Origin of the sequence: Lutibacter sp. (assembly GCF_016342705.1) — a bacterium.
In the GTDB taxonomy this organism is placed as follows: domain Bacteria; phylum Bacteroidota; class Bacteroidia; order Flavobacteriales; family Flavobacteriaceae; genus Lutibacter.
Window position 1 is genome coordinate 57,672 of the sequence record NZ_JAEINV010000009.1, and the last position, 57,671, is coordinate 115,342.

57 protein-coding genes (2 of these 57 cut by a window edge) are annotated in these 57,671 nt (G+C 29.4%); 25 read left to right on the plus strand and 32 right to left on the minus strand.

Translation table 11 applies throughout. From position 1 onward, the window contains the following. The 4 genes from JEY78_RS09940 to JEY78_RS09955 all read right to left on the minus strand — a co-directional run. Positions 1-320, minus strand: the 5' end (the start) of a protein-coding gene (locus JEY78_RS09940; protein ID WP_291850357.1) for a sigma-54 dependent transcriptional regulator. Its footprint begins 847 nt before the window's first position; the window shows 320 of its 1,167 coding nt (coding positions 1-320); it begins with the start codon at positions 318-320; its stop codon lies off the left edge, out of view. 7 nt (positions 321-327) lie between these two features. Continuing rightward, positions 328-1,641 (minus strand): ABC transporter permease, encoded by a 1,314-nt coding sequence (locus JEY78_RS09945; RefSeq protein WP_291850360.1) that lies wholly within the window; start codon positions 1,639-1,641, stop codon positions 328-330. Beyond that, the gene (locus JEY78_RS09950; protein WP_291850363.1) at positions 1,634-2,563 is read right to left on the minus strand and encodes an ABC transporter ATP-binding protein; all 930 of its coding nucleotides are present in this window, start codon (positions 2,561-2,563) and stop codon (positions 1,634-1,636) included. Before JEY78_RS09950 ends, JEY78_RS09945 begins: the two co-directional genes overlap by 8 nt. Before the next feature lie 69 nt (positions 2,564-2,632). Then, a complete protein-coding gene (locus tag JEY78_RS09955; protein ID WP_291850365.1) occupies positions 2,633-3,325 on the minus strand; it encodes a hypothetical protein in 693 nt (230 codons plus the stop codon). Between the two features lie 125 nt (positions 3,326-3,450). On the opposite strand from JEY78_RS09955, the gene JEY78_RS09960 reads away from it, so the two are divergent. From JEY78_RS09960 to JEY78_RS09980, 5 genes are all read left to right on the plus strand, one after another. Further along, entirely contained in the window at positions 3,451-3,906 is a 456-nt protein-coding gene (locus JEY78_RS09960) for a MarR family transcriptional regulator (protein WP_291850368.1), read from the plus strand. Between the two features lie 11 nt (positions 3,907-3,917). Beyond that, positions 3,918-6,317 (plus strand): 3-hydroxyacyl-CoA dehydrogenase/enoyl-CoA hydratase family protein, encoded by a 2,400-nt coding sequence (locus tag JEY78_RS09965; RefSeq protein WP_291850371.1) that lies wholly within the window; start codon positions 3,918-3,920, stop codon positions 6,315-6,317. A 4-nt stretch (positions 6,318-6,321) separates the two neighbouring features. Beyond that, positions 6,322-7,506 carry an acetyl-CoA C-acyltransferase gene (locus JEY78_RS09970; RefSeq protein WP_291850374.1) on the plus strand — a complete coding sequence of 395 codons (1,185 nt, stop codon included), beginning with the start codon at positions 6,322-6,324 and terminating at the stop codon, positions 7,504-7,506. A 28-nt stretch (positions 7,507-7,534) separates the two neighbouring features. Next, on the plus strand, positions 7,535-9,328 hold the full coding sequence (locus JEY78_RS09975) for an acyl-CoA dehydrogenase family protein (protein ID WP_291850376.1): 1,794 nt from the start codon (positions 7,535-7,537) through the stop codon (positions 9,326-9,328). A gap of 153 nt (positions 9,329-9,481) precedes the next feature. Then, on the plus strand, positions 9,482-9,889 hold the full coding sequence (locus JEY78_RS09980; RefSeq protein ID WP_291850379.1) for a hypothetical protein: 408 nt from the start codon (positions 9,482-9,484) through the stop codon (positions 9,887-9,889). Here the strand turns inward: JEY78_RS09980 and JEY78_RS09985 are convergent. After that, a complete protein-coding gene (locus tag JEY78_RS09985) occupies positions 9,886-11,382 on the minus strand; it encodes a YfcC family protein (RefSeq protein ID WP_291850382.1) in 1,497 nt (498 codons plus the stop codon). The two genes, JEY78_RS09980 and JEY78_RS09985, sit on opposite strands and share 4 nt — an antisense overlap. A 79-nt stretch (positions 11,383-11,461) precedes the next feature. On the opposite strand from JEY78_RS09985, the gene JEY78_RS09990 reads away from it, so the two are divergent. Then, on the plus strand, positions 11,462-12,226 hold the full coding sequence (locus JEY78_RS09990) for an MBL fold metallo-hydrolase (RefSeq protein WP_291850385.1): 765 nt from the start codon (positions 11,462-11,464) through the stop codon (positions 12,224-12,226). Here the strand turns inward: JEY78_RS09990 and JEY78_RS09995 are convergent. Next, positions 12,223-13,494, minus strand: a complete 1,272-nt coding sequence (locus tag JEY78_RS09995; protein ID WP_291850388.1) for a DUF2851 family protein — start codon at positions 13,492-13,494, stop codon at positions 12,223-12,225. The genes JEY78_RS09990 and JEY78_RS09995 overlap by 4 nt on opposite strands. Before the next feature lie 114 nt (positions 13,495-13,608). Here JEY78_RS09995 and JEY78_RS10000 point away from each other — a divergent pair, with 114 nt between their 5' ends. From JEY78_RS10000 to JEY78_RS10060, 13 genes are all read left to right on the plus strand, one after another. Continuing rightward, entirely contained in the window at positions 13,609-14,241 is a 633-nt protein-coding gene (locus JEY78_RS10000) for an NAD(P)H-dependent oxidoreductase (protein WP_291850391.1), read from the plus strand. Positions 14,242-14,273: 32 nt separating this feature from the next. After that, positions 14,274-15,731, plus strand: coding sequence for an aminoacyl-histidine dipeptidase (locus JEY78_RS10005; protein WP_291850394.1), 1,458 nt, complete (start codon positions 14,274-14,276; stop codon positions 15,729-15,731). Between the two features lie 123 nt (positions 15,732-15,854). Next, positions 15,855-16,637 carry an AAA family ATPase gene (locus tag JEY78_RS10010; RefSeq protein WP_291850397.1) on the plus strand — a complete coding sequence of 261 codons (783 nt, stop codon included), beginning with the start codon at positions 15,855-15,857 and terminating at the stop codon, positions 16,635-16,637. Then, the gene (locus JEY78_RS10015; RefSeq protein WP_291850402.1) at positions 16,621-17,520 is read left to right on the plus strand and encodes a ParB/RepB/Spo0J family partition protein; all 900 of its coding nucleotides are present in this window, start codon (positions 16,621-16,623) and stop codon (positions 17,518-17,520) included. Before JEY78_RS10010 ends, JEY78_RS10015 begins: the two co-directional genes overlap by 17 nt. Then, positions 17,520-18,098 carry a DUF5683 domain-containing protein gene (locus JEY78_RS10020; RefSeq protein WP_291850405.1) on the plus strand — a complete coding sequence of 193 codons (579 nt, stop codon included), beginning with the start codon at positions 17,520-17,522 and terminating at the stop codon, positions 18,096-18,098. The genes JEY78_RS10015 and JEY78_RS10020 overlap by 1 nt, the downstream gene beginning before the upstream one ends. A 2-nt stretch (positions 18,099-18,100) precedes the next feature. Continuing rightward, positions 18,101-18,802, plus strand: coding sequence for a 4-hydroxy-tetrahydrodipicolinate reductase (gene dapB, locus JEY78_RS10025; RefSeq protein WP_291850408.1), 702 nt, complete (start codon positions 18,101-18,103; stop codon positions 18,800-18,802). A gap of 16 nt (positions 18,803-18,818) precedes the next feature. Beyond that, positions 18,819-20,360 carry a signal peptidase I gene (gene lepB / locus JEY78_RS10030; protein WP_291850411.1) on the plus strand — a complete coding sequence of 514 codons (1,542 nt, stop codon included), beginning with the start codon at positions 18,819-18,821 and terminating at the stop codon, positions 20,358-20,360. A 74-nt stretch (positions 20,361-20,434) separates the two neighbouring features. After that, complete coding sequence (locus JEY78_RS10035; RefSeq protein ID WP_291850414.1) at positions 20,435-21,052, plus strand: WbqC family protein; 618 nt, start codon at positions 20,435-20,437, stop codon at positions 21,050-21,052. Next, a complete protein-coding gene (locus tag JEY78_RS10040; RefSeq protein ID WP_291850417.1) occupies positions 21,053-21,367 on the plus strand; it encodes a DUF6122 family protein in 315 nt (104 codons plus the stop codon). A gap of 99 nt (positions 21,368-21,466) precedes the next feature. Continuing rightward, on the plus strand, positions 21,467-22,066 hold the full coding sequence (locus JEY78_RS10045) for a YiiX/YebB-like N1pC/P60 family cysteine hydrolase (protein WP_291850419.1): 600 nt from the start codon (positions 21,467-21,469) through the stop codon (positions 22,064-22,066). Positions 22,067-22,086: 20 nt separating this feature from the next. After that, positions 22,087-22,497: a DUF4878 domain-containing protein gene (locus tag JEY78_RS10050; protein WP_291850422.1), complete on the plus strand. Its 411-nt coding sequence runs from the start codon at positions 22,087-22,089 to the stop codon at positions 22,495-22,497. 4 nt (positions 22,498-22,501) lie between these two features. Then, complete coding sequence (locus JEY78_RS10055; RefSeq protein WP_291850424.1) at positions 22,502-22,906, plus strand: hypothetical protein; 405 nt, start codon at positions 22,502-22,504, stop codon at positions 22,904-22,906. 52 nt (positions 22,907-22,958) lie between these two features. Continuing rightward, positions 22,959-24,839, plus strand: a complete 1,881-nt coding sequence (locus JEY78_RS10060) for a hypothetical protein (RefSeq protein WP_291850427.1) — start codon at positions 22,959-22,961, stop codon at positions 24,837-24,839. An 81-nt stretch (positions 24,840-24,920) separates the two neighbouring features. Here JEY78_RS10060 and ettA read toward each other — a convergent pair whose 3' ends face one another. The 5 genes from ettA to JEY78_RS10085 all read right to left on the minus strand — a co-directional run bounded on the left by ettA (position 24,921) and on the right by JEY78_RS10085 (position 28,878). Then, positions 24,921-26,612, minus strand: a complete 1,692-nt coding sequence (gene ettA, locus JEY78_RS10065) for an energy-dependent translational throttle protein EttA (RefSeq protein ID WP_291850430.1) — start codon at positions 26,610-26,612, stop codon at positions 24,921-24,923. Between the two features lie 68 nt (positions 26,613-26,680). Continuing rightward, the gene (locus JEY78_RS10070) at positions 26,681-26,857 is read right to left on the minus strand and encodes a CAL67264 family membrane protein (RefSeq protein WP_291850432.1); all 177 of its coding nucleotides are present in this window, start codon (positions 26,855-26,857) and stop codon (positions 26,681-26,683) included. 327 nt (positions 26,858-27,184) lie between these two features. Then, the gene (locus JEY78_RS10075) at positions 27,185-27,907 is read right to left on the minus strand and encodes a pirin family protein (protein WP_291850434.1); all 723 of its coding nucleotides are present in this window, start codon (positions 27,905-27,907) and stop codon (positions 27,185-27,187) included. Next, positions 27,908-28,345 carry a MarR family transcriptional regulator gene (locus JEY78_RS10080; RefSeq protein WP_291850437.1) on the minus strand — a complete coding sequence of 146 codons (438 nt, stop codon included), beginning with the start codon at positions 28,343-28,345 and terminating at the stop codon, positions 27,908-27,910. It lies immediately after the preceding gene. A gap of 2 nt (positions 28,346-28,347) precedes the next feature. Continuing rightward, complete coding sequence (locus tag JEY78_RS10085) at positions 28,348-28,878, minus strand: NADPH-dependent FMN reductase (protein ID WP_291850440.1); 531 nt, start codon at positions 28,876-28,878, stop codon at positions 28,348-28,350. Between the two features lie 129 nt (positions 28,879-29,007). Between JEY78_RS10085 and JEY78_RS10090 the strand changes: the two genes are divergently transcribed. The 3 genes from JEY78_RS10090 to JEY78_RS10100 all read left to right on the plus strand — a co-directional run bounded on the left by JEY78_RS10090 (position 29,008) and on the right by JEY78_RS10100 (position 31,754). Beyond that, on the plus strand, positions 29,008-30,636 hold the full coding sequence (locus JEY78_RS10090; protein ID WP_291850442.1) for an acyl-CoA carboxylase subunit beta: 1,629 nt from the start codon (positions 29,008-29,010) through the stop codon (positions 30,634-30,636). Between the two features lie 64 nt (positions 30,637-30,700). Further along, the gene (locus tag JEY78_RS10095) at positions 30,701-31,417 is read left to right on the plus strand and encodes a YebC/PmpR family DNA-binding transcriptional regulator (protein WP_291850445.1); all 717 of its coding nucleotides are present in this window, start codon (positions 30,701-30,703) and stop codon (positions 31,415-31,417) included. Further along, positions 31,392-31,754, plus strand: coding sequence for a hypothetical protein (locus tag JEY78_RS10100; RefSeq protein WP_291850447.1), 363 nt, complete (start codon positions 31,392-31,394; stop codon positions 31,752-31,754). Before JEY78_RS10095 ends, JEY78_RS10100 begins: the two co-directional genes overlap by 26 nt. Here JEY78_RS10100 and JEY78_RS10105 read toward each other — a convergent pair. From JEY78_RS10105 to JEY78_RS10115, 3 genes are all read right to left on the minus strand, one after another. Further along, positions 31,738-32,808 (minus strand): AMP-binding protein, encoded by a 1,071-nt coding sequence (locus JEY78_RS10105; protein ID WP_291850450.1) that lies wholly within the window; start codon positions 32,806-32,808, stop codon positions 31,738-31,740. The two genes, JEY78_RS10100 and JEY78_RS10105, sit on opposite strands and share 17 nt — an antisense overlap. Positions 32,809-32,953: 145 nt before the next feature. Next, on the minus strand, positions 32,954-33,913 hold the full coding sequence (locus JEY78_RS10110; protein WP_291850453.1) for a CPBP family intramembrane glutamic endopeptidase: 960 nt from the start codon (positions 33,911-33,913) through the stop codon (positions 32,954-32,956). Between the two features lie 41 nt (positions 33,914-33,954). Next, complete coding sequence (locus JEY78_RS10115; protein WP_291850456.1) at positions 33,955-34,989, minus strand: o-succinylbenzoate synthase; 1,035 nt, start codon at positions 34,987-34,989, stop codon at positions 33,955-33,957. Positions 34,990-35,059: 70 nt separating this feature from the next. On the opposite strand from JEY78_RS10115, the gene JEY78_RS10120 reads away from it, so the two are divergent. Then, positions 35,060-35,962 (plus strand): sterol desaturase family protein, encoded by a 903-nt coding sequence (locus JEY78_RS10120; RefSeq protein ID WP_291850458.1) that lies wholly within the window; start codon positions 35,060-35,062, stop codon positions 35,960-35,962. 22 nt (positions 35,963-35,984) lie between these two features. Here the strand turns inward: JEY78_RS10120 and JEY78_RS10125 are convergent, their stop codons facing one another. The 13 genes from JEY78_RS10125 to JEY78_RS10185 all read right to left on the minus strand — a co-directional run bounded on the left by JEY78_RS10125 (position 35,985) and on the right by JEY78_RS10185 (position 48,364). Next, positions 35,985-36,257: a zinc ribbon domain-containing protein gene (locus tag JEY78_RS10125; protein WP_291850460.1), complete on the minus strand. Its 273-nt coding sequence runs from the start codon at positions 36,255-36,257 to the stop codon at positions 35,985-35,987. Positions 36,258-36,268: 11 nt separating this feature from the next. Next, positions 36,269-36,793, minus strand: coding sequence for an SRPBCC family protein (locus tag JEY78_RS10130; RefSeq protein ID WP_291850463.1), 525 nt, complete (start codon positions 36,791-36,793; stop codon positions 36,269-36,271). 33 nt (positions 36,794-36,826) lie between these two features. Continuing rightward, on the minus strand, positions 36,827-37,507 hold the full coding sequence (locus JEY78_RS10135) for a metal-dependent hydrolase (protein WP_291850466.1): 681 nt from the start codon (positions 37,505-37,507) through the stop codon (positions 36,827-36,829). Positions 37,508-37,616: 109 nt separating this feature from the next. Further along, on the minus strand, positions 37,617-39,887 hold the full coding sequence (locus tag JEY78_RS10140; protein WP_291850470.1) for a TonB-dependent receptor: 2,271 nt from the start codon (positions 39,885-39,887) through the stop codon (positions 37,617-37,619). A 200-nt stretch (positions 39,888-40,087) separates the two neighbouring features. After that, complete coding sequence (locus JEY78_RS10145) at positions 40,088-40,471, minus strand: hypothetical protein (RefSeq protein WP_291850473.1); 384 nt, start codon at positions 40,469-40,471, stop codon at positions 40,088-40,090. Between the two features lie 72 nt (positions 40,472-40,543). Continuing rightward, positions 40,544-41,443 carry a 1,4-dihydroxy-2-naphthoate polyprenyltransferase gene (locus JEY78_RS10150; RefSeq protein WP_291850477.1) on the minus strand — a complete coding sequence of 300 codons (900 nt, stop codon included), beginning with the start codon at positions 41,441-41,443 and terminating at the stop codon, positions 40,544-40,546. Next, on the minus strand, positions 41,434-42,924 hold the full coding sequence (locus JEY78_RS10155) for a PH domain-containing protein (RefSeq protein WP_291850480.1): 1,491 nt from the start codon (positions 42,922-42,924) through the stop codon (positions 41,434-41,436). Before JEY78_RS10155 ends, JEY78_RS10150 begins: the two co-directional genes overlap by 10 nt. Beyond that, on the minus strand, positions 42,917-43,423 hold the full coding sequence (locus JEY78_RS10160) for a PH domain-containing protein (RefSeq protein ID WP_291850483.1): 507 nt from the start codon (positions 43,421-43,423) through the stop codon (positions 42,917-42,919). The genes JEY78_RS10155 and JEY78_RS10160 overlap by 8 nt, the downstream gene beginning before the upstream one ends. Positions 43,424-43,437: 14 nt before the next feature. Then, positions 43,438-44,217, minus strand: a complete 780-nt coding sequence (locus JEY78_RS10165) for a (Fe-S)-binding protein (RefSeq protein WP_291850486.1) — start codon at positions 44,215-44,217, stop codon at positions 43,438-43,440. 19 nt (positions 44,218-44,236) lie between these two features. After that, positions 44,237-44,683 (minus strand): phosphoheptose isomerase, encoded by a 447-nt coding sequence (locus tag JEY78_RS10170; RefSeq protein ID WP_291850489.1) that lies wholly within the window; start codon positions 44,681-44,683, stop codon positions 44,237-44,239. 42 nt (positions 44,684-44,725) lie between these two features. After that, a complete protein-coding gene (locus tag JEY78_RS10175) occupies positions 44,726-46,030 on the minus strand; it encodes a (Fe-S)-binding protein (RefSeq protein ID WP_291850492.1) in 1,305 nt (434 codons plus the stop codon). Between the two features lie 162 nt (positions 46,031-46,192). Continuing rightward, complete coding sequence (locus tag JEY78_RS10180; RefSeq protein ID WP_291850496.1) at positions 46,193-47,152, minus strand: MlaD family protein; 960 nt, start codon at positions 47,150-47,152, stop codon at positions 46,193-46,195. 60 nt (positions 47,153-47,212) lie between these two features. Further along, complete coding sequence (locus tag JEY78_RS10185) at positions 47,213-48,364, minus strand: N-acetylmuramoyl-L-alanine amidase (RefSeq protein ID WP_291850498.1); 1,152 nt, start codon at positions 48,362-48,364, stop codon at positions 47,213-47,215. A 197-nt stretch (positions 48,365-48,561) separates the two neighbouring features. Here JEY78_RS10185 and JEY78_RS10190 point away from each other — a divergent pair, with 197 nt between their 5' ends. Next, positions 48,562-51,222, plus strand: a complete 2,661-nt coding sequence (locus tag JEY78_RS10190) for a putative LPS assembly protein LptD (RefSeq protein ID WP_291850501.1) — start codon at positions 48,562-48,564, stop codon at positions 51,220-51,222. Between the two features lie 13 nt (positions 51,223-51,235). After that, entirely contained in the window at positions 51,236-51,616 is a 381-nt protein-coding gene (locus tag JEY78_RS10195) for a RidA family protein (protein ID WP_291850504.1), read from the plus strand. Positions 51,617-51,620: 4 nt separating this feature from the next. Here JEY78_RS10195 and JEY78_RS10200 read toward each other — a convergent pair whose 3' ends face one another. The 5 genes from JEY78_RS10200 to JEY78_RS10220 all read right to left on the minus strand — a co-directional run. After that, positions 51,621-51,983: a methylglyoxal synthase gene (locus JEY78_RS10200; RefSeq protein WP_291850507.1), complete on the minus strand. Its 363-nt coding sequence runs from the start codon at positions 51,981-51,983 to the stop codon at positions 51,621-51,623. Positions 51,984-52,028: 45 nt separating this feature from the next. Continuing rightward, positions 52,029-53,021 carry a type I glyceraldehyde-3-phosphate dehydrogenase gene (gene gap / locus JEY78_RS10205; RefSeq protein WP_291850511.1) on the minus strand — a complete coding sequence of 331 codons (993 nt, stop codon included), beginning with the start codon at positions 53,019-53,021 and terminating at the stop codon, positions 52,029-52,031. 31 nt (positions 53,022-53,052) lie between these two features. Beyond that, positions 53,053-54,039, minus strand: coding sequence for a 6-phosphofructokinase (gene pfkA, locus JEY78_RS10210; protein ID WP_291850514.1), 987 nt, complete (start codon positions 54,037-54,039; stop codon positions 53,053-53,055). An 86-nt stretch (positions 54,040-54,125) separates the two neighbouring features. Continuing rightward, positions 54,126-55,028, minus strand: a complete 903-nt coding sequence (locus JEY78_RS10215; protein ID WP_291850517.1) for a sugar phosphate nucleotidyltransferase — start codon at positions 55,026-55,028, stop codon at positions 54,126-54,128. A 3-nt stretch (positions 55,029-55,031) separates the two neighbouring features. Continuing rightward, a protein-coding gene (locus tag JEY78_RS10220) for a translocation/assembly module TamB domain-containing protein (protein WP_291850520.1) crosses the window boundary here: on the minus strand, positions 55,032-57,671 show its 3' portion. Its footprint extends 1,659 nt past the window's final position; the window shows 2,640 of its 4,299 coding nt (coding positions 1,660-4,299); its start codon lies beyond the right edge, outside the window; its stop codon occupies positions 55,032-55,034.

The following is a 57,671-nucleotide window of genomic DNA, read 5'->3' on the forward strand; positions in this document are numbered from 1 at the left end:
GGTGGTTTTGAAATATAATCAAAAGCTCCTAAGCGCATTGTATTTACAGCTGTATCTAAATCACCATGACCAGAAATCATAACCATCGGAATTTCAGGCTTCAATACTTTTATGCGTTCTAAAACCTCAACACCGTCCATTTTCGGCATTTTTATATCACATAAAACCAAATCATAATCCGATTTAGTAATCATATCTACACCAACAAGCCCATCTTCGGCTTCTTCAACAATATAGTTTTCGTTTTCTTCAGAAATTATTTTTGATAAAACTCTACGAATAGCAGCTTCATCTTCAATTATTAATATTTTACTTTTCATAACGTTTTTAATATTTTAACCATTTGTACAGTTCTTTATAGCTTGGTTTTTTACCGTACATTAAAATTCCTACACGATAAATTTTTGCTGCAAACCAAACAATACCAACAAAAGTCACCAATAATAATGCCATAGAAACCGCTATTTGCCACCAAGGCACTCCAAATGGAATTCTCATTAACATAACTATTGGAGATGTTAGTGGAAATAATGAAAAGCCCAAAGCAATTGGTCCATGTGGATTTTCAATTACTGAAAAACCAACATAAATAGCAATCATTAAAGGCATTAAAACTGGCATCATAAATTGTTGCGTATCAGTTTCACTATCAACAGCCGCGCCTATTGCCGCATAAATAGAACTATAAATTAAATAACCTCCTAAAAAGTAAAAAATAAACGAAAAAAACATGGTTAAAATTGGTAAATTTTTTAATTCAGCCAAAGCAACCTGTAAATCTGTAACTGAAGATTGTTGCATTTGTTGCACCACCTCAGGATTCATTTGTCCCATTGTATTGCTAGTATTAGTAGCTTCTGGTCCAAAAATTAAGGTTACAACAAATAGTAAAAGTCCTGCGGAAATCATCCAAATAATAAATTGCAAAATGCCGGCTAGTGCATTTCCTAAAATTTTACCCAACATTAATTGAAATGGTTTTACAGATGAAATAATAACTTCTATTATTCTACTAGTTTTCTCTTCAATTACACTTCGCATTACAGAAGTTCCATAAATTATAATGAACATAAAAATTAAATATCCGAAACCTCCACCAGCTATCATTCTTAAAACGCTGCCAATTTTAGAAGATTTTTCCCCAGAGAAATTTTCAGTAACAATATCTACATTTGTTTCAGTTGCTTTAATTTTAGCAACATCAAAATTTAATTGTTCTATTTTTAAATCTCTAATTTTCTTTTCTAATTTATTTTCAATATCACCCAACAAACTTAAACTTGGAGTATCTTCTGAATAAAATGAAATACCTGTTGAAATAGTATTTAAACTATCAATTTTAGGAATATACAGCAATCCATAATATGATTTTTCGGCCTCATTTCTGGCTTCATCTATTCCTAAGGCTGTTAAATTCACATATTTTGTTGAAGACGTATTTATAAAAACTGAATCTAATAATTGAGAATCATCAACGTAAGCAATGGTCCTTACCTCTTCACTGTTTTTTTGATTTAGAAATACAATTAATGAAAAAAGCCCTACCATTAATAGTGGACTTAAAATGGTCATTATTATAAACGACTTGTTTTTTACTTTTGCAAAAAACTCTCTTTTTATTATTAATTTTAATTTACCCATTGTTTGCTACGGCTTTTAAAAAGATATCATTTGCACTTGGAATAATTTCAGTAAAATGATTGATTTGTGCTTTATCATTTAAATATTGAATTAAATCTTTTGAAGTTTCGTTATCCTTTAATCCAATAACCAATCTTAACTCATTATCAATTGAAATTTCTTTATTAGTACTAATTGTAAAATGTGAAGAAATTTCACTCAATAAATTTTCTTTTGAATTAGATATTAATCCAACTTCAAATTCATTGGTTTTAAATTGCTGCTTAATTTCGTGTAACTTACCGTCAATAATTTTATTAGACTTATCAATTAAAGCAATATAATCACACAATTCTTCTACAGATTCCATTCTGTGCGTTGAAAAAATAATACTTGCTCCTTCATCTCTTAATTGTAAAATTTCATCTTTAATTAAGTTCGCATTTATGGGATCAAATCCACTAAAAGGCTCATCAAAAATTAACAATTTTGGACTGTGCAAAACAGTCACAATAAATTGTACTTTTTGCGCCATTCCTTTAGAAAGTTCTTGAATTTTTTTGTTCCACCAATCTGAAATACCAAATTTTTCAAACCAATATTTAAGTTTTTTCTTGGCTTCAGCTTCAGACAAACCTTTTAATTGTGCTAAATACAAAGCTTGCTCCCCAACCTTCATACTTTTGTATAAACCTCTTTCTTCTGGCAAGTAACCAATTTGATGCACGTGATGTGGTTGCAAAACTTCACCATCTAATAAAATGGTGCCAGAATCTGGTAAAGTTATTTGATTTATAATTCTAATTAACGAAGTTTTTCCAGCTCCATTTGGACCTAATAATCCAAATACACTTCCTTTTGGAACTGAAATTGAAACGTTGTTTAATGCCGTAAAATTTCCGTAAGTTTTACAAACATTTTCAACCGTTAAAATATTTCCCATGTTATAAATTTTATTTCGTCAACGAAAATAAATTTATTTTATTAGAATTAAGTTAAGTTTTTAATAAAATTAATGAAGTCTTTCTATGTACTTGCTTTGAATTGTTTTTAACAACTCAACAGTAGCTTTTGGTTTTACAATCCTTAGCATTTCAACAATACCTCCTTTGGTGTAAAAAATACCTTTTGCAATATCATAGCGAGAGTCAGTTACGTTATGCTTCACTTCATAAGTTAGCATTTTAAATTCTTCCCAACTCATATATCTTGGTACCTCTAAATAATACACATCACTATCATTTTTAGATTTATAAATACCTTTTTCTAATTTTTCTATTCTAAAAAATCTATTAATTCTAATTAAAGCTTCTTTGTTTTCAAATTTTTCACTTTTTGCAAAATCATAACCTTCTTTAGCATAATATTCTTGAATAGTAGAAATTTCAGGATACCTATTTATTCCTTTTACCCTCACACCATTTAATTTTCTATCGCCAATTGTTATTTCACACTTAGCACCATCTAACTTTAAATGATGTTCTTTATTAATTTTTCTGGTAACTCTTAAAATTTTCTCAAAAGAATTTGGCGTTTTGGTAACAAATATTATTGAGTTTGGTTTTTCAACTTCTGTAAATCTACCATAGTAATTTTTATACGGATCAGGAACATTAAGAACAAATGTTTTCGGCATTTTATTTTCATTAACCGTATCAATGTTTTCCTGTATAATAATTTTTCCAATAAGTTCTTTTGTAGCCATAATTTTAAACAATTAAATTTCTGATTTAAACTTATCTCTTTTTTTTATAATAACCAAACAATCCTGAAAAAGTATTTTTTTGAAATTTATTATGCGTGCATAGTATTTTTTTATATATTTGGTAAATGCAAAAAGAAAAAACTATTGACCATGTTCTAAGAGCAACTTGGCAAACTGTAGCAAAAATGTACAATGAACAGGCTATAAAATACGATAGTTCTATGGCAATGGCATTTGTTTTGCTTAATATAGATAAAGAAAAAGGAACACCATCTACTTCGTTGGGGCCTTCAATGGGTATGGAGCCTACAAGCCTTTCTCGTATTTTAAAAAGTATGGAAGAAAAGGGTGCAATTTATAGAGAAAAAAACCCCGATGACGGTAGAAGCGTTTTAATAAAATTAACCCCTTTTGGACTTGAAAAAAGAAAAACTTCAAAAGAGCATGTAATATTATTTAATGAAACTGTTCGGAAAAATATTTCAGAAGAAAAAATAAAGTGCTTTTTTGAAGTTACTGAAACAATAAACAATTTAATAGCTAACAAAGCTATTTTTTTAGAAACAAAACCAACTATATAAAAATCAAAATAATGAAAAGACCAATAAAAAAAGTAGCTGTCATTGGTTCCGGAATCATGGGATCAGGAATTGCTTGTCATTTTGCAAACATTGGTGTTGAAGTTTTACTATTAGATATAATTCCTCGTGAATTAAATGAAGTAGAAAAAGCTAAAGGATTAACACTTGAAAACAAAGCAGTGAGAAACAGATTGGTGAATGAAAGCTTAACAGCATCATTAAAATCTAAGCCCTCACCTATTTACAATCAAAAATTTGCTGAAAGAATTTCAACAGGAAATTTAGAGGACGATTTACACAAAGTAAAAGATGTAGATTGGATTATTGAAGTTGTTATTGAACGTTTAGATATTAAAAAATCGGTTTTTGAAAAAATTGAAAAACATAGAAAACCAGGTACTTTAATTACTTCTAACACTTCTGGAATTCCAATTGCTTATATGAATGAAGGAAGAAGCGAAGATTTTCAACAGCATTTTGCAGTAACTCACTTTTTTAATCCGCCACGTTATTTAAAATTATTTGAAGTTGTTCCAGGTCCAAACTGCAAACAGGAAATTACCGACTTTTTAATGATGTATGGTGAAAAATTCTTGGGAAAAACATCGGTTTTAGCAAAAGACACACCCGCTTTTATTGGAAATCGAGTTGGAATTTTTGGAATAATGAGTTTATTCCACCAAGTTAAAGAATTAGGTTTAACGGTTGAAGAAGTTGATAAATTAACTGGTCCAGTTATTGGTCGCCCTAAATCTGCAACTTTCAGAACTGTTGATGTTGTTGGATTAGATACATTAGTTCACGTTGCCAATGGTATTTATGAAAATTGCCCAAATGATGAAGCTCACGAGCTTTTTAAATTGCCAACTTTCATTGATAAAATGATGGAAAATAAATGGCTGGGAAGTAAAACCAAACAAGGGTTTTACAAAATGGTTGTTGAAGATGGTAAGAAAAATATACTTTCATTAGATTTAGACACATTAGAATATCGCCCGAATAAAAGAGCCAAATTTGCTACTTTAGAAATGACTAAAACCATTGATAAGGTTATTGATCGTTTTAAAGTTTTAATAAAAGGAAAAGATAAAGCTGGAGAATTTTATAGAAAGAATTTTACTGCTATGTTTGGCTATGTACAAAATAGAATCCCTGAAATATCAGATGAATTATATAGATTAGATGATGCTATGAAAGCTGGTTTTGGTTGGGAACACGGTCCTTTCCAAATTTGGGATGCAATAGGCGTTGAAAAAGGAATAGAATTAATGCAGGCTGAAAATATTCCTATTGCTACTTGGGTAACAGAAATGATTGCTAGTGGAAATAAATCTTTTTATTCTGTAAAAGATGGAGCTAAATATTTTTATGATATTCCATCAAAAAAACAAGAAAAAATTCCCGGTCAAGATAGTTTTATCATTCTTGATAATATACGTGAAGCTAAAACAATCTGGTCTAATGCAGGAGCTTCTATTCAACATTTAGGTAATGGAGTTTTAAATGTAGAATTCCAATCTAAAATGAACACTTTAGGTGGCGAAGTTTTACAGGCTATTAATAAAGGAATTGATTTAGCTGAGACAGAATATGATGCAGTTATCATTGGAAATCAAGCTGCCAACTTCTCTGTTGGAGCCAATTTAGCAATGGCATTTATGATGGCTGTTGAACAAGAATATGACGAGCTTAATTTCTCAGTAAAATATTTTCAAGATACGGTAATGCGATTGCGTTATTCATCTTGCCCAACAATTATTGTTCCTCATGGTTATACATTTGGTGGTGCTTGTGAAATGAGTATGCATGCAGATAAAGTAATTGCTGCTGCTGAAACCTATATTGGTTTAGTTGAATTTGGTGTTGGAATTATTCCTGGTGGAGCTGGTTCAAAAGAAATGGCTTTAAGAGCTTCCGAAGGTTTATTAAAAGATGACGTCAAGTTAAATAAATTGAGAGATTATTTTATCAATGTAGCAATGGCCAAAGTTGCAACTTCTGCACACGAAGCTTACGATTTAGGATTCTTTAAGGAACATAAAGATATTGTAGTTGTTAATAAAGACAGACAAATTGCCACAGCAAAACGTCACGCTATTCAAATGTTAGAAGATGGATATACACAACCAACTCCTAAAAAAGTTTTAGTGTATGGTCAACAAGCTTTAGGAATGTTTTTAGTTGGAACTGATAGTTTACAAAAAGGGCATTATGCATCAGAACACGATAAAAAAATTGCTAATAAATTAGGTTATGTAATGGCGGGTGGAGATTTATCTGAACCTACTTACGTATCAGAACAATACCTATTAGATATTGAACGTGAAGCCTTTATGAGTTTAATGACCGAAAGAAAAACGTTAGAACGTATTGAGCATATGTTAAAAACTGGTAAACCTTTAAGAAACTAAAAAAATGAAAACAGCATATATAGTACAAGGATATAGAACAGCGGTTGGGAAAGCTCCAAAAGGAGTATTTAGGTTTAAAAGACCCGATGAATTAGCTGCGGAAACAATTGAACATTTATTAAAAGATTTTCCTCAATTAGACAAACACAGAATTGACGACGTAATTGTAGGAAATGCAATGCCAGAAGCTGAGCAAGGTTTAAATATGGGACGTTTAATTTCGTTAATGGGATTAAAAATTGATGATGTTCCAGGAATGACTGTAAACAGATATTGCGCATCAGGGTTAGAAACTGTAAGTATCGCCGTTGCTAAAATTCAATCTGGAATGGCAGATTGCATAATTGCAGGTGGTGTTGAAAGTATGAGTTATATTCCAATGGGCGGATATCGTCCAGTTCCTAATTATAAATCTGCTAAAGAAGGGCATGAAGATTATTATTGGGGAATGGGATTAACAGCTGAAGCCGTTGCAAAACAATTTAAAGTTTCACGTGAAGATCAAGATGAGTTTTCTTTTAAATCTCATATGAAAGCTTTAAATGCACAAGCCGAAGGAAAATTTAATGATGATATTGTTCCAATTTCTGTTGAAAATATTTTCTTAGATGAAAACGGAAAAAAACAAACTAAAAATTACACAGTTTCTGAAGATGAAGGCCCACGTAAAGGAACTTCAATAGAAGCTTTAGCTAAACTTCGCCCAGTGTTTGCTTTAGATGGAAGTGTAACTGCAGGTAACTCTTCTCAAATGAGTGACGGAGCTGCATTTTTATTGGTTATGAGTGAAGAAATGGTGAAGGAATTAAATATTGAGCCAATTGCTCGTATGGTTTCTTTTGCTGCTGTTGGTGTTGAGCCACGTATTATGGGAATTGGCCCTGTTAAAGCAATTCCAAAAGCATTAAAGCAAGCCAATATTACCTTAAATGATATTAATTTAATTGAATTAAATGAAGCTTTTGCATCACAATCATTGGCCGTAATGAGAGAGCTAAACATCAATCAAGATATTGTAAATGTGAATGGTGGAGCAATTGCTTTAGGACATCCACTTGGCTGTACAGGAGCAAAACTTTCCGTACAATTATTTAATGAAATGCGTCGTAGAAAAAACAAATACGGCATTGTAACTATGTGTGTTGGAACCGGACAAGGTGCTGCAGGCGTTTTCGAATTATTAAAATAAAATACTAAAATCTAAACCTATCTATATAATGGCAACAATTAAAGGAGGAGAATTCCTAATTAAAGAAATTAAAGCAGAAGACATATTTGTATCGGAAGAATTTAATGAAGAACAAAAAATGATGAAAGAAGCGGTTATTGAATTTATAGACCGTGAAGTTTGGCCTCTTAAAGAACGATTTGAAAACAAAGATTATGCACTTACTGAAGAGGTAATGCGTAAAGCAGGAGAAATGGGCTTTTTAGGTGTTTCAATTCCAGAAGAATATGGTGGAATTGGGATGGGATTTGTTTCAACAATGTTAGTAACTGATTATATTTCATCTGCAACAGGATCTTTGGCAACAGCTTTTGGAGCTCATACTGGAATTGGAACTATGCCAATATTTTTATATGGAACAGAAGAACAAAAACAAAAATATTTGCCATTATTAACATCAGGTCAAAAATTTGGTGCGTATTGTTTAACTGAACCAGGTGCAGGAAGTGATGCCAATTCAGGAAAAACTACTGCTGAATTAACTGCAGATGGTAAACATTATAAAATTAACGGTCAAAAAATGTGGATTTCAAACGCAGGTTTTGCTGAAATCTTTATTGTTTTTGCACGTATAGAAGATGATAAAAACATTACTGCTTTTATCATGGATTTTGATAAAAATAATCCAAACGGTGTAACTTTAGGTGAAGAAGAAAAAAAATTAGGAATTACCTCTTCATCAACACGTCAGGTCTTTTTTAATGATACAATTCTACCTATTGAAAATATGCTTTCTGAAAGAGGAAAAGGATTTAAAATTGCCATGAACTCTTTAAATGTAGGTCGTATAAAGTTAGGCGTTGCTTGTTTAGATGCTAGTAGAAGAATTATTACAGAGTCCGTAAATTACGGAAATGAACGCAAGCAATTTCAAACCGCAATTTCTAATTTTGGCGCAATTCAAAAGAAATATGCAGATATGAGTGCTAAAACTTTCACTTTAGATGCTGGTTGCTACAGAGCTGCAAAGAATATTCAAAATATGATTGATGCGTTATTGGCAGATGGAAAATCACATCAAGATGCAGAATTAGCTGCGTTTCAGGAATATGCCATTGAATGTGCTATTTTAAAAGTATATGGATCAGAAGTTTCACAGTTTGTTTCTGATGAAGGAATTCAAATTTTTGGAGGTATGGGATTCTCAAAAGACACACCTATGGAAAGTGCTTGGAGAGATGCTAGAATTACTAGAATTTACGAAGGAACCAATGAAATAAATAGACTTTTAACTGTGGGTATGTTGCTTAAAAAAGCAATGAAAGGAGAAATAGACTTATTAACTCCTGCAATGGAAGTTGGAAATAGCCTACTCGGAATTCCTTCATTTGACACTCCAGATTATGCTGTTTTGTTTTCTGAAGAAAAAGAAATGATAGCCAAATTAAAGAAAGCGTTTTTAATGATTTCTGGAAAAGCAGTTCAAACATATGGAATGGATTTAGAAAATCATCAACAACTAGTTTTAGCTGCTGCTGAAATTATGATTGAAGTTTATATGGCAGAATCTGCTATTTTAAAAGCTGAAAAAGTTGCTAAATTTACATCGGAAACAGCTGCTGAATGTCAAATAGCTATGGCAAAATTAAACTTATTTAATGCGGTTGAAAAATCTGCAACAATGGGAAGAGAAGCTATCGTTTATTTTTCAGAAGGAGATGAACAACGCATGTTGTTAATGGGATTAAAACGATTTACAAAATACACTAACAATCCAAATGTTATTGCATTAAGAAAAACAATTGCAGCAAAGGTTATTGCTGAAAATAAATATTGTTTTTAAATAATTTCAAATTCAATCAATTTAATTAATAGTAAAAGCTGTAACAAAAAAAGTTACAGCTTTTCTTTTTTACTTCATTTTTTTTGTAACTTTATACTATCATCCAATCAAACTTATGGCCCCTTTCTTTCATTAATTTAAAATTCTTCAATTATGAAAAAAAACATTGGAATATGGATAGACTCTAAACAAGCCTTCATTATTAAATTATCAAACGACAAGCACACTATTAAAACTATTGAATCTAATATTGAATTTAGAGAAAGAGTTGAGGGTGAATCTAAAAAATTTGGCCGATTTGGTGGACAATATATTACCTATGAAAAGAACAAAGAAAACAAACAGTTGCTTCAGACCAATGAATATATCAAAAAATTATTGAAAGAAATAAGTAATTGTGATTCTTTTGTAATATTTGGGCCTTCAAAAATGAAAAAAATATTAAAAAAAGAAATCAAAAATAATATGTTGTTAGCACCAAAACTTTTAGGTGTTTTTAAATCCGAACAATTAACTGAAAACCAAATGATTGCTTGGGTAAAAGATTATTATAAAATTTAAAATAATAATCCTCCCCATAAAATTATAAACGCTAAAACACCTAAAATTACCAACAATGGCCAAATAAATTTTAGCCAAATATTGTAATTTACATTTACCATTGCTAAAGATGGTAATATTAAACCTGTTGGGGTTATAAAACTCATTAATCCCATCCCGAATAAATACGTGTTTACAATTTCTTCTGGAGGAACTCCAACAACTGGCGCTAAAGAACTCATAATAGGCATTGTAACAACTGCTAAACCTGAGGATGATGAAATAAATAAGGTTAAAACAAAAAATACCAACATTAAAATTGGTAAAAATATTGTTGGTGGCATTCCATCTACTAAATTGGTTGCATAAAATAATATTGTATCTGAAATTTGACCTTCATTTAGCACAAAAGTTACACCTCTGGCAATACCTATAATAAATGATACACCTAATAAATCTTTTGCTCCGTTTATAAATTCTTTAATAAAATTTTGCTCTCCTATTCGTTGTAATATTGCAATTAAAATAGCTGCAACTAAAAATAAAGCTGTCATTTCCTGAAACCACCATCCTAATACGGAAACTCCATAAATCATTACTACAAAAGTTAATGCAAACAAACTCAGTAAACCTTTGGTTACAAAACTTAATTTTGATTTTGGAGATACCTCTAAATTTGAGGCAAAAGGATTTTCAAGTTTTGTGTTATATAATAATGATTTTGTAGGGTCTTTTTTAATTTTATTTGCATAGCGCATAATATACCAAATACAAACTGTTAAGCCCAAAGCTAACATTGCTAACCTACTATAAATACCAACTGTCCAATTTACACCAGCAGCATCTGACGCAATAATTGTTGAAAACGGGTTCACAGTTGAAGCCATTGTTCCAATTGCTGAACCTATATAAATAACCGCAACAGGGACTATGAGATCGTAACCCGCAGCTAAAAAAACTGGAACCAATATTGGATAAAAAGCCAATGTTTCTTCTGCCAAACCAAAGGTGGTTCCACCAACAGCAATTAATGTTGTTACTATTATAATTAAAATACTTTCTCTTCCTTTTAATCTATGAGCTAAAAAACCAACACCATCATTAAAAGCTCCAGTACTATTAAATACTCCAATAAAACCACCAATAATTAAAACAAATAAAATAATATCAATTGCTTCATAAATTCCTTTAATTGGAGCAAACAAAATTTCAAAAAAACCTTGAGGTTTAGCTTCCACATTTTTATAAGTTCCGGGAATTGAAATTGGTTTTTTAATTTTTCCTTCCTTAAATTTATCTAAAGAAATAACAATCTTATTTTCATCTAATAATTTTTGTGTAGCCGTAAATCGTTCCTGATTTTCAAATGAGCTAATTATAAATTCATTTGATGATTTTTCATACAATAATGTACTGTATTTTCCTGCCGGAAGTAACCACGTAGCAACAGCGCTTAATATAATTGCTATTATTAAAACAGAATATGGTGAAGGGAATTTTATAGCTATTTTCATATTAAAAAAAATGTGGCACAAAAATAGCAGTAATTAAATTAATAGTATATTTAACAACACTTTTTTTTAAATAATAATTATGAATACAAAAATAATTTCAGGATTCCTTTTACTTTTTTTTAGCACAATAGGTTTTTCACAAAATTTAACATTTGATGAAATAAAAACGGCAAACGGCGTTTTAAAAATACAACCAATATTGCACGGAAGCCTTGTTTTAACATATAACAATAAAACAATTTATGTTGATCCGTATGGAGGTTTTAATGCCTACAAAAATTTAAAATCGCCTGATATTGTTTTAATTACAGATATTCATGGAGACCATTTAGATGAAAAAACATTGGATTCTATAAATACTTCAAAAGCCATTTTTATTGCTCCTAAGGCAGTAGCCAATCAAATTTCAGCAAAATATAAATCTAACATCACAGTTTTAGAAAACGGACAAGGAGTTCACCGTTTAGATTTTTTTATAAAAGCGATGCCAATGTATAATTTACCTGAAAACCCGCCAAGTAAAAAGCATCCGAAAGGAAGAGGAAATGGTTATATTTTAACTATTGATAATTTACAAATTTACATTTCTGGAGATACAGAAGATATTCCTGAAATGAGAACTCTTCAAAATATTGATATTGCTTTTATTTGTATGAATTTGCCATATACAATGACCATTGAACAAGCTGCAAGTGCTGTTTTAGAGTTTCAACCTAAAATTGTATATCCATATCATTATAGAGGAACAGAAGGTTTAAGTGATGTTGAAGCATTTAAAAATTTAGTAAATTCTAAAAACAACACTATTGATGTTCGATTAAGAGATTGGTATCCTAAAAATTAGGATTTCAACAGTTCTTTGCCAATTGCACATTGCAAGCATAATTGTTTACTACAATATTCATTTTTAAGTTGCAGTAATGCTTGAGTTTCAAAGGCATTATTACTTTCAATTTTTAAATCTTCAAATTTTGAAATTATGGTATTGTTTTCAGGTTTTAGTTGTTCAATTATTGAAATTACCGAAGAATAATCTGTTGCTCCCATACTTTTTAAATACATAAATTTTAAAGGTATTACGGTATTAATTAGTAATAAATCAATAAATGATTTTGTGAGTTTTTTTGAACTTTTTTTAGATTCTTTCTGAAACGTATAATGCGTTTTCCAAAAATCGGAAGTTGAAACATTAAATACTTTGTAAAAATCCTCTAATTGTTCAATTTCAATAATTTCTGAAAAAATATTTTGACTTTTATGATATAAAGAAGCAAGCTGCGACAATCTAATAGTAGGAAAATTATTTGGACGTAACCTAAAAAAATGAATTTCATTTTTTGAAATTGAAACTAATTTAAATTTCACTTTTAAATAATTATAGGAATTCTTCAACTGCTTAAAATATTCATTTTCAACAACTTCAAACAACATTCCGGCTTGTCCTAACAATAAAGCTTCTACTTGTTGTTGGTTGTGTGCAACTTTCCTTAAAGTTGAAAAATCAAAAGATAAAGCCGTATTTAAAAATGCTTCAGCATTAATTTTTAATCCAAAGTTTTTGGCTAATAACACAAATAAAGTAGCTTCCCAATTATTATTTGTTTTATTTAAAACTTCTTGAAAATAAGTAGCTTTTTGCTCCAAACGTTCAAAATACAAACGTTCAATCCAATTTTTAAGTGTAAAAGAATCAATTGTACTAATGGAGTTTTCACAATTAATCCAATGTTTCCTTTTATCAAAAAGTTCTTGATAATTCACTAACAATTCAGCCGAAACATAATTCTTTAATTCCAGTGTAGAAATTGGTTTGTTATCTTTTCTAAAAACATCAATATCATGAGTCCAAACAACGTGTAAAATTACCGAATCATAATTTTCATCTATTTCGTGTTGATGATGATACCAGTCCGATGAATTTAAATGAATTTCAACATTTCCAGCCCAAAGTTGACCGTTAATTTCAATTTTAGCATTTAAAAAATCAGGTCCAGCATTGAAATTTTCAATTCCTACAGAATTAATTTGAATAGGTTCACCAGAACACGATTGTAAATTATTAAATGAAAACAATTTAAGTTTCCATATAAAATGAAGTAAATTTTCTTTCATAGCATTTTAAAACGTATAAATATAAAAATTAACTCTCAAATTTAAAAATTGAATTCAAATGTTACCTAATTTTCAATAAATTTGGAGTAATTTTGTAGTATTAAATTATAGATAATGAATGTAATTAATAGTTTAGAATGGAGATATGCAACAAAAAAGTTCAATCCTGCAAAAAAACTATCAAATCAACAAATTGATACTTTAAAAAACGCTTTTAATTTAACACCAACATCTTTTGGGTTACAACCAATAAAATTAATTGTAATCGAGAATAAAGAATTACAAGAAAAGTTTATTGAGTTGGCATACTTTCAGCGTCAAGTAGCAGATGCATCTCACCTATTGGTTATTTGTATTGAAAATGACACCACAACAAATGATATAAATGCTTATTTTGATTTAGAAAAAAAAATAAGAAATGTTGAAGAAGCTACAATTGCCAATTTTAGAAAGCAATTAATTGAAATGTATGATAACAAGACAGCTGAAGAGAAAAAATTATCAGCTATTTACCAAACTTATATTGCATTAGGAAATTTAATGACCGTTTGTGCTGTTGAAAAAATAGATGCTTGTCCGCTTGAAGGTTTTATTCCAGAAAAAGTTGATCAACTTTTAAATTTAAAAGCCTTAAATTTATCATCCGTTTTATTATTGCCGGTTGGAATTAGAGCCGACGATGATATAATGAGTACACTAAAAAAAGTAAGAAAACCACTGAATGAAATGATTATTGGCATTTCATAAAAAATACAAACCAAAAAATATCAAAACTAATTATGAGTAAAGCAATAAGAACCCTTGAACCGAAAGAACTTTGGAATAATTTTGCCAATTTAAATGAAGTGCCAAGAGGCTCTAAAAAAGAAGAAAAAGTTATTCAATTTATAGCTGACTTCGGAAAAAAATTAAACCTTGAAACTGTTATTGATCCTGTTGGAAATGTAATTATAAAAAAACCAGCATCAAAAGGAATGGAAGGCAGAAAAACAGTTGTACTGCAATCGCATTTAGATATGGTACATCAAAAAAATTCCAGTACAAATTTTGATTTTGATACAGAAGGAATTAAAATGATAATTGATGGTGAATGGGTAAAAGCAGATGGAACAACTTTAGGAGCGGATAATGGTTTAGGCGTTGCTGCAATAATGAGTGTTCTAGAATCTAAGTCTATTCAACATCCAGCTATTGAAGCATTATTTACTATTGATGAGGAAACTGGAATGACTGGTGCAATGGGATTACAAGGTGGTTATTTAAACGGTGAAATATTATTAAATTTAGATACTGAGGAAGATGACGAAATTGATATTGGTTGTGCTGGAGGTATAGATATTACTGCTCAAAACCCTTATAATGCAGTAAATTCACCAAGTAACAGTGTTGGTTTTAATATTTCTGTTACAGGTTTAAATGGTGGACATTCTGGAATGGATATTCATAAAGGATTAGGGAATGCTAATAAAATTATGAACCGACTTTTATTTGGATCTCAAGAATTTGTTAGAGTTTCTGAAATAAATGGAGGAAGCTTACGAAATGCTATTCCTAGAGAAAGTTTTGCACTTGTATCAGTAAAAGAATTATATAAAGATCAATTTTTAAAAACAATTAATAAAATTGCTAAAGAAATTAAAACTGAGTTTAAAACAGTTGATCCAAACCTAGAAATAACATTTACTTTAACTGCAGTTCCTAAAAAAGTAATGACTTCCATTAGTCAAAATACGCTAATAAAAACTTTATATGCCTTACACAATGGTGTATATAGAATGAGTAATGATATGGACGGCTTAGTTGAAACTTCTAATAATATTGCTCGTGTAATTGTAAAAGATGAATTAATTAAAATTTTATGCTTAACCCGTTCTTCTGTTGAAAGCTCAAAATTTGATTTAGCTAATACTTTAAAAGCTACTTTTGAATTAAGCGGATTTAAAGTAACTTTATCTGGCTCATATCCAGGTTGGAAACCAAATGTAAACTCGCCTATTTTAAAAGTTTTAAGTGAAACCTATGAAAAACTTTTTGAAAGCAAAGCAAATGTTGTTGCTTGTCACGCAGGTTTAGAATGTGGAATTTTAGGAACAAATTACCCAGAAATGGATATGATTTCATTCGGTCCAACAATTCAAGGAGCACATTCTCCAGATGAAAGAGCTCATATAAAATCTGCTCAAAAATTTTGGAAATTTTTACTTAACATACTGGAAAACATACCGTTTAAAAAATAACGATACAAAAAGAGGTTGAAATTATTTAACCTCTTTTTTTTTATTTCTTTGTTAACATTATTCCCTTTTATAAACCATAAATAATTGTATTTTTACACCTTAAAAATAACTTGATAATCTCCAATGGGAAAAATTATTGCAATTGCCAATCAAAAAGGTGGTGTTGGCAAAACTACAACAACAGTTAATTTAGCTGCTGCACTAGGTGTTTTAGAAAAAAAAGTGCTGTTAATTGATGCCGATCCACAAGCAAATGCGTCGTCTGGTCTTGGTATTAATGTAGATGAAGTTGAAATTGGTACATACCAAATTCTAGAACATGCCACTACTGCAAGAGAAGCCATAATTGCCACAAATTCTCCAAATGTAGACCTTATTCCTGCACATATTGATTTAGTAGCGATTGAAATTGAATTAGTTGATAAAAAAAATCGTGAATATATGTTAAAGGAAATATTGAAAGATATTAAAGACGATTACGATTATATTTTAATTGACTGTGCTCCATCTTTAGGTTTAATAACCTTAAATTCTTTGGTTGCAGCAGATTCAGTGATTATTCCAATTCAATGCGAATATTACGCCCTTGAAGGTTTAGGAAAATTATTGAATACCATAAAAAGTGTTCAAAAAATTCACAATTCAAATTTAGATATTGAAGGATTGCTATTAACCATGTATGATTCTCGTTTACGCCTTTCTAACCAAGTTGTAGAAGAAGTTAATAAACACTTTCAAGATATGGTGTTTAAAACAGTCATTCAAAGAAATGTAAGGCTAAGTGAAGCTCCAAGTTTTGGAGAAAGTATAATCTCTTATGATGCTACAAGTAAAGGCGCAGTAAATTATATAAACTTAGCAAACGAAATATTAAAAAAGAATAAAAAAAATGGCAAAGGCAATTAAAAAACAAGCACTTGGAAGAGGATTATCTGCCTTATTAAAAGAAACAAATTCAGATATAAATTCTGCAGAAGATAAATTTGCAGACAAACTTGTTGGAAATATTTTAGAAATTGAATTAGATTCAATTGAAGTAAATCCATACCAACCAAGAAGCTATTTTAATGAAGAAGCTTTAAGAGAATTAGCCAGCTCTATAAAAGAACTTGGCGTTATTCAACCAATTACAGTTCGTAAATTTGAAGGTAATAAATTTCAATTAGTTTCAGGAGAGCGAAGATTTAGAGCTTCAAAATTAATAGGAAATACAACAATACCAGCTTACATTAGACTTGCTAATGATCAAGAAATGTTGGAAATGGCTTTGGTTGAAAACATTCAGCGTAAAGACCTAGATCCTATAGAAGTTGCACTTTCATACCAACGTTTAATAGATGAAATAGATTTAACTCAAGAAGAAATGAGTGCCCGAGTTGGAAAAAAGCGTTCCACAATTAGTAACTATTTGCGTTTACTAAAATTAGATCCAATTATTCAAACTGGAATGCGTGATGGATTTTTATCTATGGGTCATGGTAGAGCTCTTATAAATGTAGAAGACCCTCAAGAACAATTAAGTATTTACGAAAAAATTATTGAAGAAAAATTATCTGTTCGTCAAACTGAACAATTAGTTAAAGATGGAAAAGAAACTCCTTTAAAAGTAGTTGCAAAACCAACAAAACAAAAAGAAAATCCAGCGTTTGTTTCAAATGGTTTAAAAACCTTTAGCGAATACTTTGGGCACAAAATTGACGTTAAACTTTCTGGAGCTGATAAAGGAAAAATTTTAATTCCATTTCATTCAGAAGAAGATTTTAACCGAATTAAAAAATTATTAGAATAGTGCTAAATAAACAGTTATACATATTTATAATTTTTGTAACTATTTTCTTTAATAAAAGTTATTCGCAAGAAGAAAATACAAATTTAAAAATAAAGGATACCATTTTTGAGGCCTATACCTTCAATCCTTTATCTCCTGCAAAAGCTGCTTTTTATTCCGCAATTTTACCAGGATTAGGTCAGGCTTATAATAAAAAGTATTGGAAAATTCCTTTTGTATATGGAGCACTTGGTAGTGGAGTTTATTTTTATGATTTAAACAATAAAAATTTTAACCGAGCTAGAACCGCGTATAAGTTGCGATTGAATGATAAACCCGATGAATTTGATGGCTTAGATGGGAAAATTTATCTTTCAGATGATGCACTTACAAGAGCGCAAAAAAGTTATAAAAAAGATAGAGATTTATCATTACTTGTAACCATTGGTTTATACTTTTTACAAATTATTGAAGCAAGTACAAACGCACATCTATTACAACATAATGTAGATGATAATTTATCTTTTTCACCACAAATAATTCAAAATTCAGTCACAAACAAATCCGTTGTTGGTGCCTCAATTAATTTTAATTTTTAATAATGAAAATAGCACTTTTAGGTTACGGTAGAATGGGGAAAACAATAGAGCAAATTGCCTTGCAACGTGGTCATACAATTGTTTTAAAAGTTGATGAAAACACTGAAAGTTACGATATTACAAAGGCCGATATAGCGATTGATTTTAGTATTCCATCAGTTGCATTTGCTAATATTTCAAACTGTTTAAACAACAACGTTCCTGTTGTTAGCGGAACAACTGGTTGGTTAGATAAGTTTAACAATGCCAAAGAACTTTGCCTGCAAAAAAACGGAGGTTTTATATATGCTTCAAATTATAGTTTAGGTGTTAATATCTTTTTTGAACTAAATGAAAATTTAGCCAAAATGATGCGCAACTTAAAGCAATATGAAATTTCAATGGAAGAAATACATCATACAAAAAAATTAGATGCTCCAAGCGGGACTGCAATTACACTTGCAGAAGGAATTATTAAAAATTCTGATAAAGAAAGTTGGGCATTAAATGTAACAAATAAAGATACTGAACTACCTATAGTAGCAAAACGCATTGATGATGTTCCAGGAACGCATTCTGTAGCATATAAATCAACTGTAGATACTATTGATATTAAACATACCGCCCACAGCAGAGATGGTTTTGCTTTAGGAGCTGTTATTGCTGCCGAGTGGTTAGTTGATAAAAAAGGTGTTTTTACAATGAAAGACGTTTTAGGTATTTAATTAAAACTTAGTAATTATGACAATGATTGAATGGTTCATATTTTTCTTAATAATTCAGGTAATCCACTTTTTAGGAACTTGGAAATTATATGTAAAAGCAGGTAGAAAACCTTGGGAAGCAATAATTCCTATTTATAATGGAATTGTATTAATGAAAATTATAAAACGCCCAAGTTGGTGGATAATTTTATTATTTATTCCAATCATAAACTTACTAATGTTTCCTGTAATTTGGGTTGAGACTATTAGAAGTTTCGGAAAATATAAAACATTACACTCATTTTTAGTGGTACTTTCTTTAGGTTTTTATATTTATTACTTAAATTATATTGAAAAAGTAATTTATGTTGAAGACCGAAGTTTAAAATCCAGAACAGAATTAGGTGAATGGGTAAGTTCAATAGTTTTTGCTATAATTGCTGCAACAATTGTGCATACGTACTTTATGCAGCCTTATACAATTCCTACTTCTTCATTAGAAAAATCGTTACTAATTGGTGATTTTCTATTTGTTAGTAAATTTCATTATGGAGCAAGAACTCCAATGACAACAATTGCTGCGCCAATGGTTCACGATTCATTGCCATTAACTAAAATGAAATCATACTTAAGCAAACCTCAACTGCCATACTTTAGATTTCCTGGATTTGAAAAAATTAAAAGAAATGAAATAGTAGTTTTTAGTTGGCCAGTAGATACCGTTCGTTTTTTTAGAGATCGTTCTAATATTCATATTGATAAGCCTATTGATAAAAAATCTAATTACGTAAAACGTTGTGTGGGTATTCCTGGAGATTCTCTTGAAATTAAAGATGGTTACATTTTTATAAATGGCGAAAAAACTGTGTTGCCAGACAGAGCAAAAACACAATATATGCATAAAGTTGTTACTAACGGGCAACAATTAAATGGTACTACTTTAAGCAGATATAATGTTACTGAAGGACATTTTCAAGGAGATTTTTATATGCTGAATTTAACAGATGAAAATGCTGCCAAACTTAGTAAAAATCCAATAGTTACAAGTGTAACAAAGTTGATTGAACCTAAAGGTAATTATAGTAAATCCATATTTCCACATAATGAGCAATATCCTTGGTCTATAGACAATTACGGCCCAATTTATATTCCAGAAGCTGGTAAAACAGTTGAACTTAATTCAAAATCATTACCATTTTATAAACGAATTATTGAAGTATATGAAAACAATGATTTAACAATTAATGGTGATGAAATTTTTATCAATGGAAAATTAGCAACGTCATATACTTTTAAACAAGATTATTATTGGATGATGGGAGACAACCGTCATAATTCTGAAGATGCACGTTATTGGGGTTATGTGCCGTTTGACCACGTTGTTGGAAAACCAGTTTTTATTTGGTTTAGCTGGGATAGTAACGCAGAAGGAATTGCAAATAAAATTCGTTGGAAACGCGTTTTCACAACTGTTCATGGTAGTGGAGAGCCAGTTTCTTATTTAAATTATTTTTTAGGAGCTTTATTACTATGGTTTGGTTATAGTTCTTTTAGAAAACGCAAAAACAAAGAAGGATAATTCATCCATTTAAAATTTAATAATTAGGAATCTTATAGTAATAAGATTCCTAATTATTTATATAAACAATCACAATGACTTTATTTCAACCAACATTTTTTTCACCAATAGCACAATATGTTGGCATTGCTAAATCATCAAAAATTTTGTTTGAAGTTGAAGATAACTTTCAAAAACAAACCTATAGAAATAGATGCTACATACAAACAGCAAATGGCAAATATTTACTAAATGTTCCTGTTCAACACGCAAAAGGTTTAAAAATAAAAACAAAAGATGTAAAGATTGATTATAAAGATTCTTGGAATATACATTTTATAAAAACCTTAAAAACCGCTTATAATTCTTCACCCTTTTTTGAATTTTATATAGACGATTTACTACCAATAATACTTAAAAAAAACAGTTATTTATTAGACTTAAATTTAAGCTGTCACCATTTTGTAATGGAAGCGCTTCAACTTGAAATACCAAGTTCTAACACATTAGAATACGAAAAAAATTTAGAAGCTAATTTTGATTTTAGAGTTTTAGCAAACGTTTCTAACAATGAAATTTTTAACTTTGATAAATACACTCAAGTTTTTGATCAAAACAATGGTTTTATTCCTAATTTAAGCATTTTAGATTTAATTTTTATGGAAGGACCAAGTGCTGAAAGTTATTTAATAAAACAAAACATTCAATTTTAATTGGAACTTCTTAGATTTATAATGCATTATGGAATGCACTTTTTGGTTCCAGGAATTATTGCTTACGTTTTCTTTAAAAAAAATTGGAAAAAAGTTTGGTTCATTTTCATACTCACAATGCTGGTTGATTTGGACCATTTAGTTGCCTCACCAATATTTGATGCCAGCAGATGTAGTATTAATTACCATCCGCTTCACTCCTATTATGCCATATTTTTTTATTTTTTATTACTACTTCCTTCAAAAACCAGAATAATAGCTATAAGCTTACTTTTTCATATGTTTACTGATTTTATGGATTGCTTTTGGTTGTAATTTACGATTTGGTGATTTATTTTTTTACCATTTGGGAACTACTAAAAACAGAAATTCTATAACTTTAAGTATCATTTATCGTGTTTTAAAGTTAGTATTATGGTAAAAAAAAGCTTATTAATTGTCTCATTGTTATTAAGCTTATTTTTTTGTGTGAAATTTTTATCTTTTAAAAACAAAACAAATTACTGTCCAACAGAGACTTTAAATAAAATTCAGAATGGCGATTTAGTTTTACGCTGCGGAAGATCTATTGAAAGTTTTACCGTGTATACAGCCGATAACAATTCCGAATTTTCACATATTGGAATTATTAGTATTGAAAATAATATGAGCTATGTAATTCACGCAGTGCCTTGTAATGATAATCTTATCAAAAAAGAAAAATTAACTGATTTTATAAGTCCAAAATTCGCATCAACTTATGCTATTTACCGCACAAATTTTAATACATCTATATTAAAAAAAGTTGTGAACCAAGCAAAGTTATTCCGCATAAAAAAATACACTTTTGATACTAATTATGATTTAAAAACTAATACAAAACTATATTGTACAGAATTAGTATTAAAAGCTTTTAAAAACTCAGGAATTGAATTAAATATTAAACCTTCCGAATTTAATTATATAGTTGGAAAACAAGAAATTATACTCCCTTCAGAATTTACAAAATCCCCATATTTTTATAAAATTATATAACATCTTAAAACAAATTTATTATGAAAAACTCAACAATTTACGCGTCAATTTTAACAATAATTCTAGTAGTAGGATTTAATTCTTGTGGTGGCTCAACAAGTTCTCCGGGAAAAGCCGTAATCTCACTTTATGAAAAAATGAAAAATAAAGACTTTGAAAAAGTTGCCAAAATGTATGTTAAAAAAGATGGCGAACAATTATCGGAAGATGAAGCAAAAAAAATAGAAGGATTGGTTGGAATGGGAGCTCAAGAAAATGAAAAAAAAGGTGGTTTAGATAAAATTACCATAGAAGAAGAAAAAATAAGTGAAGATGGTAATTCTGCAAAAGTTGATTTTATAATTCATTATAAAAATGGTGATACTGATAATGAACACGTTTCATTAATTAAAGTTAATGGCAACTGGTTATTTCAAATAACTAATTTTTAATGTTATGAAAAAGTTTTTTTTACTTACAACAGTTGTGTTATTTCTATTTAATATAAAAATGGATGCTCAAGAATATACGACCCTTGAAATTTTAAATCTTGATACTGAGATTGCAAGAAATGCAATCAATCAAACTTTTAAAGATTTAAAATTACCACCAATGCATATTTGGAATAATGAAACCTCTGATGAAAGTAGTTTTTATAAATATACCTCATTTATGGTAAAAAACAGGTTTGTATTTAAAGTAAATGTAGAACCGAATAAATTAACTATTTCAATTATAAACAGACAATATTATTCCAATAATATTTGGGTTGATAGTCCTTTACCAATGTCGAAAAAACAAGCCGCTAAAATTTTAGATCCCATAAAGGAAAAAGTTTTAGCGCTAACCAAAACTAATTAATATTAAACGAACCTCAGCTTTGCTGGGGTTTATTTTTATAAAAGGTTTTAAAATGAAAACAAATTATATTTTTTATGTACTATTCTATTTTATGCTGAATAGTCAACTAGCAATTTCACAAAAGCATATGTCTTTTGAAATTAATGATATTACAAAAGACGATGCTTGGGAAGCAACAATTAATACTTTTAAAGAATTAAAACTACCAAGAATTTCAATATATAAAAACACTACTTCAACAAAAAGTGATTATTATAATTATAGTAGTTTATTAGTTAAAAATAGGCTTAAATTTAATGTTGAGTTTCTCAATTCTAATTTAATTATTTCCTTAATAGATAGACAATATTTAACCAGCAACAAATGGCAAAACAATCCTTTGCCAATGTCTAAAAAAAAGGCAGCTAAAATTTTAGATCCGATCAAAGAAAAAATTCTTGAGATCACAAAAAGTAAAATTATAACTCAAAATAATGCAAACACTAGCAATTCCAAAAAATTAGAATCAAAAAAAGTAGGTATTTATAAAGACTTATTGCTTGTAAATACTAGCAATAAAGAAATGGATTTATTGGCTATTGATAGTAAAGGAACTATTGTTGGATATGATTTAACTGATGAGACAAAGAAAGTCAAATCAATAGTTTTCAAAGAAAGTTCTGATTCAGAAAGTATAACTATTCTTTTTAACGACCAGGGTGCTCCAACAGGAATGGTAACCGACCATTTGATTGTAAATATTTCTATAATTACTGAAAACAAAGCTAAATTATCAGTCCTTGACTTACAAGGAAACTTCATTGGAGAAAATACCATAGAATTACCCAATAGTGAACAAACAATTATTAAAATACAAGAAAAATCAAACACTCATGGACCATCAAATAATGAGTACTTTTTTAATACATCTGAAGATTGTTTTCCTTGTACACTTGTAAATACATCTACTATTACCAAAGCTCTTGGATGCGGAGCAGCAATTGCTGCAGGAACAGCAGTAGCAGGAAGTTCGGCAGGTTTAGCTGGTCCTTTAGCTGTAGCCGGGGTAATAGCTGCATGTGAATCGTTATATTTTGATGTGGTTTCTAAATATGTTGGGAATGATCATTTTGCTTTTGATGAATTAGTACTAGCTTCTGAAATTTCTGACGGAGTTGCTGCTGCACTACTATTAAATTTTAAAGGTGTTGGAGTAACCGCAAAATTTTTTTCTACTACATCGGTTTTTAATAGTTTAGTAACAAACAACATTAATAGTTATAAAAACGCGAAAAAACTTATTGAAAAATATGCCCCAAAAAAATTAAATATTCAAGCTAATAATCATAGTTCCTATACCTCAGTTATTATTAATGCCAATTCAAATTTAAATGATAAAGCAACTATTATTAAACTAGCTCATGAAGCAATGAATAAAATAGAAACTAATGAAACTAAAATTAAAACATTACAAAAAGCCGTAGAGTTAATTCTCACTCAAACTCAAGATGCCAATGATGCCAAGTTTTTAAAAATTGCAAATGATATTAAAAAAATTGATGATGACTCAAAAAATATTAGATCTGAATATGGAGAAAAAATTAACAAAATTGCAGAGAAAGGAACTATTGAATTTAGTTATAAAAAAACTGACCAGTCACAATGTTACAACATTAAAGGTTCAGTAAAGACAAAAGGTGCTCATTGGAGCCGGCCATTTCTAACAATTTTATTAGAATATAATATTCTACCTATTTCTTGTGCAGAAAAACTAGAATACGGAGCTGTTTTTAAAGGTAAAGGTGTTTCAACAATTACTTACAAATTTATAGGTGAAGATAATAAAGAAATTATGAAAGTTGGTAGTACAATTACGGAATTTAGAACAATTACAATGGATATTAATGGTTTTGAACAGACTGAACTTATTGAGATTTTTAAATCAAATCATTAAAAAACAAATAAACATATAAATTAATTGCTACTTATTAATAGAACAAAATTACTAAAAAAAGCTGCTAGTTAGCAGCTTTTTTTATCTTACCAACTTTTTATACTTAATACGTTTTGGCATTAAATCGCCGCCTAAACGTTTTTTCTTATTTTCTTCATAATCTGTAAATGAACCTTCAAAGAAATACACTTGAGAATCTCCTTCAAAAGCTAAAATATGCGTACAAATTCTATCTAAAAACCAACGGTCGTGACTAATAACAACAGCACAACCTGCAAAGTTTTCTAAACCTTCTTCTAACGCACGTAATGTATTTACATCTAAATCGTTTGTTGGTTCATCTAATAATAAAACGTTTCCTTCTTCACGCAATGTCATAGCTAAATGCAAACGGTTACGCTCACCACCAGACAATGTATTTACCTTTTTATTTTGATCACTTCCAGCAAAATTAAAACGACTTAAATACGCTCTAGAATTTACTTGCTTTCCTCCCATTAAAATCAATTCCTGTTCATCAGCAAAATTTTGCCAAATTGTTTTTTCAGGATCAATATTAGAATGACTTTGATCTACGTAAGCAATTTTAGCTGTTTCACCTACTTTAAATTCGCCTTTATCTGGTTGCAATTCATTCATTATCATTTTAAAAATAGTGGTTTTTCCTGCTCCGTTTGGACCAATAACACCAACTATTCCTGCTTGAGGTAAAGTAAAATTCAAATCTTCATACAATAATTTATCACCAAAGGCTTTAGAAACCCCAACCGCAACAATTACATTAGTTCCTAATCGTGGTCCGTTTGGAATATAAATTTCCAATTTCTCATCTAATTGATTTTGATCTTGGCTCATTAATTTATCATAATTAGCTAAACGAGCTTTAGATTTTGAATGACGTCCTTTTGGTGCCATCCTTACCCATTCTAACTCTCGTTCTAACGTTTTTTGACGTTTTGAAGCTACTTTAGACTCCAATGCTAAACGTTTAGATTTTTGATCTAACCAAGATGAATAATTTCCTTTCCAAGGAATTCCTTCACCTCTATCCAATTCTAAAATCCAGCCTGCAACATTATCTAAGAAATATCTATCATGCGTAACCGCAATTACTGTTCCTTTATATTGTAATAAATGATGCTCTAACCAGTGTACAGATTCAGCATCTAAATGGTTAGTTGGCTCATCTAATAATAATACATCTGGTTCTTGTAATAACAATCTACATAATGCAACTCTTCTTCGTTCACCACCTGATAAGTTTTTAATTGGTGTATCACCATCTGGAGTTCGCAATGCATCCATTGCAATTTCTAATTTTGTATCTAATTCCCACGCATTAGAAGCGTCAATTTTATCTTGTAAAATGGCTTGTTGTGCCATTAATTTATCCATTTTATCGGCATTAGAATATACTTCTTCTAAACCAAACATGTCGTTTATTTTGTTGTATTCATCTAAAATGGCTACTGTTTCAGCAACACCTTCCTTTACAACACCCATCACTGTTTTAGAATCATCCAACTCAGGCTCCTGAGATAAATATCCAACGGTATAACCTGGAGAAAAAACAACATCACCTTGATAGTTTTTTTCTATTCCAGCAATAATTTTCAACAATGTTGATTTACCTGAACCGTTTAAACCTAAAATTCCAATTTTTGCTCCGTAAAAAAAGCTTAAATAAATATCTTTTAATACTGGTTTATTTGCCCCTTGATAGGTTTTTGTTAAACCAGACATTGAAAAAATTACTTTCTTATCATCTGACATATGACTACTCCTCTATTTTAATTATTGATTATTATTTAAAAATCCACAATAGTATTCTATTGTTGAAATTATACTCTTCCTTTTAAAGCATTAAATACCCAAGCTATAGCAAAAAAGCCAATTCCAACAGCTGCAAATCCCCAACCCGCAATATCGTTATACCTAAATGCTCCTAAAGCAATTAAAATAAGACCAACTATTATCATAATGGCAGTTGCCCACGCTAAAACTGTATTTTTATTCATTTCAAAAATTATTTATTTTGTTAATATTCTTTTTAAGAAAATTGCAGTTGGTAAATATCGTAATTAATTCATTAATATAAAAAAAAAACGCTTCCCTTATGGAAAGCGCTTCAATAAATCAATTTTGTTTAATAAAATTTTGCTAAAACTATAAATTCAAGTGCATAATCTAAATATAGGTTTTATAATTCCATACAAATTAAATCAGCATACAGAGCATAAAATAATCCTCCTTAGACTCCTTGAATTATTTCAATTATTTATATAAAAATTGCATAAAATGATATTTTTTGCAAAAACCTCACAACAAATTATGAAAGACTATTCTTAAAACATCATAGGCACTTCAATAAAAAGTAACTCTGACTTTTTGTTCGCTTTTAATTTTATAGTGGTTGTTTTATAAATACCAATTGCATCACGGTTTTTTAAAATTTCATTTTCTAGTTCTAATTCACCATCAATTACCATAATATAAACACCATGATTTTCTGTTTTTATTTGATATGTGAAATTAGAATCTTCACTTAAATCAATTCTTGAAATTTTAGCATCTTGATAAATTTTTAATGAATCTTCTTCATTATTATCCATTGAAGAAACTATTACCTGCAATGTATTTTGACGTTCTTTAGCCTCAAACTTTTTTTGGTCGTATCTTGGAACAACATTTTCTTTATTAGGGACAATCCAAATTTGAAATAAATTAATAGCTTCATTCAGTAAATTATTCATTTCAGAATGTTGAACTCCACTTCCTGCAGACATTACCTGAACTTCACCTGTTTCAATTGGAATCCATTTATTAGACATAGAATCTCTATGCTTTAAACTTCCTTTTAAAGGAATTGTGATAATTTCCATATTATTATGTGGGTGCGTTCCAAAACCCATTCCACCACTTATAATATCATCATTTAACACGCGTAAAGCACCAAAATTTACTTTTTCTGGGTTATAGTAATTAGAAAAACTAAAAGAATAATTTGCTTTTAACCAACCATAGTCAGCAGTTCCTCTATCATTTGCTTTAAATATTATTTTTTTCATTTATCTAATTTTATCTAATAAGTTATTCAATATTTTAGCTTCATCTATGGAAATATTATTCATTCCATAATTTGCATTTTCTAAAGACGCTTTTTCTAATAATTCTAAACCTTTAACCGTAATTTTAATATATACAACTCTTCTATCTGTTTCACATCGTGTTCTTTCAATTAAATCTTTATCACACAATTTATCCATTAAGCGCGTAATATTAGGAGATTTCTCTATCATTCGATCTTTCACAGCATTTACTGTTATAGCTTCTTTAGCCCCTCGTAAAATTCTTAAAATGTTATATTGTTGAACAGATATTTTAAATGGTTTTAAAATATCATTTCCAATAGTATCTAACCAATTTGCAGTATATTTTATATTAATTAAAGCCTTAATCTTTTCATTTGGAAACGTTGAACTGATGTCTTTAGAAATATCACCCATAACTATAATACTCTTTCAAAATCTTCAACCAAACCAACTAGTGATGTTTTTAATTCTAAGTTCACAATTTCACTATTTATAAAATTCTCATTAAATAAGGGAAATGATAAATGACCTACAATTTCAGCTCCATGGTACGGAAATCTTCCTAAAGCTATTTCTAAAACTGTCATTCCTCCTCGTGCTCCAGGAGAAGTTGCTAATAACAACATTGGTTTATTTCTCCAAACTTTCCCTTCTATTCTTGATAGCCAATCGAACATGTTTTTAAATGCTACAGAATATGCACCATTATGTTCTGCTAATGAAACAATAAACCCATCTGCTTTATCCAATAATTCATTTAATTCATTTGCTTTTTCAGGAAAACCATTTTCAGACTCAACATCAACTGAAAACAATGGCAAATTATAATTACTTAAATCAATATTTATCAATTCCACATTATTAATTAAATCTCCTGTATATTCCGCCAACTGCTTACTAATTGACTGCTTACTATTACTACCTCCTATTGTTATAATTTTTTTCATATTAAATATTTGTTTGAGCAAATATAATATAAATAATTTTATATACCTAGGTATTTATTACCTTGTAATATTTTTAAGTATTATTTAACATTCATTTTGTACTTTAGCAACTCTAAATGATTTTAAAAAATGGATATCAACTTCAATAAAAACGAAGATTTTAATCAACTTCAACTTTCCGAATTAAAAAAGAAACTATTAAAAGTTTATAAAGGTGGTGGAGACTCTAGCATAGAAAAACATAAAGCAAAAGGTAAATTAACTGCAAGGGAAAGAGTTGATTATCTTTTTGATAAAAATAGTAATTCTATTGAAATTGGTGCTTTTGCCGGAGATGAAATGTATAAGGAACATGGTGGCTGCCCATCTGGTGGAGTGATAGTTAAAATTGGCTATATAAAAGGAAAACAATGTATTGTAGTAGCAAATGATGCAACTGTAAAAGCAGGAGCTTGGTTCCCTATTACAGGAAAAAAGAATTTACGTGCTCAAGAAATTTCCATTGAAAATAAATTACCAATAATTTATTTGGTAGATAGCGCAGGTGTATACTTACCAATGCAAGATGAAATTTTTCCTGACAAAGAACATTTTGGAAGAATCTTTAGAAACAATGCTATTATGAGCAGTTTGGGAATTACTCAAATTTCAGCAGTTATGGGAAGCTGTGTTGCTGGCGGAGCCTATTTACCAATTATGAGTGATGAAGCAATGATAGTTGACAAAACTGGAAGTATTTTTTTAGCAGGAAGTTACTTGGTAAAAGCTGCAATTGGTGAAAGTATTGATAATGAAACATTAGGTGGTGCCAAAACCCATTGTGAAATTAGTGGAGTTACAGATTATAAAGCGAAAGATGATTACGATGCTTTGGATAAAATAAAGTTTATTATTGATAAAATTGGTGATTTCGACAAAGCAGGTTTTAGTAGATCTGAATCAAAACTTCCTTTAGAAGATCCAAAAGACATATTTGGAATTCTCCCTAAATTAAGAACAGATCAATATGAAATACGAGGAATCATTGAACGTATTGTTGATAATTCTGAATTTGAAGAATATAAAAAAGATTATGGTAAAACCATTGTATGTGCTTATGCTCGTATAGATGGTTGGGCAGTTGGCATCATTGCAAACCAGAGAAAAGTGGTGAAAAATGCCAACAAAGAAATGCAATTTGGAGGTGTTATTTATTCTGATTCTGCAGATAAAGCAACACGATTTATTGCTAATTGCAATCAGAAAAAAATTCCTTTAGTGTTTTTACAAGATGTAACTGGTTTTATGGTTGGAAGTAAAAGTGAACATGGAGGAATTATAAAAGATGGCGCAAAAATGGTGAATGCAGTAAGTAATTCTGTAGTACCAAAATTTACAATAATTATTGGAAATTCTTACGGAGCAGGAAATTATGCCATGTGTGGAAAAGCCTACGACCCCAGACTAATTGTTGCTTGGCCATCTGCAAGATTAGCTGTGATGGGTGGTGAACAAGCTGCCAAAGTTTTATTACAAATTGAAACAGCTTCTTTAAAAAAGAAAGGAGAAAAAATTTCAAATAAAAAAGAACAAGAAATTTTACAATCTATTCAACAAAGATATGATACCCAAACGTCACCATATTATGCCGCTGCAAGGTTATGGACCGATGCAGTTATAAACCCATTAGACACTAGAAAATGGGTTAGTATGGGTATTGAAGCCGCAAATCACGCACCTATAAAAAAACAGTTTAATTTAGGAATAATTCAAGTATAAAAGTGTTGTAAATACAATTGGTAATAATTACATTTGCATCACTTAAAATAAAATACGTAGTATTATGGGAAGAGCCTTTGAACTTAGAAAAGGAAGAAAAATGAAACGTTGGTCAGCTATGGCAAAAATTTTCACCAGAATTGGGAAAGATATTGTAATGGCTATTAACGATGGAGGAGGAAATCCTGATACAAATTCTCGTTTAAGAGCTGTAATGCAAAATGCAAAGGCAGCTAACATGCCCAAAGAAAATGTTGAGCGCGCCATAAAAAAAGCGGCAGACAAGGACACCAGCAATTATAAAGAAGTTTTATTTGAAGGGTATGCTACTCACGGTATTGCGGTTATAGTAGAAACCGCTACGGATAATAACAATAGAACTGTTGCTAATGTTAGAGCCGCATTTAATAAATGTGACGGAAACTTAGGTACTTCTGGTTCTGTAGTTTTTATGTTTGATCATACGTGTACATTTACATTAAAGAAAGAAAATATTACAACTGACTTGGAAGATTTAGAGTTAGAATTAATTGACTTTGACGTTGAGGAAGTTTTTGAAGATGAAGATGGAATTATTATTTATGCGCCTTTTGAACAATTTGGTGCGCTACAAAATTATTTTGAAAAAAATAATCTAGAAATTATTTCTTCTGGTTTTGAACGTATTCCAAAAACAACCACTAAACTTTCTGAAGAACAACAAGCCGATGTTGAAAAGTTATTAGAACGTTTAGAAGAAGATGACGATGTACAAAATGTATATCATTCAATGGAAATGTAAAACTATGGTTTTTGCTGGCAAAAAATCTTCCGAATTAAAATTTGAAACACCTAAGGAAGTTTTATGCCCAAATTGTAATAAAAAAAATACTACCAAAGTATCCGTTATTGGTACTTACAAACATTTATTTCATATTCCATTTTTATCAGGTGGAAAATTTGGAAAATCTGTTTGTGAAAATTGCAACCATGAGTATGAATTAAACACCATGCCAAATTCAATAAAACTGGCGTATTACGAATTAAAAGAAACCGTAAAAACACCTATTTGGTTTTACGCTGGTTTAATTGGTATTAAAACATTGGTGTTAATTAAAATATTTAGTAGATATTTTTAAGCAATTTTAAAGTTTCTTTTCTATTTATTTTTTGAGTATCGGTTTCTAAAAAACTATTTACAAAGAAAAGTTCTTTCGGCATTTCATACTTAGAAAAGAATTCCATATTTTTTATATTTTCAAAAAGGTTGTCATTTTCAATTCCTTCAACAACCAAAATCAATTTTTCTCCTAAAATAGCATCTGGAATTCCTGCTACAAAAAATCGTTGTTTAATTACTTCAGAAAGTTTTTCTTCTATTTGCTCTGGAATTAATTTTATTCCACCTGAATTTATTACAGTATCAAAACGACCAAGCCAATTAAATTCACTCTCAGAAAGCAATTCAACCAAATCATTTGTTACTATTTTTTCATCACAAATTTTTGGAGCATCAATTATTAAACAACCTCTAGCATCTGTTGAAATTTTAATATTTGGAAGTGTTTTATAATGAGATTTCTCGACTGCGCTCGAAATGACAGAGTCAAAGTTATTCAATTTTTTAATTGCAATATGAGTCACTGTTTCAGTCATGCCATACGTTGCAAATAGTTTAGTTTTTAACTGTTGAATTTTTAACAATAAATCATTAGAAACCACGCCTCCACCAACTATTAACTTTTTAATTTTATGAATATTTTGGAGTGAATTAGTAACCTGCAATGGAACCATTGCAGAAAAATCGTATTCTTTTTCAATATGCTTTAAAGGTCCTGAAGATGGTTCCATAACATCTATTTGCCAACCTAACGTAATTGCTCTTACTAACATCATTTTTCCAGCAATAAAATTAACGGAAATACATAATAAAGCTGTTGTATTTTCAAACAAATTAAAAAATTCTCCAGTAGCTTTTGCACTGTTTATCATATGTTTTTTTTGAAGCTGAATTAACTTAGGAGTTCCTGTAGAACCGGAAGTTTTTACTTCAATAATTGTAGATTCATTAAACCAATTTTCTAAAAATTGAGCAACATCCATAGAAATTGATTTAGAAAACAAGAGTAATTCTTCAACAGATTTGAATGCATTTCCTTGTAATCGAAAGTCTTTATGAAATGTATTTCTCACTAGTAATTTTTAAAATTCCTTTTTATTCGTAGTTATCCTAAATTTATAGAGTTCATCATTCTGAACTTGTTTCAGAATCACATCAAACTCTTATTTTGCATATTATAATGAGACCCTGAAATAAATTCAGGGTGACGTAATATTTCTAAGCTATAAATTCTTCTTCTTTTAATTCAATTGGTTTCATAACAGTTCCAAACAATTTTTCTTTCCAATTAGTCCATCCATATTTGTTTGAAAAAATGTATAAAACTATTGGATACAACACCAATACTGGCATAAACATTTCCCAACCAACCGAAGGCTCTGAAGTATCAATTAACAGCGCATCTGTTTGAAAAACTGTCCAGTTTGCTGTTACCAAAACAGCTGCAACAATATTATTTGCAGCGTGGAATCCTAGAGATAATTCAGTCCCTTCATCCATCAAAGTAAAAATCCCTAACACCAAACCAGTTCCAATATAATACACCATACTTATCCATCCCAGTTTTTCAACTTCAGGATTTAAACCATGTAACAAACCAAAAATTACCGATGTTAAAATTAAAGCCACAAAAGATTTTTTAAACCAAGTTCCAAAACCTTGCATTAAATAGCCTCTAAACAAAATTTCTTCCATACTTGTTTGAATTGGTAAAAATAAAAATGAAACCAATACTAAAATTGCAAAAGAAACGGGTTTAAAGTTCCAAATAAAATTTTCTGGTTCTAGATAATAGCTAATAGCAATCATAATTACACCAATTACAGCCCAAAGACCAAAGGCATAAAAAAATCGGCTCCAATCAATTTTATCACGACTTGTAATTACTGAAATTATTTTTCGCCTATGAATTATTTTCACACCAAATAGCAATGAAATTAGTCCGCCCAAAAAAGTTAATATTACTAAAAACAAGTATAAATTAGAATCCATTCCTAACGAAACAAAATTATCATTTGCTGCTGCTAAAAAAGTTTCAAAATCTCCAGCGTAATAAAATGCAACTCCAATTAAAGGAATTACTGCAATAAATTGCCACCCAAAAAATAATAGTATAATGGTTACAAAATATGCCCACCATTGGTTTTCTCCTTTATATGCTTGTTGAATAAATTTCATAATATTTTAGTATAAGATGCTGAATCAAGTTCAGAATGACGTTATAAATTAAATGTCCAATTTTTTAAATTATTATAGTTTAAATAGCCGTTTTTTACTTCTAATGGACAATCAAAATTATTGGTAAATAAACCACCTGTTCCCAAACCTTGTGGCATTCTATTACCTAAAGTATACGTCCATTGAGCAATAGCATTTAAGCCAACATTGCTTTCTAAAGCTGATGTTATCCACCAACCAATTTGTAGTTTTTCAGCCAAATGAATCCACTCCTCACTACCTTTAAATCCGCCAACTAAACTAGGCTTTAAAATTATATACTGCGGATTTATTATTTGTAGCAATTCTTGCTTTTTTGTTACAGGAAAAACACCAATTAATTCTTCATCCAAAGCAATTGGTAAGGGCGTTTTTAAACATAAATTAGCCATTTCACTTATTTGTCCTTGCTTTATTGGTTGTTCAATAGAATGAATTTCAAATTCAGCTAAACGTTTTAATTTCTCTAAAGCTTCGTTTGGTTTAAAACCACCATTAGCGTCAACTCGTAACTCAATTTCTTTTGAAGAAAAATCTTTACGAATACTTTTTAGCAAGGAAAGTTCTGTTTCAAAATCAATGGCTCCAATTTTCATTTTAATGGTTGAAAATCCTGCTTCTAATTTATCTGAAATTTGTTTTTTCATAAATGATTCGTTTCCCATCCAAATTAAACCATTGATATTTATTGCATCTTTAGATTTTGTAAATTTTGAAGGAAATAATTCAAACAAATTATCGCTTTTTAATGACAATAAAGCTTGTTCCAAACCAAATTGAATGGAAGGAAATTGATTTAGTTCATTAAATAATTCGTCTTTATTTTTATGAATATTAGCACATAACCACACTAGTTTCTCTTCATAATCTGGTCTATCATCACAACTTAGGCCTCTAAACAAACCACATTCTCCAATTCCTAATTTATTCTTTTCAATTAATTTTAAAAAGAATGTTTCTTTGGTATGTAAAACACCACGAGATGTTCCACTTGCCTGTTTAAAATTTAGAATATATTTTTGAAAACTTGCTTTCATTTTTGCTTTAAAATTGAAAGGTACAAATATTTAAAAATTTATTTTATATTGGACTATAATTATATTTTTTATGGAAATTCCACACATCCCAAATTTAATTTATTACGCTATTCCTTTTTTTATAGTTTCTGTTATTTTTGAAAGTATTGTTTTATACAAAAAACAGCCTAAAAGCTACAATCTTAAAGATACTTTTGCTTCGTTGGCAATGGGAATTGGAAATGTTTTGGTGAATTTGTTAAGTAAATTACTAGTCGTTTTTATAATTACTTTTTTATACGAGAACTTTAAACTTACAACTATTCCGTTTGTTTGGTGTAGTTGGATCCTCATTTTGTTTGCTGATGATTTTTGTTATTATTGGGCGCATAGAATGGGACACGAAAGTAGATTTTTTTGGGCATCACATATTGTACATCATTCTTCAAAAAAATATAACTTAAGTACTGCTTTACGCCAAACTTGGACTGGTGGTTTTTTTACTTTTGTGTTTTATTTAGTATTACCAATTTTAGGATTTCACCCTTTAATGATATTTACGCAAATGAGTATTAGCTTATTATACCAATATTGGATTCACACAGAGTTAATTGACAAAATGCCAAAATGGTTTGAAGCAATTTTTAACACACCTTCCCATCACAGAGTGCATCACGGAAGTAATCCGTTGTATTTAGATAGAAATCACGCTGGAATTTTTATTATTTGGGATAAAATATTTGGAACATTTCAACCTGAATTAAAAGATGAAAAAGTGATTTATGGATTAACTTCAAATATTGACACTTTTAACCCAATAAAAATTGCTTTTCATGAATGGATTGCTGTTTTTAAAGATGCTTTTTATGCTAAAACAAACATTACAAATAAATTAAAATATTTTATAAAGCCACCAGGTTGGAAACATGATGGCTCTGGTTTATTATCTAATGATTTAAGAAAAGAGTGGTTGTCTAAAAATTCTAAAGAATAGCCCTTCGACTCAGCTAAGTGAACTAATCTTTTTTCCAACGTTCTAATTTTGGAATTCCTTTTGAAAAAACACCTGCAAACAATTTCATAAAGCCACCCATTTCTTTCAATTTTTCTTTTACAAAAGCCTGCATTTCTTCAGCAGTAATATCAGGTTGCAAAAATTTGCCATCTTCATAACAATAGCTGCAATATTTATGACTTGTTTTACCATCTGCATTTTTTCCTCCACCAACACCTTTTGGATCTTTCTTTAAAGGCATTGCGCAACTCTGACAAGTTTTATACTCTTTCATGATTTTTTAAATTATTTTTCTAAAATTCCTTTTAATTTATTCAAACCATATTCAAAATCTTTACCAACCATTTTATCCATATTCATAAACAACATCATTATTGTCATCGGAAATTTATTTTCACCTGTAAATCCCCAAATTACTTTGGTTCCGTCACCTTCTTTCTCTACTCTTAAATAAGCATTTGAAGTAGATTTAAACGGTTTTAAAAAGCGTAATTGTGACTTTATTTCTTTGTTTTCTTCAATTCCAGTTATCTCTTGTTCTCCTTCACCAACATCTTTATTACCAACCCAGGCAGAAATACAACCTACTTCACCATCAACTCCTGTAAAAGTTTTATTCATATTTGGATCTTTTTCAGCCCAAGGAGACCAATTATCTTGATCTTTAAGTGATTTTAAATATTGAAAAACTTCTGGCAAAGGTTTATTAATAAAAATACTTCTACTTGCATCGTAATTTTTTGGTGCTAATAAGTGTAAGACAGCTATAAGTATTATAAGCGCTACAATAATGTACAAAAATGTGGTCATAGTTTTAAGTTTAGTAGTTAATTAAATTTCCATTTATAATTTAATAAAGTCACCAATAGGTAATAAAGTTAGCTCTTTTTTAGCCTTCGCAAATTTCTCATAAGCTTCTTTATGATCTATTTTAATGTACCCAAAAGTATCAAAATGCACACCTAAAACTTTATTACAATTTAAAAATTTACTTGCTTTTATTGCTTCATCAATTCCCATTGTAAAATTATCACCAACTGGTAAAATGGCTAAATCTAAATCACCAATAACATCTGGAATTAATTTCATGTCGTACGTTAAAGCCGTATCTCCAGAAATATAAATTCTATGATGTCCGGTTTCCAATACAAAACCTCCTGGTTGTCCACCATACGATCCATCAGGGAAAGAGCTTGAGTGAATTGCATTTGTATAGTGTAAAGTTCCAAAATCAAAATGCCATTTGCCTCCATGATTCATTGGATGTCCTGCAATTTCTTTATTTTCAAAATACGTTACAATTTCATAATTAGAAATTACTTTTGCGCCAGTTCTTTTTGCAATGGCTTCAACATCTAAAATATGATCTTGATGTGCGTGTGTTACCAAAATATAATCGGCTTGCAGATTGTTAATATCTATATCTTTAGCTAATTCATTTCCCGAAATAAACGGGTCAATTAATAAGGTTTTGTCTTTTGTTTCAATACTTAAAGTTGCGTGTCCTAAATAGGTTATTTTCATTGGAAGAAGTTTTTATATGTTTACTGCAATTTAAAAAATATTTTTCATAAAAAAACCACAGAAAGTGAACTTTCTGTGGCTAACAAACAAACAAAATAAGTATCTAATATTAAAATTGATACTTACAATACGTTGTGAAATTTCTACCAGGCTCGTATATTTTACCAGATAGAATATTTGAATTACTATATGAGAAATTCAAATGTTCATAATATGTTTTATCAAAAATATTTAATACAGCAAAACCTATTGAAAAACCTTTAAATGGTTCTAAACCTGCTCTAAAATCTAGTGTTCCAAAACCAGGAGTTTCTTCTTCCATAAATGAAGGTGCAATTTTAGCTTGTTTCGCAACTAACCTAGAACTTAGTGCAAACCAAAAATTATCATCTTCATATTTAGCCCCTAAGTTTGCCATAAACGGAGGAATATGGGCTAACGGTTCGTTTAAATCTTTATTTTCAGCTTGTGTGTATGAAACTTCTGAAGTAAACATAATTTTTTCGGAAGCTTTGTAGCTAAAAGAAAATTCAAAACCTGTTTGAGCGGCTTCATCAATATTTATAAATTGTTTTGCAACCACTGGTGGAGTTGTAGGCATAAATTTTCTTGGAATACTCGTATTTACAACTGGAGTTATATAATCCGTCAAGAAAGAATGAAAAAAGGAAGCGCCAATTTGTATGGTTTCAAACTTTTTAAGTAATGATAGTTCTAATTGTGTATTAACTTCTGGTTTTAAATTTGGATTCCCAACATATTCATACGGATCAACACCAACGGAAAAATGGTTAATAAAACGCTCTATCATTGAAGCTGTTCTTACACCTCTACCAACTGCAAACTGCGTTTGAAATCCATCTTTTTGATATTTTATAGATACATTTGCACTCACATTTGTTTCGGTTTGATCATCAATATTTCCACCATACAATGTTTCAAAATCTGCTTCTGGATCTGCTATTGAAGCTGAAATAAAATCGGCTCTTACACCTGTTGTTACCGTTGTGTAATTACTCAATTTAAAGTTGCTTTCTGCAAATACACCAATATCATTTACACTTGCATCTTGCCAAATTTTATCGGTAAAAACTTTAGGAGTTGGCAACACCATACCATTCATCATTTTCACAATACGAGTTCTATCACCTTTTCTATCTACTATGTTTGCATCTATACCTGTGTAAATTCTCACATTATCACTTGGTGCAATTACCAGCTCTGTTTTCCCTCCATAAGTCCAAGATTCAACTGGAGATTGCGAATCTGTTAAATTAAAATTCGGACGATTTTCATTAGTCATTAAATGATCTACATACGAATAAAAAACCTTTACAGTGAAACTGTTTATTATATCAGATAGTTCTTTTATTTTATAATCAATTCCGGCTAAAAAACTATCATCATAAGGTGAATCCATAGGCAAACCAGCGTGATCAATATCGCGACCAAAAGATTGTCTCCAACTTAATTGCAAACGTTGTTTTTCTGTTGGATTTATTCCCACTTTTAATGAATAATCAGTTGTTTTAAATGATGAAGGAACAACTGTTCCATCGCCATCTTTATAATCGCCAAAATCACGATAAGAACCATTCAAATACACATCAAATTTATCAGCAACATACAACGCCGAAGCACCAGTTACTAAATTATCTCCATTGGTTTCATAACCTCCTTCAACGCTTCCATGAAATCCTTTTTGATCTTTAGTTGGATTTTTTGAAACAAGATTTATAATTCCACCAAAATTTTGTCCAAATCTAACTGTAAAAGGCCCCTTTACAATTTCAATTTTTTCAATTTCTTCTGGAATAATATGTGTTGTAATTGGATCCATTCTATTTGGACACGCGTTTAAAACTTTCATTCCACCATCATATTGAACATTTAATTGTTCGTATTTAAAAGAACGGAAAACTGGTTCAGATGCATAAGCTCCTTTTTTAGTGATTCCAAAACCGCTAATTTCTTTAAATAAATGTCCAACGCTACGTGGTTGACTTATACGTTTTTCCGTATCGTTTATAACTACAGATTGAGAAATATCTTGCAAAGGGTTTGCCGCTACAATAATTTCGTTTAACTCTATTTGAGTAAGTTGTAATGGTATGGTTATTTGATTTTGTAAACTTGTTATTACGGTTTTATAACTGATGTGCGACACTTCAATTTTATCGCCTATTTCAGCATTTAATGTAAATTCACCATTTACATTTGAAATTACTACCATATTATTTTTTAACATTCTAATAGTAGCATATTCTATTGGTGTTGCATTTTTTTCATCAATAATTTTTCCAGAAAGCTTTGAAGATTGTGCAAAACCTACCAATGAAATAAATAGTATAATTATAGTTAGAAGTACTTTGTTTTTCATTTTTAATTTAAAATTTTTATTAATATACTGCCGACTTACTAATTAGTTAGTAACCAATTAGCAAGTTTAAAAACTGACTATTTACGTGTATTAAAAATATATTAAACCACTAGCGATAATCTGTTTTTCAACAAATTAAAGCATACACTAATATTTCAAAAAATGAATTATTTTTTAAAGTAAATAGACACGTAAAAAAATTAAGAAACTACTTGTGGTGGTTTAAAAACAGATTTAAAAAAATCTTGTGAAGTATAATTAACATAATAAGATTTCTCAGAATTTAATTCTTTAAAAACTTTTAATTGATATGAAAACTGATCTAAAGGGCTTATTGGATAATCATCAAAATTAATTTGAGGAATGGTTGATTTATGTTCGTGATTATCGTGATTTACTTCCTTTAATTGTTTTTCTAAATAACATTTACCGTTACATTCTAAATAAGGTTTGTCTTTATTTTCGCAAAGTACAGTTGCAATATAATTGTAATTGGCATAATACTCTATTATTGGCACTAATGGACGTACCATTGCCAATAAATACAGTAAATAAAAAAATATGCCTAATACTTGATTTTTCATTAAACGCTTTAATAAAAGACAAAGGTATCTTTTATTTTTTGATAATTAAAATATTCTATTTTACTTTTTATATTATAATATGACACCTAATCCAAACAAAATAGAAAAAATGAACGTGCTAATTGCTAATTTTTTTAATTCTGGATCAAGCAAACTAGAATTTTCATTTTTATAAACCACAATAAAATGTTTTACAATTGGTATATATGCCAAAACAAATATAAATTGATAAATGTTAGTGAAATGTATCATTGTATACAATAGGGCAAATAAAAATGACGCAATTAGCAAATAATAATGATAATATTTAGCGAATTCCGTTCCAATTTTAACAACCAATGTATTTTTATTTGATTTAATATCAGACTCCCTATCACGCATATTATTTAAGTTCAAAACTCCAATACTTAAAAATCCAACTGAAAATGCTGGTAAAAATATGGTGAAATGTAACTGTTTTGTAAATAAATAATAGCTACCACAAACACTTAATAAACCAAAAAATAGAAAAACAAATACATCGCCCAAACCACTATAACCATAAGCATTTTTACCCATTGTATATTTAATGGCTGCAACAATACTTGCAATTCCAAGCACAAAAAAGATTAGAATATTTAAAAAATCATCTTTTCCAAAAGAACTATAAATTAATGAAACGGCAATTATTAGCGTTATAACTATTGAAATTTTGATAACTTTCAGCAATTGCTTTGGCGTTATTTTTCCACTTTGAATGGCTCTTTGCGGACCTACCCGCTCATCATTATCAGTTCCTTTTACACCATCACCATAATCATTGGCAAAATTTGAAATAATCTGAAATCCAATTGTTGTTAGTAAAGCCAATACACAAATGGTAGCATTAAAAAATCCCTCTGAAGCGGCTATAAAACTCCCCACAATTATTCCAGAAACGGATAATGGTAAAGTTCTAAAACGGGCAGCTTTTATTAACTCTTTTACATCCATGATTTTTTTGATATTTCGGTTTTATACAACATTAAATTATATAATTCAACGGCTAAATTCTTATCTAAACAAGGTATTTTAATTTTTCCTGATGCAGTTTGTAAAATAATATCTGCAACATTTTTTCTTTTCTGAAAAATAGATTGTCGCAATTTTATATGTTGCATTTTAAATATTTCAAAATAAATAATTTCTGTTGAAAATTGCCCTGATCCAACTTCTAATAAATTTGGATGCAATCTGAAAAAAGTTTTTTTATACTTCAAATTTATCAATAAAATAACCAACGGAATTGCCACTAAATTTATAAATAGAATATAAATATTTAAAAGTGCTACTAAATTTAAGACTGCCAAAAATAGAAAACTTCTAAAATACATTTGTATTATATAATATGAATTCGGCACAACTTTTTCTTCCTCCCTTGAAATTTCTTCAGTAAATAAAACATTTTTTAAAATTGAAATCTGTTCAAATTTAGCGCCAACAATTTTAATAATTTTATTAGCCTTCACCTTTCCGCTAGTAGCTTGTTTAAAAACTACATTGTATATTCCAATTATTTTTTTAATAGGATTTGTAGAAATAACTAAATATTGAACTTTCTCTTTTTTTATAATACTATGTTGTTTGGTAATTAACCCTTGAGATATTTCTAAAGCTTTTTCTTTTATACTTAATTTTAAATTAAAGTGTTTTAAAAAAGTTCTAACAAATGAAATAATTATGGATATTACAAACGCAAATAAAACAAGAATCACTACTAAAAAAACATCCTGAACTAAAGTACTTGCATTTTCTTCAACAAGTACATCAAGCTGATTATTTATTTCTAAATCTTCCAACACATCTTTTAACTGTGCATATCCCGAAAAAATAAAAGCAAATAGTAGTAAAAAACTATGAAAATGATTTTCAGAAATACTCACTTTCAACAATTCTAATGGAGAAACTTTTAACAATTCCGTTGCCTTTTTTTCGTCTAACGTTTCTATTTCTTCTTCCTTAACTATAACTCTATCACTAAACAACACTTCTTTTAATGCTTCTGCTCGCTCTCTTGTTAATGCTTTAATTGAAACCTCCACATTTTTTGCTCCAGCAGTTTCAATTTCAACCTCCGTAACATTTATAAGTTGTTGAATAAAATTCTGTTTAAATTTTACATTCTGAATTTTTGAAAAGGGAATAGAAACATTCGTTTTTTTTAGAATCCCGTGTTTTAAAACAAAGCCGTTGTCCTTTACTTTAAACTTATAATTAAGATATAATAACACTGACCGAATTAAAATGTAAATTAAAATAAGTGCTATTCCTAAAACAATTTTAGTAGCGTTAAAATTTTCTGGCTTTTTGGTAAATAAAAGTGGAATTAAAATCCAAGAAGATTTTAACGATTTATAAAAAATCAAAAAATAATTTACAATAATTCCTTTGGAAGATTGTCTGGAAAAAGTAGAAAAATCGAAAGAATTATTCATTGATAAAGTTTGTGATATACTCTTTTATTTTTAAGGCTTCCTTTTTTGGAATTCCATTAATTTTCAAGTCATCATTACTTTCTCCTGCGGTAAATATTTGAATAGAAGCTAATTTAAATAAGCGTGAAAATGGCTTTTGATCAACCTCTAAATGTTGCACTCTTGCAAATGGAACTGTTGTTAATTTTTCAATTATAATTCCACTGCTATATGAAATATCTTTTTCTCTTAATGCATATTTTCTTCTGGAGAATCCAGCAATTAAAATAACAAAATACACCACACAAACCACTGCTAAAAGTAAATAACCATAATTTACAAACTTTTGATGTGATTCGGCTATTTTAGCAGCTACAAAAAAGTAAAATCCTATAAAAGCAACGCTCCAAACAAGTGCTGAATTAAACAATAAAATCCATAAATAGTTTTTATGGATTTTTAAAAAATTTAATTGTTCAATATCTGGAAGATCTGAAGTAATTTGCGAATTTTCAAACATAAAGTTTAGTAAAATTATAAATCTTGTGCATTTGCAATTAACTCTGCAATATCTAATACTTCAATTTCAGTTTCTTTATTGGTAACCTTCACTCCATCTGTCATCATTGTATTACAAAAAGGACATCCGGTTGCAATAATATCTGGTTTTACTTCAATAGCATCTTCTGTACGCTCAATGTTGATGTCTTTAGCTCCTTTTTCTGGTTCTTTAAACATTTGTGCTCCGCCAGCACCACAACATAAACCATTGGTTTTACAACGCTTCATTTCTACTAATTCCACATCTAATTTTCGAATTAATTCTCTTGGAGCTTCGTAAACATCATTTGCACGACCCAAATAACAAGGGTCGTGAAATGTGATTTTTTTTTCCTTAAATTGTCCACCTTCAATGGTTAATCTACCATCATCAAGCAACGATTTTAATAATTCTGTATGATGTACTACTTCATAAACACCACCTAATTGTGGATATTCATTTTTTAAAGTATTGAAACAATGCGGACAAGCAGTTACAATTTTTTTAATTTCATAAGCATTTAAAACCTCAATGTTTGTCATTGCCTGCATTTGAAATAAAAATTCGTTTCCTGCTCTTTTTGCGGGATCGCCTGAACAGCTTTCTTCCGTACCTAAAACAGCAAACTCTACGTTGGCTTTATTTAAAATTTTGACAAATGCTTTTGTAATTTTTTTTGCTCTATCATCAAAACTTCCTGCACAACCGACCCAAAATAAAACTTCAGGTTGTTTACCTTGCGCCATCATTTCTGCCATTGTTGGTACATTCATACTTATATATTTTTATTGGTTATTCGTGTTTTCCGTCGTCAAAAACTTCAATTGTTACTTCTTTTTCAACTAAATCTGTAAAATGACCTCTGTATCGTGTTGCTTTTACTAAGTGATTATCAATCCAATGATAATTACCACCTCTTGGTTTTCCCATTAATAAACTGTGGTATTTAAAACCATGTTTATTTAACCACATTTCTGTAACTTCTCTATGAGCTTCTGTTCTTGAAGTAAAGAAACAAATAATATGACCTTCATCGTACCATTTATTTAAAGTTGCCAATGCATCAGGAAAAGGTTTACAAGTTCCCATTCTTTCTGGTTCTTCATTTGGAACATCTTCAGTTATAGTACCATCAATATCAATTAAATAATTTTTAATTCCTTCAGGCAAAATAGGACTAATATGTAATCCATCTTCAACTTTGTCATGTAACATCTTTTCAACATCTTCTTTTTTCATTCTTTGCGTGTGTTTTTTTTGATTTTTAGTTATTATAATAAATTATTCATCTTTCCAATTTAATCTATCCATTTGGTTATATTGCCAAGGAGCTCCATTATTTTCAATATTTGTCATCATACTATTTAGTTCTTGCGAAGCAGCGGACTGTTCCATTACTAAATATCTTCTTAAATCAATAATTATGGATAATGGGTCTATATTTACGGGGCATTCTTCAACACAGGCATTACAACTTGTACACGCCCAAATTTCTTCTGGAGTAATATAATCTGATAGTAATTGCTTACCATCTTCAATAAATTTTCCATTTTTGTTGATGTTCTCTCCTACTTCTTCCAATCTATCACGTGTTTTCATCATAATGGCACGTGGCGATAGTTCTTTTCCTGTAATATTAGCAGGGCAAGATGATGTGCAACGACCACATTCTGTACAGGTATAAGCATTCATTAATTGTACCCAGTTTAAATCGGTTACATCGCTAGCTCCAAATTTTTCTGGAATCGATGCTTCTGCTCCTTCTGGTGCGGCAGCAAACGGATCAATAGTTGGATCCATCATCATTTTAACTTCTTTAGTTACTGATTCTAAATTAGTTAATTTTCCTTTTGGATTTAAATTTGCGTAATAAGTATTCGGAAATGCTAGTAAAATATGTAAATGTTTAGAATAATATAAGTAATTTAAAAATACCAATATTCCTGCAATATGAAGCCACCAAGCTGTTCTTTCAACAATATTTATAGTTGTAAAACTTAAATTATGAAATAATGGAGCAATGTATTGACTTATTGGGTTTCCAACATTTAATTCTTGAAAATGATTATCGGCAGCATTCATTATTAGAAATAATGACATTAAAACCATTTCAAAATATAAAATGTACAATGCGTCATTTTTAGGAAATCCTTTCATTTCTTTATTCCAAAAACGAGGGATTTTAAGTACCATTCTTCTAATCCAAAAAACTGTTACTGAAACTAATACAAGTATTGCTAAAATTTCAAATGAAGCGATTAAAAAGCTGTAAAAACCACCTAAAAAAGATAAAATTCTGTGTGTTCCAAAAATACCATCAATAATTATTTCAATTACTTCAATATTAATGATAATAAAACCAACGTAAACAATAATATGAAGAATTCCTGCAATAGGTCTTTTAACCATTTTTGATTGTCCTAAAGCAATCATTGCCATATTTTTCCATCGTGCACTTGAATTATCTGATCTATCAACTTCTTTTCCTAGTTGTATGTTTCTAACAAGTTTTTTTATGTTTTTAACAAAAAACCCAACTCCTATAATTAGAAGAATTACAAACGCGATGTTATCAATATAATTCATACTTTTTTGTTTAATGTTGATTTAAAATATTTTTTATCAACTAAATTTTCAAAAACAAATCAGACTGCAAATTTAATTCAAACTTCCTGAAAATTTGTGTGATATTTAATAATTATTGAAACCTTTTATTGCTGTTTTCACAAAAATTATCACTTTAATTGGCTATTCTTTTACTTCTGTTTTAGGCTCATAACCTTTTTCCTTTTTACCAAATAACGAAAAATGAACAAACCTCTTTGGGTGTTCTTTCATATCTCGTAACAGCTCTTCTAATTCTTTAGATGCATTTGTTAGGTTTGTATACATTTGATCATCATACATTAATTTACCCATGGAACCATTTCCATTTTCAATATTTGCTAAAATGGTGGATAAGCTTGAAATGCTTGTTTCTAAATTTTTAATCGTTTTTCCAAAATCAGCATGCACTAAGGAATCAGATAGAATTGATAAATTTTTTGTAATTACTTGTGTGTTTGAAAGTGTTTTAGCTAATTTTTGATCGTTATTTTTTACTAACTCATTAACCGATTCAGAAATTAGTTTAAAATTTGTAACAGTTTCGTTTAATTGCGCAATGCTACTTTTTAAATTCCTTCTGCTTTTAGCATCTAAAACATCTGTTAAACCCGTCATTAAAGAATCTGCACTTACAATTACATTTTCTACTTTAGCTTGTAATGGATTTAGTTTTTCAGTTACTGAAGAAAAAATATCAGATTCTATTTCACCTTTTAAAAAATCACCTGGTTTTGCAATTTCACCTTCATAGGAAGGAACAATTGCTAATGATTTTCCCCCCATTAAACTAGCGCTATAAATTTTTGCAACGCTGTTTTTAGAAAATTCAAAATCATTTTCAATACTAAACTCTACAATTAATTCTCCTTTTTTATTTGGATCTTGATTAAAATTTATAGCAATAACTTTTCCAACTTCAACACCATTTATAGTTACTTCACTTGACGTATTTAAACCTTGTACGTTATTATAGGCTGTAAAATAGGTATTTAAAGGCCCATCAAATAAATTCATCCCCTTTAAAAAATTAAATCCCCATACAAAAAGGGCTATAATTACAACAGCTACAACTCCAGTTTTTAATTCTCTTGTTATTTTCAAAATAAGACTTTTTTAATGAGCAATAATACTAATAATTTTTGGTAGTAATTGATTTACTCGCTATGATTTTTTTAAAACATCATCAACAGAAACCTTATCTCCGTTTTTAAATGCAACAATAAATGCAGATGTATATCCTTTAGATTTTGCCAGCTGTAATACTTCTTTTATTTTAGAATAATCTGAAGTGCTTCCTAAATAATATTTATAACTTGAGCCTACTTGTGCTCTTTCAACATTATCTAATCCATTAAAATTATAAGAATGAGTCTCTAATTTACTAGAGCCTGATGCTATTTGAACTTTAAATTCTACATCAGTTTCACTATCATTCGTCACTTTTTGCTTGGTTGTTTTACTGGTATTTTTATTTTTTATAGCAATATTTTCTAAATCAACATTTGAAACTGTATTTAAAGATAATTGCTCTTTATATTTTAAAATTCCATTATAAATAGCTTCAGAAAATTTTTGTTGTCCATCATGAGAATTTAATAATGCACCTTCTTCCGTATTTGTAATAAAACCAGTTTCTATTAAAACACTTGGCATATATGTTTGATGCAATACTACAAAACCAGCTTGTTTAACACCTCTATTAACTCTATTTAATTTTGATGTAAATACATTTTGGACAATACTGGCTAATTGTATACTTTGATCTAAATATTCTTCTTGCATTAAAGTTAATCCTATAACAGATTCTGGAGAGTTTGGATCAAAACCTTTGTAATTAGTTTTATAATTATCCTCTAATAAAATTACTGAGTTCTCTGCTTTTGCAACTTCAAAATTTCTACTATTTGCATGAGTTCCTAATACCCAAGTTTCAGCGCCTCTGGCTTGAGAGTTATGTGCATTGCAGTGCACTGAAACAAATAAATTTGCATCAGCCTTATTTGCTATTCTGCCACGTTCCCATAAATCCACAAAAACATCCGTCTTTCTGGTGTAAACAACTTTAATATCTTGTTCCTTTTCCAACAATTTTCCAACTTGTAATACAATTTCTAAAGCTATTTCTTTCTCTTTTGCGCTATTAGCACCTACTTTTCCTGGATCCTTTCCTCCATGACCCGCATCTAATACAACTATAAATTCTTTATTTTGAGCAAATATTGAGTTATTTATAAAAAGAAATAGTAATAAAAATACGAAAAAACGAGTATAATTCGTTCTTATTTTAATTTTAGGAAAGAGTTGTGAGTTCATCAATTTTTTTTAATTATTTTTGGCAACTGTTATTTGGTGATACAATTATTGAGCCATACATTTACAACTGTCAATTTTAGGCTATTTAATTAATAAGCTAAAGTAAAAAACTTATGCTATCAAACCAATTTAAAAAGTATTTTTATAAAAATTTCATTATTAAAACAAATAGCAAAAATACAATCCTTCTAATTTATTTGATAATAGCAAATTGCTTTGTCGGTTCAACAATTTATTCTCAAGAAATTAAAGAAATAATTAAGGAGAATAATGGTTTAAAGTTAACTGATACCATTTTTAGTAAAAAGGATTCTATAATTATAGGAAAAAAAGATTCTTTAAATAGTACTATTAAAGATTCTCTTAGTTTAGGTAAACCAAAAGACACATTAAAAAAACCTAAGGAACTTTTAGAAAGTATTATTCAGCATAGTGCAGATAGTTTAATACGTCAAGACATAAAAAACAATAAAATTACTTTATATAAAAACGCTCACATACATTATAAAGATATTGATTTAACCGCTGGTTATATTGAAATTGATAATAAAACAAACATTGTAACTGCAAAAGGAATAAAAGATAGTGTTGGTGTATATTCACAATTACCAGTTTTTAAACAAGGCTCACAGGAATCCGTTCAAGATACCATTAAGTTTAATTTCAAATCTGAAAAAGCAAAAATTTGGAATTTAAAAACCGATCAACAAGGTATTATAATAAAAGGTGAAGTAAGTAAAAAGCATAATGACTCTGTAATATTTATTGAAAATATTAAATTAACCTCATCACAAAAAGATGATCCGGATTATTATATAAAAATTAAAAAAGCTAAATTTATTAAAGATCAAAAACTTGTTGCTGGGGCTAGTCAATTAGTCATTGCGGACGTTCCCACACCTTTAATTCTTCCTTTTATTTATGTTCCAATGACTAAAGGTAGAACTTCTGGTTTTTTAATGCCAACTTGGGGTGAAAATAGTACACAAGGTTATTTTTTACAAAACGGGGGTTATTATTTTGTATTAAGTGATAATTTTGATTTAGCTGTTTTAGGTGATATTTACACTAATGGTAGTTGGGGATTAAGAACTGAATCTGGTTATGCCGTACGTTATAAATTTTCAGGAAATTTTGATTTTAAATATGAAAACCTAATTAATAGCTTAAAAGGTTTAACTGATTATGCAGAAACTTCTAATTATAACATTAGATGGAGCCATAGCCAAGACCAAAAAGCCAGTCCAAATTCACGTTTTTCTGCATCTGTAAATTTAGGAAGTAGTAAATATTACAAAGAATCTAACAATGAGTATAATACAAATGCCTTTTTAAATAACACCTTAAGTTCTTCTATTTCATTTTACAAAAAATTTGTTGGCACACCGTTGAACATGTCCTTATCTGTAACGCATTCTCAAAATACAAATACAGAACAAATTTCAATGACATTGCCTTCTTTACAAGTAAATATGGATAGAGTTTATCCATTTGTAGGGAAAGGTGGTGCAAAAAATAACGCTATTCAAAAAACGGGTTTGACCTATTCTATGAAAGGCGATAATAAGATTAGTACCACCGATGAATTTTTCTTTAAAAAAGAAATGTTTGATGAAGCAAAATCTGGTATTCAACACAGTTTAGCTTTAAATACAAACATGAAAGCTTTAAAATATTTTACACTTTCTCCAAATGTGAATTATAAAGAAGTATGGTATTTTGATAGATTGAAAAAAACTTTTGATGATGTTGAAAATGCCGTAGTAACGGATACTATTAGCAGCTTCAGTTCATTTAGAGAATACAGTACAGCTCTTTCATTAAGCACTACTTTTTATGGAATGTTTAAGTTTAAAAAAGGAAGTAGAATTGAAGCAATTCGTCATGTAGTTAGACCTAGTATTTCTTACAGTTATAGACCCGATTTTAGTTATTATAATGAAGAAGTTCAAAAAACTGCAGACCCAACTAATACCGTTGAATATTCACCATTTGCAAACGGTATTTATGGAAGCCCAGGTACAGGTATTTCTAACAGTTTAAATTTTTCATTAAACAATAATTTAGAAGCAAAGGTAAAGTCTAAAGATTCTACTGCTACAGAATCTAAAAAAATTATTTTATTAAATAATTTAAACTTTTCTTCAAGCTACAACATGGCAGCAGACTCTTTAAAATGGAGTCCTGTTAGTGTAAATGCTGGAACAAATTTATTTGATAATAAATTAAGTGTTAACGCTAATGCCACATTAGATCCTTACGCTATTGACGCAAATGGTAAAAAAATTAACACGTTTAATTTTGACAACAATGGAAGTTTATTTAGACTTACAAGTGCGGGTTTAACATTAAATTATTCGTTGGCTAGTAAAAGTGGTAAAAAAACAAAAACACCAAACCAAAAAAATGCTGATGCCAATAATTCAGATGGTGTTTTTGGGGAAAGTTCTATAGCGTCAAACCAACAAACTCCGGCAGGTGAAAATAAGGATGAGGTAAAGGAAACAAAACTTTTTGGAGCAGACATACCTTGGAGCTTAAAAATAGCTTATTCTTTAAATTATAGTAATTCTGCCAGACAGCAAGAAATTTCATCTAATTCACTAATGTTTTCTGGAGACTTAGATTTAACACCAAAATGGAAAGTAGGATTTTCTTCGGGTTATGATATAAAAAATCAAGGATTTTCATATACACAATTACGTTTTTCACGTGATTTAGATAGTTGGAAATTAAATTTTAACTGGGTTCCGTTTGGAGATAGGCAAACGTACTACTTCTTTATTGGTATAAAATCATCCATGTTAAGTGATTTAAAATACGATAAACGTCAACAACCTGATAGAGTATTATTCTAAATTTTAATACATTATGAAAAAAATAATAAACACCAAAAATGCTCCAGCACCAATTGGCCCATACAATCAAGCCGTATTAGTTGGTAATACTTTATATACTTCTGGACAAATTGCAATTAACCCAAAAACAGGAGATTTAGTTTTATATTCTATTGAAGTAGAAACTAAGCAAGTTATGGAAAATATGAAAGCTGTTTTAGCTGCAGCTGATATGACATTTGATGATGTAGTAAAAACATCTATATTTATTTCAGATATGAATAATTTTTCTAAAATAAATGAAGTATATGGAAGCTATTTTAATAATGACATAGCTCCCGCCAGAGAAACTGTTGAAGTTGCTAATTTACCAAAATTTGTAAATGTTGAAATCTCAATGATTGCTATAAAATAAATGTTTAAATAGCTTTTATTAAAAGTTCAGCTGTTGCTGGGTTTGTAGCTAATGGCACATCATGAACATCACATAAACGCATTAACATTGCAATATCTGGTTCATGTGGATGCATACCCAGTGGATCTCTAAAAAAGAAAACCATATCTGTTTTTCCTTCTGCAACTCTACCCGCAATTTGCGCATCACCACCATATGGCCCAGACAAAAATTTAGTAACTTTAAAACCAGCTTTTTCAGCATTTTTACCAGTTGTTCCCGTTGAAATTAAGTGGATATCTTTTGAAATTATTAAGGCTTTAAAATCCATTAAAAACTGAATCATTTCAGCCTTTTTTCCGTCGTGTGCTATAATTGCTATTTCCATAAGGCAAAAATAAGAAACTTACTTATCATTTGTTGCTTTTTTCTATTAAAGTGCGTGTGAATATTCAATTAAATCAACAATTTTAGTTGCATATCCAAATTCATTATCATACCAAGCAATAATTTTAAAAAAATTATTATTTAAAGCTAATCCCGCTTTTGCATCAAAAACGGCAGTTCTTTGTTCTGAAACAAAATCTTGTGACACAACTTCATCTTCTGTATACCCTAAAATTCCTTTCAACTCATTTTCTGAAGCCAATTTCATCACCCTTTTAATTTCTTCATAATTCGTTGATTTTTTTAACCTCACTGTTAAATCAACCAAAGAAACATCAACAATTGGTACTCTAACTGCCATTGCAAGTAATTTACCCTCTAACTCTGGCATAATTTTAATAACAGCCTTACCAGCATTGGTTGATGTAGGTATCATATTATTTAAAGCTGATCTACCTCTTCTCCAAATAGCTTCAGGTCCATCAACAGTATTTTGGCTAGAAGTAGCCGTATGAACTGTTGTTGCTAAAGCTTCAACAATTTCATAATTATCATTTAATACTTTTGCAATGGGCGCTAAACAATTTGTAGTACAGGAAGCATTTGAAAAAATAATGTCTTCTTTTTTTAAATTTTTATGATTAACCCCCATTACAAACATAGGCGCATCTTTTGAAGGTGCTGATATCACTACTTTTTTTGCACCTCCAATTAAATGAAGTGCTGCTTTTGATTTATCTGTAAATAAACCTGTAGATTCAATTACGTAATCCACATCTAACTTTTTCCAAGGAATTTTATTTGGATCTTTTTCTGAAGTGATTTTAATTTTTTGATTGTTTACAATTAAGTAACTACCACTAACTTCAATTGTTCCTTTAAATTTACCGTGTACCGAGTCATATTTTAATAAATAAGCTAAATGATCAATATCTAGAAGATCATTTATACCAACAATTTGAATGTTTTTCCTAGTTATTGCAGTTCTAAAAGCTAAACGCCCAATTCTTCCAAACCCATTAATACCTATTTTTAACATGAATTTTTTATATAAATTAATAAAACAGCTATTAAATTGACATCATATCACTTACTCTTATTAATTCTTTATTAATTGCATGGTGGCCTTTAACTGCAAGTTCTAACTCGGTTGTTTCAACTTTATTATTAACTAAACCAACCATTACATTTGACTTTCCATCTAATAACAATTCTACGGCCTTTACACCCAGTCTACTTGCTAAAACACGATCAAAACAACTTGGCGAACCTCCTCTTTGCATGTGGCCTAAAACAGAAACTCTTACTTCATATTGTTTAAGATTTTCTTCAACGTAATTAGCTAACTCAAAAACATTTTTCCCAATTTTATCACCTTCTGCAATAACAACAATACTAGAGGATTTACCTGAGCGTTTGGTTCTTTTTAAAGATTCAAGCAGTCTATCAAGGCCCATGTTTTCTTCCGGAATTAAAATCTCTTCAGCTCCAGCTCCAACACCTGCATTTAAAGCTATAAAACCAGCATCTCTACCCATAACTTCAACAAAAAACAATCTGTTATGAGAACTTGCTGTATCTCTAATTTTATCTATTGCTTGAACTACTGTATTTAGCGCAGTATCATAACCAATAGTGTAATTGGTTCCAAAGATATCGTTATCAATTGTTCCGGGAACACCAATACAAGGAAAATTATATTCTTCATTAAATATCATTCCTCCAGTAAAAGTTCCATCTCCACCAATTAAAACAATTCCATCGATTTCAGCTCTTTTTAAGTTTTCATAAGCTTTAGCTCTTCCTTCTTTGGTCATAAACTCTTTTGACCTTGCTGACTTTAAAATAGTACCTCCTCTATTAATTATGTTGCTAACGCTTCTGGCATTAAGATTTACAAAATCGCCTTCAATTAAACCTTGGTAACCTCTATAAATTCCAACACACTCTATATTATAATAAGTACAAGCTCTAACAATTGCCCTAATTGCGGCGTTCATTCCTGGAGCATCTCCCCCAGAAGTCATCACTCCTATTTTCTTCATTTTTTTAGTCATTCATTTGAATGACAAAAATATGATAATTTTATCAGAACCTAGTAGTTTAATATGTTAGCTTTATATTAATATTTAAATATGCTATTTTACCATAATTTTTCAGGGTATGTTCCATTATCTTTTAGCTTCTGGATTTCTGAAGTTACATACTCTTTATCTTCTTTGTAGGTAACACCAAACCAACGAGCATTTGATTTTAAAACCTCCATAGTTCCTAATTTATTTACAATTAAATGATTTACAATGGATGGAATAAAAAACTCTGCCTTAGGTTCTTTATAATTTTTTTCTAAAAATTCTTCAAATAAAGAACTAGAAAGTTCAAAATATTTAGGTGTAAAACCAAAGAAATTCATTGCAACAATGGTATCTTCTGATATTGGCATCATTTCACCTTGTTCATTTTTATATTTCAATTCACCATCTACTTTTTCTATTTGAGTTCTTTCTGTTAAACCAATTAAAAAGCCATTTTCATCAACTTTGCATTCGCCACGAGAAACAAATCCAAAATCTGAAATGGTATTTTTCAACACATAACCTAACATATTAAATTCACTAGAATTTTTATCAATTTTATTTAAAGCGTCCGCCATTACCTGGTAACCTTCACGTCCGTAAAAATCATCCGCATTAATTACTGCGAAATTTTCTTTAATAACATCTTTAGTCATTAATAACGCTTGACCAGTTCCCCAAGGTTTTTCTCTTTGGTTATCTTTAAATCTTTCTGGTATTTTATCCAACTCTTGAAAAACATATTCAACTTCAATTTTTCCTTTTAATTTTTTATCAAAAAAAGATTTAAAATCATCTTCAATACTTTTTCTAATGATAAAAACTACTTTTCCAAAACCTGCCTGAATAGCATCGTAAATTGAAAAGTCTAAAATTGTATCTCCTTGTTCTGAAAATGTGTCTAATTGTTTTAATCCTCCATATCTGCTACCTACTCCGGCAGCCAAAATAACTAGTGTTGGTTTACTCATTTTTTATTTTTTTATTGATTTATTTTTAAATTTTATTATTTTATTTTCTGTAATTATTGAATCTTTTGATTGTTTTTCAGGAATTGAATCAATTGGTTTTTTCTTTTTCAACTTCAATTTTTCTAGTAATTCTTTTCCACTATCAAAATCAATTTGGTAGGTTAAACCTGCTCCTTGCGTGTAACCTTCTTCTTCTTCTGTATATTGAATTTCATTTTGCCTATTAAAGATTGACGATCTGAAAGTTCCTTCATCATTCATTAAAAATTCAACATTTACTTCTCCAATAACGTTTGTTTGATCTTTAGAACCTATAGGCATTCCTACTTTTCCGTTTATAATAATTTTATCGTTTAACTGATAATCTAAAGCTATTGCTAATTGATCATCAATATTTAAATTATCTACCTTATATTTTTCACCTACTGTGTATACTGGTTTTAATTTAAATCTATTATTACCTTGGTTTAATATATTATCAAACACGTTTGAAAGCATATCGAAACTTGTACCATATAAAGCCGCGTTGCTATTTACACTTAAATCACTTTCATTATAAAAACTTCCAGAAACTAACAAAGATATGAAATGAACTGTTTTATTGTTTTCATCATTACTATTTAATTTAAATTCTAACTCTGAGGCTACTGTTGAACTTGAATTAGGAATTTCTATATCAAAATCGCGTTGTGAATTAAATAACTCACCCGAAAATCGTGTAATCAAATCAATTGGTATTTTTCTGTTTGCAACAATATTTTCTAATAATGATTTTGGGTTTGCTGAAACTCTATAAACGGCTTCAATATTTATATCTGCCGTAAATGGGTTTCCGCTCCAAGAAATGCTTCCACCTTTTCTAACGGCAAATGGTTTATTTATAAAACCTCCATATTTAAAATTATAAACACCGTTATCTACAATAAAATCGCCATACATATCAAACTTATCTTTGGTATCCAAATCAATTTGTAAATTACCAGTTCCACTTCCTTTAATATAACTTCCGGTTGCTTTATCTAACACCATTTCAACTATGGCATCTTTTGTTATTTCCAGGTTAAAAACCATTGATAATCCTTTTAATTTATCAGAAATAAATTGCCTTCTAATTTCTTCATTATTATCGGAATTATCCTTACTTATAAAACGAATTAACTGTGATGATTCTACTGTTTTTACATCGCTAATTGGAATTATAAAGTGAGTTCCTTTTTTGGTTTTCCCAACAACATCTATAACTAATTTATCTGTTGGCCCTTTTATAAAAGCATTTCCTTCTAAAAAACCAGTTCCAAAATACAAAGAATTTTCCTTTTCTATGGTATTTAATACTAAAAGATTTTTAGTATTTACACTTAAATCTAATTTCCAATTATCAAAATGACTATGTTTTATGGTCCCTGTAATTTTTCCTTTTGTATTTTTAAAACTATCCTTTATAGTAACATCATCAAACGTAAAAGTTTGGTTGGTTAATTCTACAATACTTGTTCCATCAAATTCATAATCTACATTTAAATAAGGAAAATACATACCGGCTTTATCTAAAAAGAGAGTTCCGGTCATATCTGGATTTTTAACCAAACCTGTTAAGTTTACATTTCCATAAACAAATCCTCTAATATTTGTAAAAACATCTTCTCCTAATGGGCTAAAAGCATCTAGCTTAAATTCTTCAAAGTCTACAATTAAATCTAATGTGGGTTCTTTTGGCGTAAAATCTAAGTCTCCCAAAGCCGAAAAATTAATATTTCCATTTCTCTTTAAGGAAATATCTACCAAATAATTTTTTACTGAATTTTTTCCTTCTATATTTACTTTTAAATCGCCTTGATAAGAATTATTTACGTAAAAATTTGCAATTGTTAAGTCTGCAGTTGGTTTAATTTTATCTGTAATTTGTTTATAATTTAAAGTACCATTTACAATTCCCTTCAATTTTAAACTATCAATTTCTGGAGTTATACTTGACAATTTTACATTTTTAAATTTAAAATTCAAGTCCTTAGAAATGGTATCTTTCATGGTTCCATAAATTTCAATTTCTTCATTATTTGAAGCAATTAAAAATTGACTTATATCGTAGGTTTTCCTTTTACTATCAAAAACCACTTTATTTTTAAAATTATCTTCAGGATTAATTACCCATTTATTATTTTTAAAGGTGAAATTAGATTTTTGCATTCCAAAAACCGATTTATTTTCTTTATTGAAGGTATGATAAAAAGCTAAGTTATATTGCTCTGTGTTTTGCTCACCTCCATCAAATTCGGTTCTAAAATACAACGTATCATTTAAGGTAATATTCACCAATTTAAGGTTGCTCACACTGTAATATTCAGATTTTATTTTATCAATGGAAAGTTGTGTGTTAAAAAGCGGATTTTTATTATCTATCTGAACATTTAAATCTTCAATAATAGTTTTATAAGCTTCAACTCTTGGCGATTTTATATTTAACTTAAACAAATTATCATCTGCACTAATATTTCCTCTTACCGATGAATTTGCATCTAATACAATTTCCGGATAAAATACCTCCACAATTTTATTGTAAACATTAAATCTAAAATCGAGATATTGACCAGAAGTTACCTTATAAGGTTTGTAATTTGAGTAAATACTACCAATTGAATTTTG

Coding starts and splice junctions, on each gene's coding strand:
- gap (WP_291850511.1), bottom strand. CDS start 53,021: ATGTTAAAAATAGGTATTAATGGGTTTGGAAGAATTGGGCGTTTAGCT.
- JEY78_RS10160 (WP_291850483.1), bottom strand. CDS start 43,423: ATGTTTGAAAATTCGCAAATTACTTCAGATCTTCCAGATATTGAACAA.
- JEY78_RS10005 (WP_291850394.1), top strand. CDS start 14,274: ATGAGTAAAGCAATAAGAACCCTTGAACCGAAAGAACTTTGGAATAAT.
- JEY78_RS10050 (WP_291850422.1), top strand. CDS start 22,087: ATGAAAAACTCAACAATTTACGCGTCAATTTTAACAATAATTCTAGTA.
- JEY78_RS10090 (WP_291850442.1), top strand. CDS start 29,008: ATGGATATCAACTTCAATAAAAACGAAGATTTTAATCAACTTCAACTT.
- JEY78_RS10010 (WP_291850397.1), top strand. CDS start 15,855: ATGGGAAAAATTATTGCAATTGCCAATCAAAAAGGTGGTGTTGGCAAA.
- JEY78_RS10080 (WP_291850437.1), bottom strand. CDS start 28,345: ATGGGTGATATTTCTAAAGACATCAGTTCAACGTTTCCAAATGAAAAG.
- JEY78_RS10110 (WP_291850453.1), bottom strand. CDS start 33,913: ATGAAATTTATTCAACAAGCATATAAAGGAGAAAACCAATGGTGGGCA.
- pfkA (WP_291850514.1), bottom strand. CDS start 54,039: ATGACTAAAAAAATGAAGAAAATAGGAGTGATGACTTCTGGGGGAGAT.
- JEY78_RS09970 (WP_291850374.1), top strand. CDS start 6,322: ATGAAAACAGCATATATAGTACAAGGATATAGAACAGCGGTTGGGAAA.
- JEY78_RS09950 (WP_291850363.1), bottom strand. CDS start 2,563: ATGGGAAATATTTTAACGGTTGAAAATGTTTGTAAAACTTACGGAAAT.
- JEY78_RS10115 (WP_291850456.1), bottom strand. CDS start 34,989: ATGAAAGCAAGTTTTCAAAAATATATTCTAAATTTTAAACAGGCAAGT.
- JEY78_RS10215 (WP_291850517.1), bottom strand. CDS start 55,028: ATGAGTAAACCAACACTAGTTATTTTGGCTGCCGGAGTAGGTAGCAGA.
- lepB (WP_291850411.1), top strand. CDS start 18,819: ATGACAATGATTGAATGGTTCATATTTTTCTTAATAATTCAGGTAATC.
- JEY78_RS09955 (WP_291850365.1), bottom strand. CDS start 3,325: ATGGCTACAAAAGAACTTATTGGAAAAATTATTATACAGGAAAACATT.
- JEY78_RS10035 (WP_291850414.1), top strand. CDS start 20,435: ATGACTTTATTTCAACCAACATTTTTTTCACCAATAGCACAATATGTT.
- JEY78_RS10135 (WP_291850466.1), bottom strand. CDS start 37,507: ATGAAAATAACCTATTTAGGACACGCAACTTTAAGTATTGAAACAAAA.
- JEY78_RS10195 (WP_291850504.1), top strand. CDS start 51,236: ATGAAAAAAATAATAAACACCAAAAATGCTCCAGCACCAATTGGCCCA.
- dapB (WP_291850408.1), top strand. CDS start 18,101: ATGAAAATAGCACTTTTAGGTTACGGTAGAATGGGGAAAACAATAGAG.
- JEY78_RS09965 (WP_291850371.1), top strand. CDS start 3,918: ATGAAAAGACCAATAAAAAAAGTAGCTGTCATTGGTTCCGGAATCATG.
- JEY78_RS10165 (WP_291850486.1), bottom strand. CDS start 44,217: ATGAATGTACCAACAATGGCAGAAATGATGGCGCAAGGTAAACAACCT.
- JEY78_RS10150 (WP_291850477.1), bottom strand. CDS start 41,443: ATGGATGTAAAAGAGTTAATAAAAGCTGCCCGTTTTAGAACTTTACCA.
- JEY78_RS10155 (WP_291850480.1), bottom strand. CDS start 42,924: ATGAATAATTCTTTCGATTTTTCTACTTTTTCCAGACAATCTTCCAAA.
- JEY78_RS10075 (WP_291850434.1), bottom strand. CDS start 27,907: ATGAAAAAAATAATATTTAAAGCAAATGATAGAGGAACTGCTGACTAT.
- JEY78_RS09980 (WP_291850379.1), top strand. CDS start 9,482: ATGAAAAAAAACATTGGAATATGGATAGACTCTAAACAAGCCTTCATT.
- JEY78_RS10055 (WP_291850424.1), top strand. CDS start 22,502: ATGAAAAAGTTTTTTTTACTTACAACAGTTGTGTTATTTCTATTTAAT.
- JEY78_RS10200 (WP_291850507.1), bottom strand. CDS start 51,983: ATGGAAATAGCAATTATAGCACACGACGGAAAAAAGGCTGAAATGATT.
- JEY78_RS09985 (WP_291850382.1), bottom strand. CDS start 11,382: ATGAAAATAGCTATAAAATTCCCTTCACCATATTCTGTTTTAATAATA.
- JEY78_RS10045 (WP_291850419.1), top strand. CDS start 21,467: ATGGTAAAAAAAAGCTTATTAATTGTCTCATTGTTATTAAGCTTATTT.
- JEY78_RS10175 (WP_291850492.1), bottom strand. CDS start 46,030: ATGAATTATATTGATAACATCGCGTTTGTAATTCTTCTAATTATAGGA.
- JEY78_RS09945 (WP_291850360.1), bottom strand. CDS start 1,641: ATGGGTAAATTAAAATTAATAATAAAAAGAGAGTTTTTTGCAAAAGTA.
- JEY78_RS10085 (WP_291850440.1), bottom strand. CDS start 28,878: ATGAAAAAAATTATAACAATAGGAGGTAGTAATAGTAAGCAGTCAATT.
- JEY78_RS10130 (WP_291850463.1), bottom strand. CDS start 36,793: ATGACCACATTTTTGTACATTATTGTAGCGCTTATAATACTTATAGCT.
- JEY78_RS10120 (WP_291850458.1), top strand. CDS start 35,060: ATGGAAATTCCACACATCCCAAATTTAATTTATTACGCTATTCCTTTT.
- JEY78_RS10095 (WP_291850445.1), top strand. CDS start 30,701: ATGGGAAGAGCCTTTGAACTTAGAAAAGGAAGAAAAATGAAACGTTGG.
- JEY78_RS10185 (WP_291850498.1), bottom strand. CDS start 48,364: ATGAACTCACAACTCTTTCCTAAAATTAAAATAAGAACGAATTATACT.
- JEY78_RS10015 (WP_291850402.1), top strand. CDS start 16,621: ATGGCAAAGGCAATTAAAAAACAAGCACTTGGAAGAGGATTATCTGCC.
- JEY78_RS10125 (WP_291850460.1), bottom strand. CDS start 36,257: ATGAAAGAGTATAAAACTTGTCAGAGTTGCGCAATGCCTTTAAAGAAA.
- JEY78_RS09990 (WP_291850385.1), top strand. CDS start 11,462: ATGAATACAAAAATAATTTCAGGATTCCTTTTACTTTTTTTTAGCACA.
- JEY78_RS10060 (WP_291850427.1), top strand. CDS start 22,959: ATGAAAACAAATTATATTTTTTATGTACTATTCTATTTTATGCTGAAT.
- ettA (WP_291850430.1), bottom strand. CDS start 26,612: ATGTCAGATGATAAGAAAGTAATTTTTTCAATGTCTGGTTTAACAAAA.
- JEY78_RS09975 (WP_291850376.1), top strand. CDS start 7,535: ATGGCAACAATTAAAGGAGGAGAATTCCTAATTAAAGAAATTAAAGCA.
- JEY78_RS09960 (WP_291850368.1), top strand. CDS start 3,451: ATGCAAAAAGAAAAAACTATTGACCATGTTCTAAGAGCAACTTGGCAA.
- JEY78_RS10070 (WP_291850432.1), bottom strand. CDS start 26,857: ATGAATAAAAATACAGTTTTAGCGTGGGCAACTGCCATTATGATAATA.
- JEY78_RS10000 (WP_291850391.1), top strand. CDS start 13,609: ATGAATGTAATTAATAGTTTAGAATGGAGATATGCAACAAAAAAGTTC.
- JEY78_RS10140 (WP_291850470.1), bottom strand. CDS start 39,887: ATGAAAAACAAAGTACTTCTAACTATAATTATACTATTTATTTCATTG.
- JEY78_RS10170 (WP_291850489.1), bottom strand. CDS start 44,683: ATGAAAAAAGAAGATGTTGAAAAGATGTTACATGACAAAGTTGAAGAT.
- JEY78_RS09995 (WP_291850388.1), bottom strand. CDS start 13,494: ATGAAAGAAAATTTACTTCATTTTATATGGAAACTTAAATTGTTTTCA.
- JEY78_RS10145 (WP_291850473.1), bottom strand. CDS start 40,471: ATGAAAAATCAAGTATTAGGCATATTTTTTTATTTACTGTATTTATTG.
- JEY78_RS10100 (WP_291850447.1), top strand. CDS start 31,392: ATGTATATCATTCAATGGAAATGTAAAACTATGGTTTTTGCTGGCAAA.